Annotated in this window: 54 protein-coding genes (2 of these 54 cut by a window edge); 17 read left to right on the forward strand and 37 right to left on the reverse strand. The window is 71.0% G+C overall.

Translation table 11 applies throughout. From position 1 onward, the window contains the following. Together IF78_RS0126360 and IF78_RS0126365 are read left to right on the forward strand one after the other, a co-directional pair. On the forward strand, positions 1-913 hold the 3' portion of the coding sequence (locus IF78_RS0126360; protein ID WP_031485301.1) for an aldo/keto reductase. Its footprint begins 86 nt before the window's first position; only the last 913 of its 999 coding nucleotides appear in the window; its start codon lies off the left edge, out of view; it ends in the stop codon at positions 911-913. Between the two features lie 168 nt (positions 914-1,081). Further along, the gene (locus tag IF78_RS0126365; protein WP_031485303.1) at positions 1,082-2,230 is read left to right on the forward strand and encodes a PQQ-dependent sugar dehydrogenase; all 1,149 of its coding nucleotides are present in this window, start codon (positions 1,082-1,084) and stop codon (positions 2,228-2,230) included. 7 nt (positions 2,231-2,237) lie between these two features. On the opposite strand, the gene IF78_RS0126370 is transcribed toward IF78_RS0126365, so the two are convergent. The 7 genes from IF78_RS0126370 to IF78_RS0126400 all read right to left on the reverse strand — a co-directional run bounded on the left by IF78_RS0126370 (position 2,238) and on the right by IF78_RS0126400 (position 9,958). Further along, the gene (locus IF78_RS0126370) at positions 2,238-2,429 is read right to left on the reverse strand and encodes a DUF6191 domain-containing protein (protein ID WP_031485305.1); all 192 of its coding nucleotides are present in this window, start codon (positions 2,427-2,429) and stop codon (positions 2,238-2,240) included. Positions 2,430-2,467: 38 nt separating this feature from the next. Next, positions 2,468-5,551 carry a helix-turn-helix transcriptional regulator gene (locus tag IF78_RS0126375; RefSeq protein WP_037641284.1) on the reverse strand — a complete coding sequence of 1,028 codons (3,084 nt, stop codon included), beginning with the start codon at positions 5,549-5,551 and terminating at the stop codon, positions 2,468-2,470. Positions 5,552-5,645: 94 nt separating this feature from the next. Next, on the reverse strand, positions 5,646-5,792 hold the full coding sequence (locus tag IF78_RS48955; RefSeq protein WP_167348331.1) for a hypothetical protein: 147 nt from the start codon (positions 5,790-5,792) through the stop codon (positions 5,646-5,648). Positions 5,793-6,000: 208 nt separating this feature from the next. Beyond that, positions 6,001-6,546 carry a hypothetical protein gene (locus tag IF78_RS0126385; protein ID WP_031485309.1) on the reverse strand — a complete coding sequence of 182 codons (546 nt, stop codon included), beginning with the start codon at positions 6,544-6,546 and terminating at the stop codon, positions 6,001-6,003. A 35-nt stretch (positions 6,547-6,581) separates the two neighbouring features. Continuing rightward, the gene (locus IF78_RS0126390; RefSeq protein ID WP_031485310.1) at positions 6,582-7,157 is read right to left on the reverse strand and encodes a GNAT family N-acetyltransferase; all 576 of its coding nucleotides are present in this window, start codon (positions 7,155-7,157) and stop codon (positions 6,582-6,584) included. Continuing rightward, the gene (locus IF78_RS0126395) at positions 7,135-9,363 is read right to left on the reverse strand and encodes an MMPL family transporter (protein ID WP_031485312.1); all 2,229 of its coding nucleotides are present in this window, start codon (positions 9,361-9,363) and stop codon (positions 7,135-7,137) included. The genes IF78_RS0126390 and IF78_RS0126395 overlap by 23 nt, the downstream gene beginning before the upstream one ends. 211 nt (positions 9,364-9,574) lie before the next feature. Further along, entirely contained in the window at positions 9,575-9,958 is a 384-nt protein-coding gene (locus tag IF78_RS0126400; RefSeq protein ID WP_063762206.1) for a hypothetical protein, read from the reverse strand. Between the two features lie 187 nt (positions 9,959-10,145). Here IF78_RS0126400 and IF78_RS0126405 point away from each other — a divergent pair, with 187 nt between their 5' ends. Then, positions 10,146-10,955 carry an SAM-dependent methyltransferase gene (locus IF78_RS0126405; RefSeq protein WP_031485316.1) on the forward strand — a complete coding sequence of 270 codons (810 nt, stop codon included), beginning with the start codon at positions 10,146-10,148 and terminating at the stop codon, positions 10,953-10,955. Between the two features lie 75 nt (positions 10,956-11,030). On the opposite strand, the gene gatB is transcribed toward IF78_RS0126405, so the two are convergent. The 5 genes from gatB to IF78_RS0126430 all read right to left on the reverse strand — a co-directional run bounded on the left by gatB (position 11,031) and on the right by IF78_RS0126430 (position 15,135). Continuing rightward, a complete protein-coding gene (gatB, locus tag IF78_RS0126410; protein ID WP_031485319.1) occupies positions 11,031-12,545 on the reverse strand; it encodes an Asp-tRNA(Asn)/Glu-tRNA(Gln) amidotransferase subunit GatB in 1,515 nt (504 codons plus the stop codon). Between the two features lie 15 nt (positions 12,546-12,560). Continuing rightward, a complete protein-coding gene (locus IF78_RS0126415) occupies positions 12,561-12,800 on the reverse strand; it encodes a hypothetical protein (protein ID WP_031485323.1) in 240 nt (79 codons plus the stop codon). After that, positions 12,797-14,302: an Asp-tRNA(Asn)/Glu-tRNA(Gln) amidotransferase subunit GatA gene (gene gatA, locus IF78_RS0126420; RefSeq protein WP_199921433.1), complete on the reverse strand. Its 1,506-nt coding sequence runs from the start codon at positions 14,300-14,302 to the stop codon at positions 12,797-12,799. Before gatA ends, IF78_RS0126415 begins: the two co-directional genes overlap by 4 nt. Beyond that, positions 14,299-14,595, reverse strand: a complete 297-nt coding sequence (gene gatC / locus IF78_RS0126425; protein WP_031485327.1) for an Asp-tRNA(Asn)/Glu-tRNA(Gln) amidotransferase subunit GatC — start codon at positions 14,593-14,595, stop codon at positions 14,299-14,301. Before gatC ends, gatA begins: the two co-directional genes overlap by 4 nt. Before the next feature lie 168 nt (positions 14,596-14,763). Next, positions 14,764-15,135, reverse strand: coding sequence for a DUF4267 domain-containing protein (locus tag IF78_RS0126430; protein WP_031485329.1), 372 nt, complete (start codon positions 15,133-15,135; stop codon positions 14,764-14,766). A gap of 87 nt (positions 15,136-15,222) precedes the next feature. Here IF78_RS0126430 and IF78_RS0126435 point away from each other — a divergent pair, with 87 nt between their 5' ends. Further along, complete coding sequence (locus tag IF78_RS0126435) at positions 15,223-15,807, forward strand: TetR/AcrR family transcriptional regulator (protein WP_031485332.1); 585 nt, start codon at positions 15,223-15,225, stop codon at positions 15,805-15,807. A 125-nt stretch (positions 15,808-15,932) separates the two neighbouring features. Here the strand turns inward: IF78_RS0126435 and IF78_RS0126440 are convergent, their stop codons facing one another. The 5 genes from IF78_RS0126440 to IF78_RS0126460 all read right to left on the reverse strand — a co-directional run bounded on the left by IF78_RS0126440 (position 15,933) and on the right by IF78_RS0126460 (position 23,151). After that, positions 15,933-18,167 carry a putative bifunctional diguanylate cyclase/phosphodiesterase gene (locus IF78_RS0126440; RefSeq protein WP_031485334.1) on the reverse strand — a complete coding sequence of 745 codons (2,235 nt, stop codon included), beginning with the start codon at positions 18,165-18,167 and terminating at the stop codon, positions 15,933-15,935. Between the two features lie 272 nt (positions 18,168-18,439). Continuing rightward, a complete protein-coding gene (gene ligA, locus IF78_RS0126445) occupies positions 18,440-20,632 on the reverse strand; it encodes an NAD-dependent DNA ligase LigA (RefSeq protein ID WP_031485336.1) in 2,193 nt (730 codons plus the stop codon). 15 nt (positions 20,633-20,647) lie between these two features. Beyond that, positions 20,648-21,604 carry a methionine synthase gene (locus tag IF78_RS0126450; RefSeq protein WP_051828189.1) on the reverse strand — a complete coding sequence of 319 codons (957 nt, stop codon included), beginning with the start codon at positions 21,602-21,604 and terminating at the stop codon, positions 20,648-20,650. Positions 21,605-21,894: 290 nt separating this feature from the next. After that, positions 21,895-22,593, reverse strand: coding sequence for an SDR family oxidoreductase (locus IF78_RS0126455; protein ID WP_031485340.1), 699 nt, complete (start codon positions 22,591-22,593; stop codon positions 21,895-21,897). Between the two features lie 18 nt (positions 22,594-22,611). Beyond that, entirely contained in the window at positions 22,612-23,151 is a 540-nt protein-coding gene (locus IF78_RS0126460; RefSeq protein ID WP_031485342.1) for an LOG family protein, read from the reverse strand. A 51-nt stretch (positions 23,152-23,202) separates the two neighbouring features. On the opposite strand from IF78_RS0126460, the gene IF78_RS0126465 reads away from it, so the two are divergent. Together IF78_RS0126465 and IF78_RS0126470 are read left to right on the forward strand one after the other, a co-directional pair. After that, the gene (locus tag IF78_RS0126465) at positions 23,203-23,526 is read left to right on the forward strand and encodes a DUF427 domain-containing protein (protein ID WP_031485344.1); all 324 of its coding nucleotides are present in this window, start codon (positions 23,203-23,205) and stop codon (positions 23,524-23,526) included. A gap of 53 nt (positions 23,527-23,579) precedes the next feature. After that, positions 23,580-24,359, forward strand: coding sequence for an alpha/beta fold hydrolase (locus tag IF78_RS0126470; RefSeq protein ID WP_031485347.1), 780 nt, complete (start codon positions 23,580-23,582; stop codon positions 24,357-24,359). A 137-nt stretch (positions 24,360-24,496) separates the two neighbouring features. On the opposite strand, the gene IF78_RS0126475 is transcribed toward IF78_RS0126470, so the two are convergent. The 4 genes from IF78_RS0126475 to IF78_RS0126490 form a co-directional block, all read right to left on the reverse strand. Next, the gene (locus IF78_RS0126475) at positions 24,497-25,510 is read right to left on the reverse strand and encodes a carbohydrate kinase family protein (protein WP_051828175.1); all 1,014 of its coding nucleotides are present in this window, start codon (positions 25,508-25,510) and stop codon (positions 24,497-24,499) included. A gap of 1 nt (position 25,511) precedes the next feature. Then, positions 25,512-26,714 carry a methionine adenosyltransferase gene (gene metK, locus IF78_RS0126480; protein ID WP_031485351.1) on the reverse strand — a complete coding sequence of 401 codons (1,203 nt, stop codon included), beginning with the start codon at positions 26,712-26,714 and terminating at the stop codon, positions 25,512-25,514. A gap of 68 nt (positions 26,715-26,782) precedes the next feature. After that, the gene (locus IF78_RS0126485) at positions 26,783-27,646 is read right to left on the reverse strand and encodes an SAM-dependent methyltransferase (protein ID WP_031485353.1); all 864 of its coding nucleotides are present in this window, start codon (positions 27,644-27,646) and stop codon (positions 26,783-26,785) included. Next, entirely contained in the window at positions 27,643-28,875 is a 1,233-nt protein-coding gene (locus IF78_RS0126490; protein WP_031485355.1) for an FAD-dependent oxidoreductase, read from the reverse strand. Before IF78_RS0126490 ends, IF78_RS0126485 begins: the two co-directional genes overlap by 4 nt. 408 nt (positions 28,876-29,283) lie before the next feature. Here IF78_RS0126490 and IF78_RS0126495 point away from each other — a divergent pair, with 408 nt between their 5' ends. From IF78_RS0126495 to IF78_RS0126525, 7 genes are read left to right on the forward strand one after another with little or no spacing between them, the layout of a single operon-like run. Next, complete coding sequence (locus IF78_RS0126495) at positions 29,284-29,646, forward strand: SchA/CurD-like domain-containing protein (RefSeq protein ID WP_031485358.1); 363 nt, start codon at positions 29,284-29,286, stop codon at positions 29,644-29,646. Next, positions 29,643-30,401 carry an SDR family NAD(P)-dependent oxidoreductase gene (locus tag IF78_RS0126500; protein WP_234439897.1) on the forward strand — a complete coding sequence of 253 codons (759 nt, stop codon included), beginning with the start codon at positions 29,643-29,645 and terminating at the stop codon, positions 30,399-30,401. The genes IF78_RS0126495 and IF78_RS0126500 overlap by 4 nt, the downstream gene beginning before the upstream one ends. Then, complete coding sequence (locus tag IF78_RS0126505) at positions 30,398-30,796, forward strand: antibiotic biosynthesis monooxygenase family protein (RefSeq protein WP_051828176.1); 399 nt, start codon at positions 30,398-30,400, stop codon at positions 30,794-30,796. Before IF78_RS0126500 ends, IF78_RS0126505 begins: the two co-directional genes overlap by 4 nt. Then, positions 30,793-31,044 (forward strand): acyl carrier protein, encoded by a 252-nt coding sequence (locus IF78_RS0126510; RefSeq protein ID WP_031485363.1) that lies wholly within the window; start codon positions 30,793-30,795, stop codon positions 31,042-31,044. Before IF78_RS0126505 ends, IF78_RS0126510 begins: the two co-directional genes overlap by 4 nt. Before the next feature lie 20 nt (positions 31,045-31,064). After that, positions 31,065-31,949, forward strand: coding sequence for a cupin domain-containing protein (locus tag IF78_RS45120; protein WP_051828181.1), 885 nt, complete (start codon positions 31,065-31,067; stop codon positions 31,947-31,949). After that, positions 31,949-33,232, forward strand: a complete 1,284-nt coding sequence (locus IF78_RS0126520) for a beta-ketoacyl-[acyl-carrier-protein] synthase family protein (RefSeq protein WP_031485366.1) — start codon at positions 31,949-31,951, stop codon at positions 33,230-33,232. The genes IF78_RS45120 and IF78_RS0126520 overlap by 1 nt, the downstream gene beginning before the upstream one ends. Next, entirely contained in the window at positions 33,229-34,476 is a 1,248-nt protein-coding gene (locus IF78_RS0126525) for a beta-ketoacyl synthase N-terminal-like domain-containing protein (RefSeq protein ID WP_037641255.1), read from the forward strand. The genes IF78_RS0126520 and IF78_RS0126525 overlap by 4 nt, the downstream gene beginning before the upstream one ends. A gap of 87 nt (positions 34,477-34,563) precedes the next feature. Here IF78_RS0126525 and IF78_RS0126530 read toward each other — a convergent pair whose 3' ends face one another. The 4 genes from IF78_RS0126530 to IF78_RS0126545 form a co-directional block, all read right to left on the reverse strand. Next, the gene (locus tag IF78_RS0126530) at positions 34,564-35,448 is read right to left on the reverse strand and encodes an ABC transporter permease (RefSeq protein ID WP_031485369.1); all 885 of its coding nucleotides are present in this window, start codon (positions 35,446-35,448) and stop codon (positions 34,564-34,566) included. After that, a complete protein-coding gene (locus tag IF78_RS0126535) occupies positions 35,445-38,099 on the reverse strand; it encodes an alpha/beta fold hydrolase (RefSeq protein WP_078662589.1) in 2,655 nt (884 codons plus the stop codon). Before IF78_RS0126535 ends, IF78_RS0126530 begins: the two co-directional genes overlap by 4 nt. A gap of 152 nt (positions 38,100-38,251) precedes the next feature. Next, complete coding sequence (locus IF78_RS0126540) at positions 38,252-39,727, reverse strand: sensor histidine kinase (RefSeq protein WP_031485373.1); 1,476 nt, start codon at positions 39,725-39,727, stop codon at positions 38,252-38,254. After that, a complete protein-coding gene (locus tag IF78_RS0126545) occupies positions 39,724-40,464 on the reverse strand; it encodes a response regulator transcription factor (protein WP_051828183.1) in 741 nt (246 codons plus the stop codon). Before IF78_RS0126545 ends, IF78_RS0126540 begins: the two co-directional genes overlap by 4 nt. 111 nt (positions 40,465-40,575) lie before the next feature. Between IF78_RS0126545 and IF78_RS0126550 the strand changes: the two genes are divergently transcribed. Then, on the forward strand, positions 40,576-42,798 hold the full coding sequence (locus IF78_RS0126550; RefSeq protein WP_031485378.1) for an MMPL family transporter: 2,223 nt from the start codon (positions 40,576-40,578) through the stop codon (positions 42,796-42,798). Between the two features lie 95 nt (positions 42,799-42,893). Here the strand turns inward: IF78_RS0126550 and IF78_RS0126555 are convergent, their stop codons facing one another. From IF78_RS0126555 to mnmA, 4 genes are all read right to left on the reverse strand, one after another. Then, a complete protein-coding gene (locus IF78_RS0126555; protein WP_031485380.1) occupies positions 42,894-43,232 on the reverse strand; it encodes a TcmI family type II polyketide cyclase in 339 nt (112 codons plus the stop codon). A 139-nt stretch (positions 43,233-43,371) separates the two neighbouring features. Then, positions 43,372-44,031, reverse strand: a complete 660-nt coding sequence (locus IF78_RS0126560; RefSeq protein ID WP_031485382.1) for a response regulator — start codon at positions 44,029-44,031, stop codon at positions 43,372-43,374. 189 nt (positions 44,032-44,220) lie between these two features. After that, positions 44,221-44,952, reverse strand: coding sequence for a sensor histidine kinase (locus tag IF78_RS0126565; protein ID WP_234439898.1), 732 nt, complete (start codon positions 44,950-44,952; stop codon positions 44,221-44,223). Between the two features lie 288 nt (positions 44,953-45,240). After that, complete coding sequence (mnmA, locus tag IF78_RS0126570; protein WP_031485386.1) at positions 45,241-46,371, reverse strand: tRNA 2-thiouridine(34) synthase MnmA; 1,131 nt, start codon at positions 46,369-46,371, stop codon at positions 45,241-45,243. 60 nt (positions 46,372-46,431) lie between these two features. On the opposite strand from mnmA, the gene IF78_RS0126575 reads away from it, so the two are divergent. Further along, a complete protein-coding gene (locus IF78_RS0126575) occupies positions 46,432-47,097 on the forward strand; it encodes an N-acetylmuramoyl-L-alanine amidase (RefSeq protein ID WP_031485388.1) in 666 nt (221 codons plus the stop codon). 31 nt (positions 47,098-47,128) lie between these two features. Here the strand turns inward: IF78_RS0126575 and IF78_RS0126580 are convergent, their stop codons facing one another. The 3 genes from IF78_RS0126580 to IF78_RS47830 all read right to left on the reverse strand — a co-directional run bounded on the left by IF78_RS0126580 (position 47,129) and on the right by IF78_RS47830 (position 48,915). Next, positions 47,129-48,304: a cysteine desulfurase family protein gene (locus IF78_RS0126580; protein ID WP_031485390.1), complete on the reverse strand. Its 1,176-nt coding sequence runs from the start codon at positions 48,302-48,304 to the stop codon at positions 47,129-47,131. Between the two features lie 141 nt (positions 48,305-48,445). Further along, positions 48,446-48,724 carry a hypothetical protein gene (locus IF78_RS0126585; protein WP_031485392.1) on the reverse strand — a complete coding sequence of 93 codons (279 nt, stop codon included), beginning with the start codon at positions 48,722-48,724 and terminating at the stop codon, positions 48,446-48,448. Positions 48,725-48,762: 38 nt separating this feature from the next. Beyond that, entirely contained in the window at positions 48,763-48,915 is a 153-nt protein-coding gene (locus IF78_RS47830; RefSeq protein ID WP_031485395.1) for a hypothetical protein, read from the reverse strand. A 147-nt stretch (positions 48,916-49,062) separates the two neighbouring features. On the opposite strand from IF78_RS47830, the gene IF78_RS0126595 reads away from it, so the two are divergent. Next, positions 49,063-49,689 (forward strand): TetR family transcriptional regulator, encoded by a 627-nt coding sequence (locus tag IF78_RS0126595; protein ID WP_031485397.1) that lies wholly within the window; start codon positions 49,063-49,065, stop codon positions 49,687-49,689. A gap of 372 nt (positions 49,690-50,061) precedes the next feature. Here the strand turns inward: IF78_RS0126595 and IF78_RS0126600 are convergent, their stop codons facing one another. Further along, the gene (locus IF78_RS0126600; RefSeq protein WP_031485399.1) at positions 50,062-50,925 is read right to left on the reverse strand and encodes a thioesterase family protein; all 864 of its coding nucleotides are present in this window, start codon (positions 50,923-50,925) and stop codon (positions 50,062-50,064) included. 142 nt (positions 50,926-51,067) lie between these two features. Between IF78_RS0126600 and IF78_RS0126605 the strand changes: the two genes are divergently transcribed. After that, positions 51,068-52,306, forward strand: coding sequence for an alpha/beta hydrolase (locus tag IF78_RS0126605; RefSeq protein ID WP_031485401.1), 1,239 nt, complete (start codon positions 51,068-51,070; stop codon positions 52,304-52,306). Here IF78_RS0126605 and IF78_RS0126610 read toward each other — a convergent pair. The 4 genes from IF78_RS0126610 to IF78_RS0126625 all read right to left on the reverse strand — a co-directional run. Beyond that, entirely contained in the window at positions 52,215-52,871 is a 657-nt protein-coding gene (locus tag IF78_RS0126610) for a trimeric intracellular cation channel family protein (protein WP_031485402.1), read from the reverse strand. The two genes, IF78_RS0126605 and IF78_RS0126610, sit on opposite strands and share 92 nt — an antisense overlap. A gap of 63 nt (positions 52,872-52,934) precedes the next feature. After that, positions 52,935-54,110: an ABC transporter ATP-binding protein gene (locus IF78_RS0126615; protein ID WP_031485404.1), complete on the reverse strand. Its 1,176-nt coding sequence runs from the start codon at positions 54,108-54,110 to the stop codon at positions 52,935-52,937. Further along, positions 54,107-55,204 carry an ABC transporter ATP-binding protein gene (locus IF78_RS0126620; protein WP_031485406.1) on the reverse strand — a complete coding sequence of 366 codons (1,098 nt, stop codon included), beginning with the start codon at positions 55,202-55,204 and terminating at the stop codon, positions 54,107-54,109. Before IF78_RS0126620 ends, IF78_RS0126615 begins: the two co-directional genes overlap by 4 nt. Next, a protein-coding gene (locus IF78_RS0126625) for an ABC transporter permease (protein ID WP_031485407.1) crosses the window boundary here: on the reverse strand, positions 55,201-56,099 show its 3' portion. Its footprint extends 109 nt past the window's final position; the window shows 899 of its 1,008 coding nt (coding positions 110-1,008); its start codon lies beyond the right edge, outside the window — the gene reads right to left on this strand; its stop codon occupies positions 55,201-55,203. The genes IF78_RS0126620 and IF78_RS0126625 overlap by 4 nt, the downstream gene beginning before the upstream one ends.

Below are 56,099 nucleotides of genomic sequence, written 5' to 3' on the forward strand. Positions count from 1 at the left end.
GTCGCGCCAGCGGGGCGAGGAGTCGCTCAGGGCGGTGCACCGGGCGCTCGATCTGGGCTCGACACTGCTGGACACCGCCGACATGTACGGTCCGTTCACCAACGAGCTGCTGGTGGGGCGGGTGTTGAAGGAGCGCCGCCAGGACGCGTTCGTCTCGACGAAGGTCGGCCTGCTGGTCGGCGAGCAGCACATCGTGGCCAACGGCCGCCCCGGCTATGTGAAGCGGGCCTGCGACGCCTCTCTGCGCCGCCTGCAGACGGACGTGATCGACCTCTACCAACTGCATCGCGCGGACCCCGAAGTCCCCGTCGAGGAGACGTGGGGCGCGATGGCGGAGCTCGTCCAGGCCGGAAAGGTACGGGCGTTGGGGCTGTGCGCGGTGGGCGCGCGAGGCGGCCGGCGCTCGGGAGCGCGCCTGCACGACGCGACGATCCGGCAGTTGCAGCGGGTGCAGCAGGTCTTCCCGGTGAGCGCCGTGCAGGCGGAGCTGTCGGTGTGGTCGCCGGAGGCGCTGGAGACGCTGGTGCCGTGGTGCGAGGCGCGCGGCGTCGGCTTCCTGGCGGCCATGCCCCTGGGCAACGGCTTCCTGAGTGGCACACTCACCCCCGGCGAGGGCTTCGAACCGGACGACGTCCGCGCCCGGCACCCGCGCTTCACCGCGGAGATGATGGCGTCGAACCAGCCGATAGTCGTCGGCCTGCGCCGAATAGCGGGCCGGCACGGCGAGGGGGTCACGCCCGCGCAGGTGGCACTGGCCTGGGTGCTGGCGCAGGGGCGGCACGTGGTCGCGGTGCCCGGGGCCAAGCAGGAGCGCTGGGTGCCGGAGAACGCGGCGGCCGAGGGCTTGCGGCTGACCGCGGAGGACCTGGCCGAGGTGGCGGAGCTGCCGGGGGCGCGGGGATCCTGGGACTGACGCCGCACGGGTCGCGGGACTGATCCTGGCCCGTCCCGGGCGAAAACCGGCCAGGCGCCGGTGCGCGGTGGTTCGACATTCATTGACCGGGAACCTGTGGGGCCCGAGCGGTGTAAGAAGAGTAGAACCCGCCGCGTCGAAGGGACCGTGATCGTGCAAGGTCGAGTTGTGACGGCCGTACTGGCCACGGCCGCGCTGCTGCTGACGGCCGGCTGCTCCTCCGACGACGGGGGATCGCCGGGCGAGGGCGGTAGCGCGGCGTCGAGCAGCGCTACGGCCGCGGGGTCTTCGCCCAGCCGGGCCGCCGAGGAGACCCCGCCTGCGCGGGGTTCCGTCAAGGTGGTGCGCACCGTCGCCGAGGGCCTGAACACCCCCTGGGGCCTGGCCCCGCTCCCTGACGGCGACCTGCTCGTCTCCTCCCGCGACGAGGCCACGATCACCCGGGTCGACGGGGAGACCGGCAAGAAGACCGAGCTGGGTGAGGTACCGGGTGTCTCACCGGCGGGCGAGGGCGGCCTGATGGGCCTGGCGCTGTCGCCGGACTTCGCCTCGGACCACATGGTCTACGCCTACTTCACCTCGGCCTCGGACAACCGCATCGTCCGCATGCTGTACGACGAGCAGAAGCCGTCCGGCGAACAGCTGGGCGCGCCCGACACGATATTCAAGGGCATCCCCAAGGGCTACATCCACAACGGCGGCCGGATCGCCTTCGGCCCGGACAAGATGCTGTACGCGGGCACGGGCGAGAGCGGTGACACCGGGCTTTCCCAGAACAAGGAGTCCACGGGCGGCAAGATCCTGCGCCTGACGCCCGAAGGCGAACCGGCCCCCGGCAACCCCTTCCCCGACTCCCCCGTGTACTCGTACGGCCACCGGAATGTGCAGGGCCTGGCCTGGGACGCCGAACAGCGCCTGTTCGCCGCCGAGTTCGGCCAGGACACCTGGGACGAGCTGAACGCGATCAAGCCGGGAGACAACTACGGCTGGCCGGAGGTCGAGGGCAAGTCCGAGGGCAGCGAGTACCACAACCCGCTGGCCCAGTGGGGCACCGACGACGCCTCCCCCAGCGGCATCGCCCACGCCGAGGGTTCCATCTGGATGGCCGGCCTGAAGGGCCAGCGCCTGTGGCGCGTCCCGCTGAACGGCACGGAGGCCTCGGCGGACCCGCAGGCGTTCCTGGAGGGCGAGTACGGCCGCCTGCGCACGGTCGTCCCGGCGGGCGGCGACAAGCTGTGGGTGACGACGAGCAACACGGACGGACGGGGCGACCCGAAGGACGGGGACGACCGGATTCTGGAGGTGCAGGTGAGCTGAGCGCCCCTCACTCCTCGCCGTCGGCCTCCTCCGCGGACGGCTCGGACCGCCGTACGACCACCTTCCCGGACGCGAGATCTATCGGCCCACGCCCGGGGTCGTTGTCCCCGACGTCCTCGCGGGTCAGTTCCAGACGGTTCTGCTCCTCGCGGGTGTGCTTGCGGCCGGGGGCGAAGAGTTCCTCGAACGCGTTGAACACGCAACCTCCCTTGACCGGCGTCCCTTACAGCGTAAACCTCAGCTTCTCGTTCCGGATGTGACCGTTTCAGCCGAGAACAACCCCATCCGATGCGCCATCGCGGCCGCTTCCCCTCTCCCCGAGACGCCGAGCTTCCCCAGGATGTTCGACACATGCACGCTGGCCGTCTTCGGTGAGATGAAGAGCGCCTCGGCGATCTGACGGTTGGTGCGGCCGTCGGAGACCAGGCGCAGGACGTCCCGTTCCCGGGTGGTGAGGCCGAGGGAGTCGGCCGGGTCGGTCGGGGGTGGGGGCGGGGCAGCCGTGAGGGAGAGACGGGCTCGCCGGGCCAGCTGGGCCGTGGCGTCGGCGAGGGGGCGGGCTCCCAGGTGGGTGGCGGTGGCCCGGGTCAGGCGGAGCAGTTCCGCGGCGCGGGCGCGCTCGTCCTCGCCGCCGAGCGCGAGCAGTGCCTCGGCGAGGCGGTGGCGGACCTGGGCGAGGTCGTAGGGGCGTTCCAGGGCTTCGAAGGCGGTCACCACGTCCGACCAGGTGTCGGGGGTGGCCCGGCTCTCGGCGCGGTCGAGTTCGGCTCGGGTCCACTTCTCGTAGGCCAGCCACAGGGGAGCGCCTGTGGTGAGCTTGCGGACGGCCTCGAAGAGCCGTTCCAGGAAGGCGGCGCGGCCCTCCTGCGCGGCGGGCAGGGCGTGGGTGTCGGACTCGGCGACGGCGGCGGCCAGCAGCAGCGGCCAGGCGTAGCGCTGGGTGCCGGGCGGGAAGCCGGCGTTCAGGGCCTGGTCGGCCTCGGCGCGGGCATCGAGGAGACGGCCCTCGGCGGCGGCTGTGCCGATGGTGAGGCAGGACATCGGCAGGTTGTTCTGCGGCATGGGGTCATGGGTGCCGTAGGCGGCGCGGGCGGCGGCGAGGTGTCGGGTGGCCTCGGCGAGGTCGCCGCGGGCGAGGGCGAGTTGGGCGAGGTGATTGGAGGCGCCGCCGCGCGGCTTGGCGGACTGACCGGTGCGCTGGGCGTTGACCGCAGCCTCGGCGGCCTCGTCCCAGTGGCCCAGGGAGAGCAGTGACTCGGCGAGGTTCGTCCAGATCCAGGCCTCGGAGTCGCGCAGGCCCCACTTCTGGGTCAGCCGCAGTCCCTCGCGTAAAAGCCCCACGGCCTCCTCGGAGCGGCCGATGCCTTCCAGGACGGACGGCAGGTTCACATGGCTGCGTCCGACGACTGCGGCGAGGCCGCGCGCCAGTACCTCGGCCCTGACCTCGTACATCTGGGCCAGTCCGGTCTCGATCTGTCCGGCCTCGACCATGAGTCCGCCGAGTGTGAGGCGTGCGTTCAGCTCGATGCCCTCGGCGCCCACCATGCGCGCGTACTCGACGGCCCGCTCGGCGGCCGACATGGCGTCGGGGCCGGGGTTGCGCAGAATCGACCAGTTGGCCGCGGTGGCGAGTACCTCGGCGTGTACCTCGGACGGTGGCAGACCGCGCACCAGCTCCTGGGCGGTGCCCAGCTCCTTCCAGCCGTCGCCGCGGGCCTGGGCCTGCACCAGGCGGGAGCGCTGGACCCAGAACCAGGCGGCGCGCAGGGGGTCGCCGTCCTCGTCCTCCAGGAGGCGCAGGGCCCGCTTGGTGATCTTCAGGGCGCGTTCGCGCTCCCCGCACAGCCGCCCGGCGACGGCGGCCTCGGCCATCAGGTCGAGGTAGCGCAGGGGCGTGGTCTCGGGGTCGCAGCCGCTGGGGGTCCCCCCGCGCCGTTCAGGCAGTGGGCGAGGATGGACCTCGGTGTAGTCGACGGGGCGCAGCGTGGCCCGTACGTCCTCGGGCGCGGCGTCCCACAGCTCCATCGCGCGTTCCAGCAGCCGCAGTTGCTCGGAGCGGGCGTGCCGGCGGCGGGCGGTGACGGAGGCGTCCAGGACGGCGGGCAGGGCCTTGGCCGGGTCGTGGGCGTGGTACCAGTAGCTGGCCAGCCGCATGACGCGCTCGTCGGCCGGGACGAGCGTCGGGTCGGCCTCCAGGGCTTCGGCGTAGCGGCGGCTGAGGCGAGAGCGCTCGCCGGGCAGCAGGTCGTCGCCGACGGCCTCGCGGACCAGGGAGTGCCGGAAGCGGTAGCCGTCGCCGCCGGGCGCGGCGATGAGGATGTTGGCGTTCACGGCGGCCCGCAGCGCCTCGATGAGGTCGTCCTCGGCGAGCCCCGCGACGGCGGCGAGCAGCCGGTACTCGACGGTGGAGCCGCCCTCGGCGACGATCCGGGCGACCCGCTGGGCGCTCTCGGGCAGCCCCTCGACGCGGACCAGGAGCAGGTCGCGCAGGGAGTCGGTGAGGCCGGTGCGGCAGCCCTCGTGGGCGGCGACGGCGAGTTCCTCGACGAAGAAGGCGTTGCCGTCGGAGCGTTCGAAGATCTCGTCGACCTGGGCCGGGTCGGGTTCCTGGGCGAGGATGCCGGCCATCTGGCGGCCGACCTCGGCGCGGTTGAAGCGGCCGAGTTCGATACGGCGGACCGTGCGCAGCCGGTCGAGTTCGGCGAGGAGCGGGCGCAGCGGGTGGCGGCGGTGGATGTCGTCGGAGCGGTAGGTGGCCAGGACGACGAGGCGGCCGGTGCGCAGGGTGCGGAAGAGGTAGGAGAGGAGGTGGCGGGTGGAGGCGTCGGCCCAGTGCAGGTCCTCCAATGCGACCACGACCGTGCGGCCGGCGGCGACGCGCTCCAGGAGGCGGGCGGTGAGTTCGAAGAGGCGGGCCATGCCCTCCTCGTCGGAGCGATCCGCTCCGCGGGGTTGGGCCGTTTCGCCCAACTCGGGTAGCAGGCGCGCCAGCTCCTCCTCCTGACCGGCGGCGGCCGCGGTCAGTTCCTCGGGCAGTTCGCGGCGCAGGGCGCGCAGCGCGGTGGAGAACGGGGCGAACGGCAGGCCGTCGGCGCCGATCTCGACGCAGCCGCCGAGCACGACGACGGCGCCCTCGCGGGCGGCGGCGCCGGCGAACTCCTCGACGAGGCGGGTCTTGCCGACCCCGGCCTCTCCCCCGATCAGCAATGCCTGCGGGTCGCCTGCGGCGGCTCGGGCTAGGGCGTCGTGCAGTGTCTCCAACTCGGTTGCGCGACCGACGAACACGGGGCTTACGGACCGGCTCTCCACGGGGTCGAGCATCGCACGGGGCGCCGACAGCAGGGCACCGGTTTTCGCCGCGCCCAGCATCGGGGTTGCCGTCTTCTGGGAGCTGCCGCCCATGCGCGGCCCGGCATCAATCCGCCGCCCCCTCGGCAGCGCGTTGCACGGCCTCGCGGCGGGCCTCACGACGGACCCGGACGGCCTCGCGTGCCAGGCGCTCGTGCTCGGCCTGGCGGATCAGTTCGGCGGAACGGATGCGGTGCAGCTCGTACTCGTACATGGCGGATTCCTCGTACGTCCTGGTGGGAGTCGGGTTTCGGCGTCGCTTTGCGCGATGCCTCCACCTTCGTCTCCCAGGCGGGTCCGCCACATCGGGAGAGTTCCGCATCTTCGCCGGTGGGTGGGGGCCTTAGATGCGCGTGAGGGGCCTCAGTGCGCCGTCCGAGGTGCTTACGGCGGCTCTGAGACCCCTCGGGATCCGCGGTGACTCAGCTCGCCGACGGCAGGCCGAGCAGGGCGTCGGTGTACTTGAGGACGGCCAGCAGCAGGCCGATGACGCCGAGCGCGACGCCGCCCCAGGCGACCGACTTGATCCACGGTGCCTGCGGCTTGCCGGGCGCCCCGAACGCGGGCCGGGCGAGCACCACGACGCCGACGATCAGCGCGGCCAGTGCGAAGACGCCGGCCCACAGGGCGGAGGCCTGCCAGGCGTCGCCGTAGACCTCCTTGATCTGCTTGGCGACGCTCGCGTTCGAGGCGGTCTCCAGCTGGCCGACCAGGGTCTCGCGCGCGGCGGCGACCGTGCCGATCCAGCCACCGGTCAGGGAGACGAGGCCGAGCGCCGCGGAGACCACCGCGCCCGCACCCTGCCCGACGCCGGACGGGGCCGCTTCCGTCGCCTCGGCGGCCACCTCCTCCTCGTGCTCGCTCCCGCCGACGACGTCGGCCTCGGCCTCGGTCGCCTCGGTGACGTCCACGTTCTCGTCGTCGGTCTTGGCCTCGGCCACGGTCTCGCCCACTGTCTTCGTTCCCATGTCTCGCACCGTACGGACGCTCTCTGAGAGGTGTCTTAATGATCGTTGTGTGCGGCACGCGCGCGTGCTTCACGCCACTCCGGGGCGAGGATCGACCACACCTCCAGGTCGTGCCGCACCCCACCATAGGGGTGCGCCTGCCGGCGTACGCCGTCGCGGGTCATTCCGAGGCGCCGCGCGACGTTCAGGCTGGGTGTGTTGCCGGAGGCGGCGACCCATTCGACGCGGTGGATGCCGCGTTCCTCGACCGCCCAGTCGATGAGCACCCGCATCGCCCGGGTGATGAGCCCGCGTCCGGTCGCGGCGGGCTCCAGCCAGCACCCGACCTCGCAGTTGCCGGTCACCGCGTCGAAGTTCAGCGTGAGGACCCCGCCGACGAGTTTCCCGTCGAGCCAGATGCCGTGGTACGAGGCCGTGTCCGCGGCGCGCATATCGGCGTACCGCTGGAGGGTCTCCCGTGCCGAGGTCACGTCAGTGGCGTTCGAGCCGAACGGGATGTACTGCCCGATGAACTCCCGGCCCCGCTCCAGGTTCGCGAGGAACTCCTCGGCGTGCCACGGCTCCAGGGGCCTCAGCTCGGCTCCGTCGTCACCCAGCGATATCGCGTACATCTCCCCGCTGCTCCTTCTCCAGTTCCGCCACGACGTCGGTGAGCCTCTCATGGGCGGAGCGGGACTCGGGCGGCTCGATGCTGATGCGGGGCATGCGCCTGTCGAGCCAGCGGGGCAGCCACCAGTTGGCGCCGCCGAGCAGGTGCATCAGGGCGGGGACGAGGAGCGTGCGGAGTACGAAGGCGTCCAGGGCGACGGCGGCGGCGAGGGCGATGCCGAACATGGCGATCACACGGTCGCCGCTGAGGACGAAGGCGAGGAAGACCGAGATCATGATGACCGCGGCGGAGTTGATCACCCGGCTGGTCTCGGCGAGGCCGACCCGGACGGCCCGCCGGTTGTCGCCGGTCTCCAGCCACTCCTCGTACATCCGGCTGACCAGGAAGACCTGGTAGTCCATCGAGAGGCCGAAGAGCACCGAGACCATGATGACCGGGAGGAACGGTTCGATCGGGCCCGCGCGGCCCAGGCCCAGCAGCTCGCTCCCCCAGCCCCACTGGAAGATCGCGACGACGACGCCGAAGGCGGCGGCGACGGCGGCGACGTTCATCGCGGCGGCCTTCAGGGGTATGCCGACGGACCGGAAGGCGAGCAGGAGCAGCAGACAGCCCAGGCCGATCACGACACCGACGAACAGCGGCAGCTTGCCGACGATGACGTCGGCGAAGTCGTCGTAGCCGGCCGTCATGCCGCCGACCTGCACATCGAGCGAGGTGCCGGTCTCGGCGCGCGGCAGGACCTCGGAGCGCAGCCGGTCCACGAGGTCGCTGGTCTGCCGCGACTGCGGGGAGGACTCCGGTACGACGGTGAGGTACGCGGTGTCGCCGCCGGAGTTGTACGTCACCGGGGTCACCGACGCGACGCCCTCGGTGCCCCGCAGGGTGGCGTCGAGGTTGTCGAGGGCGAGCTTGTCGTCGCCGCCGTCGACCTCGGTGACCAGGGTGAGGGGGCCGTTCACGCCGGGGCCGAAGCCGTCGGCGAGGAGGTCGTAGGCCTGGCGGGTGGTCGAGGACTCGGGGTTGTTGCCCTGGTCGGAGGTGCCCAGGCGCAGGCCCAGCGTGGGCAGCGCGAGGACCGTGATGACGGCCAGGGCTATCGCGCCGAGCGCCTTGGGGTGGCGCTCCACGAACGCCGACCAGCGCGCGGCGAACCCGGTCGGCAGCTCCGGCTCGGGGCCGTGCTCGGCGAGCCTGCGCCGTTCGCGGCGGCTGAGGGCCCGCATGCCGATGAAGGACAGCAGGGCGGGCAGCAGGGTCACGGAGGCGGCGACCGTCAGGACCACGGTCAGCGAGGCGGCGATCGCGACGCCGTTGAGGAAGCTGAGCCGGAGGATCAGCATCCCGAGCAGGGCTATGCACACGGTCGCGCCCGCGAAGACCACGGCCCGTCCGGTGGTGGCCACGGCGTTCGTGATCGACTCGGTGACGGGCAGCCCGCGCTTCAGCCCGCGCCGGTGCCGGGTGACGATGAACAGCGCGTAGTCGATGCCGACGCCGAGCCCGATGAGCATGCCGAGCATGGGCGCGAAGTCGGCCACCGTCATGGCGTGCCCGAGGAGCACGATCCCGGCGTACGCGGTGCCGACGCCGACCAGCGCGGTGGCGATGGGCAGCAGCGAGGCGGCGAGCGAGCCGAAGGCGAGGAACAGAACGACCGCGGCGACGGCCACCCCGACGACCTCGGCGAGGTGCCCGCCCGGCGACTCGGTGAGCCCGACGGCACTGCCGCCCAGCTCCACCTGGAGCCCGTCGGTCTCGGCGTCCTTCGCCGTGTTCACTACGGCCCGCGCCTCGCCCGCGTCGAGGTTCTCGGCACTGTCGTCGAAGGTCACGGTGGCGTACGCCGTGTGCCCGTCGTCGCTGATCTGGGCGCCGCCCTGCTTGCCGTACGGGCTGCCGACGGCCGCGACGCCCGGCAGCTCCGCGATCTCGGCCAGGGTGCGGGTCATGGTCTGCTCGACGTCGGCGGCGCGGACGGTGCCGGACGTGGTGTGCCAGACAACGGTGTCACTGTCGCCGCCGAGGCCGGGGAAGCCGTCCTCGAGGAGCCGGGTGGCGCGGCCGGCCTCGGTGCCCGGGACGTGGTAGTCGTTCGAGTACGCGGTGCCCGTGACGGCCGCGGCCGCGGTCACCCCGCCGAAGGCGAGCAGCCAGAGCAGTACGGCGACGAGGCGGCGTTGGACACACCAGCGTGCAAGAGCTGCCACGAACGTGCTCCCGGAGACGATTTTTGGATCTTTGGCCGGGAATCGTCGTTCATGAAGTGAACAGCCCGCAAAGAACGCATGAGCGATGTGAAGCAAACTCTCGCAGGCGAGGAAGATCATTTGCCGCGTTGGTGGGTTGATTCACCAGAATGGGAGGCAGATCACAGGACAGTAACGGTCACTCTGTCGGTCCTGAGTGACACCTTTCACATCAGTCGAACTGATCCCCCAGCGCCATCACCATCACCCCGGTGACGAGCAGCCACAGCGCCCGGCGGGTCCGCCCCCGCGATCCGAGGAAGGCCGCGAGCGCGCAGACGGCGGCGCCGAAGGCATAGGCGGCCGGGACGAGGGCCGGGGCGGATCCGGTGGCCCGCAGCGCCGACGCGGACAGCCCGGCGAGGGTGAGGAGCACCCCGGTCACGGCCGCCGTCCAGCGGGCCCGCCGCGCCACCTGGGCCGGGTCCTCGGTGCCCTCCGGATCTTCGGTGTGCTCGTCGTCTTCCGGGACTTCGGTCTGCTCGTCGTCTTCCAGAACTTCGGTGGGCTCGTCCTCCCGTGTCTCGGATATCTCGGAATCACCACGTCCACTCATGGCGGGCGAGCGTAGCGCGTCGCGCCGGAAACCGGATGCGGGGCCGTATGGCGGACTGCTAGCTTCCGAAGGTCAGCCACTGATCCGGCACACCGCCGCCGACCTGGGCAGGTGCATTGTTTGAGCGTCCGGCCGAGCTCCTCCGTATCCCCTTCCGCCTTCCAGGACTCAAGGAGCCCGTTCACCGATGCCAGACATCACCCCGAGGACCTCGACGAGTGAGGACCTCGCCAAGCGGCTGACCCACGCCCGCTACCCGCGCAGCAACAACTACGACGTCCGCTGGGTCATCGAGAACCAGATGGGCCCGAACGCACTCTGGCTGCTGGAGTGGCTGGCCCCCGCCCTCGGCCTGGACGCCCTGCGCCCGTGCGCACGCGTCCTCGACCTGGGCTGCGGCCGGGCGATGACCTCCGTCTTCCTGGCCAGGGAGTACGACGCCCAGGTCACCGCCGCCGACCTGTGGATCAAGCCCGACGACAACGCCGAGCGCATCGCCGAGGCCGGTTTCGCCGACCGTGTGCTGCCCGTGCACACCGAGGCGCACGACCTGCCGTTCGCCGAGGGCAGCTTCGACGCGATCGTGAGCATCGACGCGTACCACTACTTCGGCACGAACGACCTCTATCTGCCCACGCTCACCCGCCTGTTGAAGCCCGGCGGGCGGATCGGCGTCGTCGTACCGGCACTGCGGGAGGAACCGGACGGCATCGAGCCGCCGGACCATCTCAAGCCGTGGTGGGAGCCCGACTTCTGGTCCTTCCACACCGCCGACTGGTGGCGACGGCACTGGACGCGCAGTGGCGCGGTCGAGGTCGAGGCCGCCGACTGGCTGGACGACGGCTGGCGGGACTGGCTGCTGTGGTGCGACGTGGTCGCCGAGGAGAGCCCCGAGGAGTTCCACCGCACGATGGCCCGCCGGAACGGCGAGATGGTGCGGGCGGACGAGGGGCGCGCGCTGGGCTTCGTACGACTCGTAGGGCGCCGTAAGCCATAGCCCGCGAGCAGCGCCAGGCACGGCAACGGCCCCGGAGGACCCATGGGTTCTCCGGGGCCGCACACGTGTTGACGCTCAGCCCTCGCTGACGCCCAGCTTCTCCAGGATCAGCTCCTTGACGCGGGCCGCGTCGGCCTGGCCCCGGGTCGCCTTCATGACCGCGCCGACCAGTGCGCCGGCCGCGGCCACCTTGCCGCCGCGGATCTTGTCGGCGATGCCGGGGTTGCCGGCGATGGCCTCGTCGACGGCGGTGCCCAGGGCGCCCTCGTCGGAGACGACCTTCAGACCGCGCTTGTCGACGACCTCGTCCGGGGTGCCCTCGCCCGCGAGGACGCCCTCGATGACCTGGCGGGCCAGCTTGTCGTTGAGGTCGCCCTTCGAGACGAGCTCGGCGACGCGGGCGACCTGGGCCGGGGTGATGGCCAGCTCGTCCAGCGTCCTGCCCGATTCGTTGGCGCTGCGGGCGAGTTCGCCCATCCACCACTTACGGGCGGAGGCGGCGTCGGCACCGGCGTCGATCGTGGCGACGATCGGCTCCAGGGCGCCGGCGTTGAGGATCGCCTGCATGTCGACGGCCGAGATGCCCCACTCCGCGAGGAGCCGGGTACGGCGGGCCAGCGGCAGCTCGGGGAGCGCCGCCCGGATCTCCTCGACCCACTCGCGGGAGGGGGCCACCGGCACCAGGTCCGGCTCGGGGAAGTACCGGTAGTCCTCGGCCTCTTCCTTCACGCGGCCCGAGGTCGTGGACCCGGTGTCCTCGTGGAAGTGCCGCGTCTCCTGGATGATGATTCCGCCGCCGCTCAGCACGGCCGCGTGCCGCTGGATCTCGTAACGGGCCGCACGCTCCACGGACCGCAGCGAGTTGACGTTCTTCGTCTCCGAGCGCGTGCCGAACTTCTCGCTGCCCTTGGGCATCAGCGAGAGGTTCACGTCACAGCGCATCTGGCCCATCTCCATGCGGGCTTCCGACACGCCGAGCGCCTTGATGAGCTCGCGCAGCTCACGGACGTACGCCTTCGCCACCTCGGGAGCGCGCTCGCCCGCGCCGACGATCGGCTTGGTGACGATCTCGATGAGCGGGATACCGGCGCGGTTGTAGTCGAGCAGCGAGTGCGAGGCGCCGTGGATACGGCCAGTCGCGCCGCCGACGTGCGTCGACTTGCCGGTGTCCTCCTCCATGTGGGCGCGCTCGATCTCCACGCGGAAGGTTTCGCCGTCCTCCAACTGCACGTCGAGGTAGCCGTTGAAGGCGATCGGCTCGTCGTACTGGGAGGTCTGGAAGTTCTTCGGCATGTCCGGATAGAAGTAGTTCTTCCGGGCGAAGCGGCACCACTCGGCGATCTCGCAGTTCAGCGCGAGACCGATCTTGATCGCCGACTCGACGCCGGTCGCGTTGACGACCGGGAGCGAGCCGGGCAGGCCGAGGCAGGTGGGGCAGGTCTGCGTGTTGGCGCCCTGACCGAGCTCGGTCGAACAACCGCAGAACATCTTCGTCTTGGTGCCGAGTTCGACATGGACCTCGAGGCCCATGACGGGGTCGTACGACGCCAGCGCGTCCTCGTACGACACCAGGTCGGTCGTGGTGGTCACGGTGAAACTTCCCTCTCAGCCCAGCAGGACGTCGTCGTCGCCCAGCCGCTTCAGCTCGCGGTAGAGGATGGCGAGGCCGGTGACGATCGCGGCGGCGGACACGGCGGCGTCGATCAGGCGCAGCGTGTCGCTCTCCACGCGGGCCTTCTTGGCCTGCTTGGCGACACTGACCGCACCGAACGCGGTGGTGGCCATGGACAGGTACAGACCGGACTTGGACTTCTTGAAATCCTTGGCCTTGGACAGCTTGCTCACAGCGACGGTGCCTCCTCCAGAAGCGGGTGCCCCCACCTTTCCACGAAGGCGGCCTCGACGGCGGCGCCGACCTTGTACAGGCGTTCGTCCTTCAGCGCCGGGGCGATGATCTGCAGGCCGACCGGGAGGTTGTCCTCCGGGGCCAGACCGCAGGGCAGGGACATGGCCGCGTTGCCGGCGAGGTTGGTCGGGATGGTGCACAGGTCGGCGAGGTACATCGCCATCGGGTCGTCGGCACGCTCGCCGATCGGGAAGGCGGTGGTGGGAGTCGTCGGCGAGACGATGACGTCCACCTGCTCGAAGGCCTTCTCGAAGTCGCGCGTGATGAGCGTGCGGACCTTCTGGGCGCTGCCGTAGTACGCGTCGTAGTAGCCGGAGCTGAGCGCGTACGTGCCGAGCATGATGCGGCGCTTCACCTCGGGGCCGAAGCCCGCCTCACGGGTGAGGGAGGTGACCTCCTCGGCGGAGTGCGTACCGTCGTCGCCGGTCCGCAGGCCGTAGCGCAGGCCGTCGAAGCGGGCGAGGTTGGAGGAGCACTCGGAGGGCGCGATCAGGTAGTACGCCGACAGCGCGAGGTCGAAGGACGGGCAGTCCAGCTCGACGATCTCGGCGCCCAGCTCCTTGAGCAGAGCGACGGATTCGTCGAAGCGCTGGATGACGCCGGCCTGGTAGCCCTCGCCGCGGAACTGCTTGACGACGCCGACGCGCATGCCCTGCACGCTGCCGTTGCGAGCGGCTTCGACGACCGGCGGGACGGGCGCGTCGATCGATGTCGAGTCCAGCGGGTCGTGACCGGCGATGACCTCGTGCAGGAGCGCCGCGTCCAGGACCGTACGGGCACACGGTCCGCCCTGGTCGAGGGAGGACGAGAAGGCGACCATGCCGTACCGCGAGACGGCGCCGTACGTCGGCTTCACACCGACCGTGCCGGTGACGGCGGCCGGCTGGCGGATGGAGCCGCCGGTGTCGGTGCCGATGGCGAGGGGCGCCTGGAAGGAGGCGAGCGCGGCGGAGGAGCCGCCGCCGGAACCGCCGGGGATCCTGGTGAGGTCCCAGGGGTTGCCGGTCGGCCCGAAGGCGCTGTTCTCGGTGGACGACCCCATGGCGAACTCGTCCATGTTGGTCTTGCCGAGGATGACGACGTCAGCGGCCTTGAGCTTCTTGGTGAGGGTGGCGTCGTACGGCGGAATCCACCCTTCCAGGATCTTCGAACCGACGGTCGTCGGGACGCCCTCGGTGGTGAAGATGTCCTTCAGCGCGAGGGGGACGCCGGCCAGCGGACCGAGCTTCTCGCCCTTGGCCCGCTTCTCGTCGACGGCACGGGCCTGGGCGAGGGCGCCCTCGCGGTCGACGTGCAGGAAGGCGTGCACCTTCTCGTCGACGGCCTCGATGCGGGCGAGGTGGGCCTCGGTGACCTGCACGGCCGTGAGCTCACCGGAGGCGATCTTCGCGGCGGTCTCTGCGGCGGTGAGCTTGATGATGTTGCTGTCCGTCATGGTCAGTCCTCCCCCAGGATCTGCGGCACCTTGAAACGCTGCTGCTCCTGGGCCGGGGCGCCGGAGAGCGCCTGCTCGGGGGTGAGCGACGGACGGACCTCGTCCACGCGCATGACGTTCGTCAGCGGGAGCGGGTGCGAGGTCGGCGGTACGTCTTGGTCGGCGACCTCACTGACGCGGGCGACCGCGCCGATGATGTCGTCCAGCTGTCCCGCGAAGTGCTCGAGCTCTTCGGGCTTCAGCTCCAGACGCGCCAGCCGGGCGAGGTGGGCGACCTCCTCGCGCGTGATGCCAGGCATGCAGCGATCCTCTGGGGTGAGTGTGTGTGGTTTGGGGCCGGGGCCAGTCGTCCCGCGTCGCGCGACAGACGGGAACGGGACGACTAGCCCCAATCCTATGGGGCGGCGGGCGATGGCCGTGAAACGGTTTCCCCGGCCCGGGCCCGGGTGGTTCGGCCGGCGCTTGGTTCAGACGGCGAACAGCAGGCCCGCGCTGATCAGTACGACGACCGCGGTGGCGAAGTGGATGCCGAACGCGGTGGCCTTCGGGCCGCCGTGCCGCAGCACTATCAGCGTGTCGAAGAGCGGCACGATCGCCACGGCGAGCATGAACCACGCCTCCGCGCGGGCCCCGGCGAAGAAGAGCAGGACCAGCCCCACCAGGCCGAAGGTGCCGTCCCGCAGCCCCTTGATCGAGAGATAGGCACCTGCGTCCCCGTCCGGCCGGGCGGGGACGCCGTAGCCGGTGGCGGCGGAGGCGGGCTGGAACAGGAACCGGTAGCCGAGGAACAGGCAGAACAGATTCAGGACGACGGCCAGGGTGTACGCGGTCACGGTCATGTGTTCACTCCTCGCTAGCAACGCTAGGGACAAGAGCGAAGCTAGCAGAGCGTCGACAGATTGGCTAGCGCTGCTAGAATTCAGACCATGTCCATCCAGACGCGCCGCGAGCGCGAACGAGCGGAACGCGAGCGGCTGATCGTCACGGCCGCGCGGGAGCTGGCGGAGGCCGAGGGCTGGGAGGCGGTCACCACGCGCCGCCTGGCGGCCGAGATCGAGTACAGCCAGCCCGTCCTCTACAGCCACTTCAAGGGCAAGGAGGCGATTATGGCGGCGGTGGCGGTGCAGGGCTGCGCGGAGCTGGCCGTCGAGTTGCGTACGGCGCGTGAGGCGGCGAAGGGCAGGCGCGGGGCGCTGGCCGCGGTGGGTGAGGCGTACACGGCCTTCGCGCGGCGCCGGCCGGCTCTCTACGACGCGATGTTCACCCACCGCGTGGACCTGCCGTTCGCCACGCCCGAAGCACCGGCGCCCTTGCAGGAAGCCTTCGGTGAGCTGAGGCAGGCCGTCGAGCCGATCGCGGCCGAGGGCGACGACGTGGGCCTGCTGACGGAGACTTACTGGGCCGGTCTGCACGGCCTGGTGACGCTGATGCGGAGCGGGCGGCTGCCGGAAGGGGCACATGAGCAGCGGCTGGAACTGCTCACCGGGCACTTCAGCGGGGCGCTTCGCTGACGAGGCCGCGAGGGGGGTGCCGTAATACGCCGTCTTTCGGCTGCGGGCCCGTCCTGGCTGTCGCGCCCACGCGGCGGAGCCGCACGTCTGCGCAGGCCCCCGCCCCTGGAGGGGCGCGTTTGCCGTTACTCGGCGGCAGGAAGTGCCGCCCTTGGGCGCTGCCAACCACGCGATCCTCGCGCCCGCAGCCAGGCCGTCGTCTCTTCCGGAGGCATCGCCGCGGCGACCAGCCAGCCCTGAACCGCGTCGCAGCCCAGATCCCGCAGCCGTTCCCACGTCTCGTCGTCCTCCACGCCCTCGGCGACGACGAGCAGGCCCAGCGAGTGCGCCAGATCGACCGTGCAGCGCACGATCTCCGCGTCCTCGGTGTCCACCGCGAGCCGGGCCACGAAGGAACGGTCGATCTTCAGCTCGCTCACCGGGAGCCGTCTCAGATGCACGAGGGACGAGTACCCCGTGCCGAAGTCGTCCAGGGACATCTTCACGCCGTGCCCGGTCAGCCCGGCGAGCGTGTCGGCGGCGCGCTGCGGGTCCTCCAGGAGGACGTGTTCCGTTATCTCCAGCTGGAGCGCTCCCGCCGGGACACCGTGCCGGGCCAGCCGCGCGGCGACGGAGCCCGCGAAGCCGGGGGTGTGGACGTCACGGGGAGAGACGTTGACCGCGACGGGCACGTACAGCCCCTGCGACCGCCACTGCGCCACCTGGCCGAGCGCCGTCTCCAGCACGTACTCCGTCAGGTGCGGCATCAGCCCCGACGACTCGGCGATCGCTATGAACTCGTCCGGCGGCACCTTCCCGCGCTCGGGATGCACCCAGCGGACCAGCGCCTCCAGCCCGGCGACCTGTCCGTCGAAGCGGACCTTCGGCTGGTAGTGCAGTTCGACCTCCTGCGCGTCGAGCGCTCGGCGCAGATCCCCCAGCAGGCCGAGCCGGTCCGGGGTGTTGGAGTCCCGCTTGGACTCGTAGACCTCTACGCCCGTACGGTCCCGCTTCGCCTGGTACATCGCCACGTCCGCGCGCCGCAGCATCCCCTCGGCGTCGAGCGCGTGGTCGGGAAAGACGGCGACGCCCGCGCTGGCCTCCAGGACCAGGGTGAGCCCGTCGAGGTCGAGCGGGGAGCTGAGGGCCGTGACGAGGCCGCGGGCGACCCGGGTCGCGGACGTCGTGGAGTCGGCGACCGGCAGTAACACGGCGAACTCGTCGCCGCCGAGCCGCGCGGCCTCCGCTCCGCGCGGCAGGGCGAGGCGCAGCCGGTCGGCTATCTGCAACAGCAACCGGTCTCCGGCGAGATGACCGAGCGTGTCGTTGACCGATCGGAAGCGGTCGAGGTCGATCAGCATCAGGGCGGACCGGGCGCCGATGCGCTCGGCGTCGTCGAGCGCGGTCCAGATCCGCTCCAGCAGCCACTGCCGGTTGGGCAGCCCGGTCAGCGGGTCACGCAGTTGCTCCTCCGCCCTGGCCCGGGCGATCCACAGGGTGGAGTCGAGGGCGATCAGGGGGATGGAGAACAGCGGCAGCAGCAGGGGCTTGGCGATGGCCACGACACACACCAGCGGCGCGATGCCGAGCAGCGCCACGGCGACCAGGCCCTGCCTGACCAGGGCGGTGCGGGCGACGGTGGGCAAGCCGCCGCGCGGGGCGTGCAGATACCAGAGCAGGACGCGGGTGACCGCCAGATAGGCGGCGGCGACGAGCACGACGCCGGGGGCGGTGTACAGCGTCCAGGTGTCGGGGTTCCAGGGGTGCTCGACGGTCGGCACGCGGCCGAAGGCGGCCAGCACGAGGGCGCCCGCGGCGATGCCGAGGATGTCCACCGCGCCGTGCAGCACGCCTTGGCGCCAGCGGCCCCGGCGGGCGATGCCCACCAGGACGACGACGGTGAGGCTGACCATGCCGGCCGGCACCCAGCCGTACAGCATCAGCACGGCGAGGGTGAGGGCGGCGCCGGAGCCGGTGCCGCCCCACCAGCGGGCGCGGCCGAGCGCGACGAGGTGGCCGACGATGATCCCGGTGAGCACCGCCAGGGACCAGCCGACGGTGCCGGACGGGAAGAGGGCGTGGTTGCCCGTGAACGCCCGGTAGAACCCGGCACCGAGAACGAACCCGGCCGCCGCGACGATCGCCGCGGGCAGGGCGGGCCAGGACAGGTGCCGTTCGTGGTCGGAGCCCGGCAGCCCGGCGGTGCGCTCGGCGCCGAGCGGCGCGGCGGCGTGGCCGTCCGCCACGGTGTGCGGGCCGGCGACGCTCCCCGCGCCTCTTTCCGCGCGCGAACGCTCCGCGGTCCGTGCCGCCCACCCTCGCCATGCGCCGGCCATGCGGCGCAGCCGTGAGTCCGGGGCGGCACTCTCGGTCGGTTCCATTCCCGTCCCTCTCACAGCCGGCGGTGCCCACGCCACGCGGCCCGATGCCCGACAACAACCTTCAACGGCACCGCGTTGGAAAGCCCTTCCCCCCGCCCTGCAAAGCCCTTCGAGAGCAAGGGAATGCCCCGACCGCAGCTGGGCACGGCAGGCGCACCCCTCAACAGTAGGCCGCAGAAGGCTTCCACGGGCAGCGGTCGTCGACGGTTGCCCGAATGCGCCCCAGCCACCCGTATGCATCTGGTATGCGCCTATCGGGTGGGCTTCAACCTTTACTCCTCTGTGGGGAGCGCGACTTCGGCCGCGGCGTCGGGCCCCTGTTCCAGCAGGACGTTGAATCCGTCCTCGTTCAGAACAGGCACCTTGAGCTGCATGGCCTTGTCATATTTGGACCCCGGGCTGTCACCCACGACAACAAAGGACGTCTTCTTCGAAACGGAACCGGTTACCTTCGCTCCGCGACTTTGCAGCGCCTCCTTGGCGCCGTCACGGGTGAAGTGCTCCAGGGTGCCGGTGACGACGACGGTGAGCCCCTCCAGCGGGCGGGGCCCCTCGTCCTCGCCGGAGCCCTCCTCCTCCATACGGACGCCGGCGGCCTTCCACTTGCGAAGGATCTCCTGGTGCCACTCCTCGGCGAACCACTCCTTGAGCGAGGCGGCGATGATCGGGCCGACGCCGTCGGTGTTCGCCAACTCCTCCTCACTGGCCTGTTCGATGCGGTCGATGGAGCGGAACTCACGGGCCAGCGCCTCCGCGGCGACCGGGCCGACGTGACGGATCGACAGGCCGGTGAGGATGCGGGCGAGCGGGCGCTCCTTGGCTGCGGCGATGTTCTCCAGCATCGCGACCGCGTTCTTCCTGGGCTCGCCCTGCTGGTTGGCGAAGACCGTGGCGATCTTCTCCTCGCCGGACTTCGGGTCACGCTTGGGCAGACCGCTGTCCTGGTCGAGGACGTACGCCCTGATGGGCAGCAGCTGCTCGACGGTCAGGTCGAACAGGTCGCCCTCGTCCACGAGCGGCGGCTCGGCCGGCTCCAGCGGCTTGGTGAGCGCGGCGGCGGCGACATAGCCGAAGTGCTCGATGTCCAGCGCCTTTCGGCCCGCGAGGTAGAACAGGCGCTCGCGCAATTGGGCCGGGCAGGTGCGGGCGTTGGGGCAGCGCAGGTCGACGTCGCCCTCCTTCATGGGCCGCAGAGCCGTACCGCACTCCGGGCACTCGGCCGGCATCACGAACTCGCGCTCGCTGCCGTCGCGCAGGTCGACGACGGGCCCGAGGATCTCCGGGATGACGTCACCGGCCTTGCGCAGGACGACGGTGTCGCCGATGAGGACGCCCTTCAGCTTCACGACGTCCTGGTTGTGCAGGGTGGCGAACTCGACCTCCGAACCCGCGACCGTGACCGGTTCGACCTGGGCGTACGGCGTGACCCGGCCCGTACGGCCCACGCCCACACGGATGTTGACGAGCTTGGTGTTGACCTCCTCCGGCGCGTACTTGTACGCGATCGCCCAGCGCGGCGCGCGCGAGGTGGAGCCGAGTCGGCCCTGGAGGGGAATCTGGTCGAGCTTGACGACGACTCCGTCGATCTCGTGCTCCACGGAGTGGCGGTTCTCGCCGAAGTACGCGATGAACTCCCGTACGCCGTCGAGGTCCTCGACCACCTTGTTGTGCCGGGCGGTGGGCAGGCCCCAGGTCTTCAGCAGGTCGTACGCCTCCGAGAGGCGGGTCATGCCGTCGAAGCCCTCCAGGGCGCCGATGCCGTGGACGACCATGTGCAGCGGGCGGGTCGCGGTGACGCGCGGGTCCTTCTGGCGGAGCGAACCGGCGGCCGCGTTGCGCGGGTTGGCGAAGGGCTTGTCGCCGGCCTCGACCAGGCGGGCGTTGAGCTCCTCGAACTTCTCCATCGGGAAGTAGACCTCGCCCCGGATCTCCACGAGGTCGGGGATGCGGTCGCCCTTAAGACGGTCCGGAATGTCCGCGATCGTACGGACATTGGGAGTGATGTCCTCGCCGGTGCGGCCGTCGCCCCGGGTCGCCGCGCGGGTGAGGCGGCCGCGCTCGTAGGTGAGGTTGACGGCGAGGCCGTCGACCTTGAGCTCGCACAGGAAGTGGTACTTGGACGTGCCGACGTCCTTGTGGACCCGCTCGCCCCAGGCTGCGAGCTCGAGATCGTCGAAGGCGTTGTCCAGCGACAGCATGCGCTCGCGGTGCTGGACCGCCGTGAACTCCGTCTCGTACGCGCCCGCGACCTTCTGGGTCGGCGAGTCCGGGGTGCGCAGCTCCGGATACTCGTCCTCCAGCGCTTCGAGCGAGCGCAGGAGCTTGTCGAACTCCGCGTCGCTGATGACGGGAGCGTCCTTCACGTAGTACCGGAAGCGGTGCTCCTCGATCTGCTCAGCGAGCTTCGCGTGCTTCTCCCGCGCCTCGGCGGGCACCGTCGTCTCCGCTTGCTTGTCGCCGGCCACCGTGTAGTCCTCCCGTTACTCTGGGTTGTCCGCGAGGGATCTCGCCGCCTGGACGCAGTGGGCGAGAGCCTTGCGCGCGTACTCCGGGGAAGCCCCCGCGAGTCCGCACGACGGCGTGACCGTGACCGCCTCCGCGAGAAGCCCCGGTGACAGCCCCAGCCTGCGCCACAACGTCCTGACACCCATGACGCTACCGGCAGGGTCTGACAATGGGCCGTCCGTGCCCGGGACGACACCGGCGAAGAGCCGGGTGCCCGCTTCCACCGCCTCGCCGATCGCGTCGTCGTCACGCTCGGTGAGGAGGGAGAAGTCGAAGGAGATCGCCGCCGCGCCCGCCCGGCGCAGCAGGGCGAACGGGACGTCCGGTGCGCACGAGTGGACCACGACGGGCCCGTCGCCGTGAACCCCGACGACGTCGCGGAGGGTCGCCTCGACGATCTGCCGGTCCACGGCCCGGTGGGTGCGGTAGCCGCTGGCGGACTTCACCTGTCCGCGCAGTACGGCGATGAGGGAGGGCTCGTCGAGCTGCAGGACGACCTGGGCGCCGGGGATGCGGCGTCGCACCTCGGCGAGGTGCTGTCGCAGCCCCTCGGCGAGCGAGGCGGCGAGGTCGCGGCAGGCGCCGGGATCGGAGAGGGCGGCCTCGCCGTTCTTCAGTTCCAGCGCGGTGGCCAGGGTCCACGGCCCCACGGCCTGGACCTTCAGCTGCCCCTCGTATCCCTGGGTGAACTCCTCCAGCGCGTCTAGGTCCTCCCCCAGCCACGACGTCGCGCGCCTGGTGTCCCGCCCCGGCCGGTCCCCGATCCGCCAACCGCTGGGCTCCACGCGCGCGTACAGCTCGACGAGCATCCCGGCGGTCCGGCCGATCATGTCCGCGCCGGGGCCGCGGGCGGGGAGCTCGGCGAGGTACGGGAAGTCCTCGAAGGACCCGGTGACGGTCTTGGCGGCCTCACGGGCGTCGCCGCCGGGCATGGAGCCGACGCCGGTGGCTGCGCCGAAACGAATGTCTGCGTTCACATGTGCAGCCTATGTTTTCGCCCCCGCCGCCCCTACCCGTCCCATCCTCCAGGGGCGCTGCCCCTTCGGCGCCGTTCCCAGGGGGCTCCGCCCCCTGGACCCGCGCTCCTCAAACGCCGGAGGGGCTGACTTAGCCCGTCCGGCGTTTGAGGACGAGGCCCCTCAAGGGCCGAAAGCGGGGGTCTGGGGGCCGCAGGCCCCCAGGGATGGGACGGGTAGGGGCGGCGGGGGCGAGAAAGCCACCGTCAACGCCCCGGTCGCACCGTCAGGTCGTTGACCTCGGCGTCCTTGGGCAGGTCGATCGCCATCAGGATCGTCGTCGCCACCGACTCGGGGTCGATCCACTTCGAGGCGTCGTACTCCTTGCCCTCCTGCTGGTGGACCTTGGCCTGCATGGGGCTGGCCGTGCGGCCGGGGTAGACCGAGGTGACCCGCACGCCGTTGGCGTGTTCCTCGTGGCGGAGGGAGTCCGCGAGAGCCTTGAGGCCGTGCTTGGACGCGGCGTACGCGGACCAGTCGGCGTGCGCGTTGAGGCCGGCGCCGGAGTTCACGAAGACCACGTGGCCGCGGGTGGCGCGGAGTTGGGGGAGGAAGTGGCGGGTCAGCTCGGCCGGCGAGATCAGGTTGACGTTGAGCTGGTGGCGCCAGGACTTCGGGGTCAGGTCGCCCACCGGGCCCAGGTCCACGACCCCGGCGATGTGGAGCAGGGAGTCCACCCGGTCCGGGAGCGACTGGTGGGAGAAGGCCCAGGACAGCTTGTCCGGGTCCGCCAGGTCGCCGACGAGAGTCCTCGCGCCGGGGAACTCCGCGGCCAGCTCCTTCGCACGGCCCGCGTCGCGCGCGTGGAGGACGAGTTCGTCCCCGCGCGCGTGCAGGCGGCGGGCGACGGCCGCGCCGATGCCGGAGCCCGCTCCGGTGATCACATGAGTAGCCATGTCCGCCATGCTCGCATCAGTGCGCGCTCACTCCACTCCCCGGCTCTCTTCCAGGTACGCCAGCGCCCCCACCGGCTCCTCCGCGAAGAACACCAGGTCGCTCAGCGGGCGGGGCAGGAAGCCCTCGTCCTCCATGCGACGGAACTGCTCCTTCAGGCCGTCGTAGAAGCCCGCGGTGTTGAGCAGGACCACCGGCTTGTCCGTGTGGCCGTGCTTCTTCAGTTCCAGGATCTCCGTCGCCTCGTCCAGGGTCCCCGTACCGCCGACCATGATCACCACCGCGTCGGCCTTCTCCAGGAGCAGCTTCTTGCGCTCGGCGAGGTCCTTCGCGATCACCATCTCGTCGACGCCCGGGCGGACCTTGGCGGCCAGGAACTCGACGGAGACGCCAGCGAGCCGGCCGCCCGCCTCCTGGACCCCGTCGGCGACCACCTTCATCAGCCCGACGTCGGAGCCGCCCCACACGAGCGTGTGCCCGCCCTTGCCCAGCAGTTTCGCGAACTCGCGCGCGGGGCGCGTGTAACGGTCGTCGAGGTCGGCGGCGGAGAGGAAGACGCAGATTCGCATGGAGCCACCGTACGCGGGAAGAACCGCGGGCCCGCGAGCGCTTTTCACCGTATGGCTGACGGACACACGATCACGATCGAGCAGGGCACGCAGCGCGTACGGGCCGTCCACGGCGACCAGGTCCTCGCGGAGACCGACCGGCCGCTCCTCCTGCGGGAGACGGGCTGTCCCGTGCGGTACTACATCCCGGCCGAGGACGTACGGCTGGACCTGCTGACGCCCTCCGGCACGCACACGTACTGCCCGTTCAAGGGAACGGCCTCCTACTGGTCGCTGCCGGACGCGGCGGACCTCGTCTGGGCGTACCCGGACCCGAAGCCGGACGTGGGCGAGATCAAGGACCACCTCTGCTTCTACGAAGTAGAAGTCGTGTGACGCGCCGCTCGCCTCACCGATGAGCTTCACGCCGTACGGCAGTCTCCACAGGCATGGACAAGAAGACCATTTCGGCCGACGGCACCTCCATCGCCTACGAGCGCACCGGCGAGGGTCCGGCGGTGATCCTCGTCAGCGGGGCGATGTCCACCGGTGGCACTGTGGCGCCGCTGGCGGTGCCCTTGTCAGATCGTTTCAGCGTCGTCGTGTACGACCGTCGGGGGCGTGGCGAGAGTGGTGACCGGCCGCCGTACGCGGTGGAGCGGGAGGTCGAGGACCTCGCCGCACTGATCGAGGCGGTGGGCGGCGAGGCGGCGCTGTGCGGCGTCTCGTCGGGCGGCGCGCTGGTGCTGGAGGCGGCGGCGAGCGGGCTGCCGGTGCGTCAGGTCGCGGTGTACGAGGTGCCGTTCGCGGTCTACGAGGGCGGCGCGGAGGAGCGCGCGGAGTACACCGAGCGGCTCACCGAGGCGCTCGAGCAGGGCCGCCGCGGGGACGCCGTCGAGCTGTTCCTGCGGCTGACCGGGATGGCCGAGCAGATGATCCAGGGTGCCCGCCACTCCCCCATGTGGCCCGGCATGGAGAGGATCGCGCCGAGCCTCGCCTACGACGACGCCGTGATGGGCGACGGTCTGGTGCCCCGGGACCGGCTGGCCTCGATCACCGTGCCGGTGCTGGCCGTCGCGGGCGGCGCGAGCCCGGCGTGGATGCGGGAGGCCGCGCGGGCGATCGCGGAGACCGTACCGGAGGGGACGTACCGGAGCCTGGAGGGGCAGACCCACATGGTGGAGCCGGCCGTCCTCGCGCCGGTGCTCGAGGAGTTCTTCGGGGCGTAGCCGGATCTCGGGGAGTTCTTCGGCGCTCAACGGGATCTCGGGCAGGCGCGTGTGCCACGGGGGAGCACACGCGCGTGTCCTTCATGACACGGCACGCGCGCGCACGCCCGGGCCGGCCGGCGCGCACAACCGTCGCCTCACGCCGACCTGCGGTCGCTCAGCGGTGGGCGTCCCACGTGGCGCAGTTCCCGTGCAAGGGCCTGGGCCGCCCGATGGCCGTAGGTGGCGGACAGGGTGGTGAGCAGTGGACGCGGCGAGAGCTCGTACTCCTGCGACCCGACGCGGCCCAGCGCCGTGGCGGCCAGTACGCAGCCCAGGCGGGCGGCGCTGACCGGGGAACGGCCCCAGCCGCAGGCCGCGAGGAACCCCGCGCGGAAGGCGTCTCCGACGCCGGTCGGGTCCACCACCTGCACCCCGGGGACGGCGGGCACCGTGGTGCCGCGCCCGTCGGCAGCCTCGATGCGGACGCCGCCCGCCCCGAGGGTGGTGACCCAGATCCCGACCCGGGCGAGTACCTCCTTCTCGCACCACCCCGTGCGTTCGAGCAGGAGGGCGGCCTCGTACTCGTTGGTGAACAGCCACTGGGCGCCGTCCACGAGTTCGCGCACCTCGGCGCGGGTGAGCCGGGTGAGCTGCTGCGAGGGGTCGGCGGCGAAGGGGAGGCCGAGTTCCCGGCACTGGTCGGTGTGCAGCCGCATGGCTTCCGGGTCGTCGGGAGAGATGACGACGAGACCGATCTCCTGCTGTGCCGTCAGAAGCCGCCGGAGGTCGATCTCCCGCGCTTCCGACATCGCGCCCGGGTAGAAGGACGCGATCTGGTTGGCGTCCTGGTCCGTCATGCAGACGAAGCGGGCTGTCTGCTGCCGGCCCGACACCCGCACTCCGGACGTGTCGACGCCGTTGCCCTTCAGCCAGATCTCGTAGTCGGTGAAGTCACTGCCCACCGCGCCGACCAGCAGCGGATCCAGCCCGAGCAGGCCGAGGGCGAAGGCGATGTTGGCGGCGACCCCGCCCCGGCGCACCTCGAGGCTGTCGACGAGGAACGAGAGCGACAGCGCGTGCAGCCGGTCGGGGATCAGCAGCTCCGTGATGCGTCCGGGAAAGACCATCAGATGGTCGGTGGCGATGGAACCGGTGACGGCGATGCGCATGTCAGCGTCCCGCCGCCGTGTGCAGCGCACCGGTCCGGTCGGTCCGTTCCCAGGTGAAGTCCGGGAGCTCGCGCCCGAAGTGGCCGTATGCGACCGTCTGCGCGTAGATGGGCCGCAGCAGGTCCAGGTCACGGATGATCGCGGCCGGCCGCAGGTCGAACGTCTCGCCGATGGCCTTCTCGATCACCTCCTGCCCGACGACCGCGGAACCGAAGGTCTCTACGAAGAGGCCGACCGGTTCGGCCTTGCCGATCGCGTAGGCGACCTGGATCTCGCAGCGGCGGGCGAGGCCCGCGGCGACCACGTTCTTGGCCACCCAACGCATCGCGTACGCGGCCGAGCGGTCGACCTTGGACGGGTCCTTGCCGGAGAAGGCACCGCCGCCGTGGCGGGCCATGCCGCCGTAGGTGTCGATGATGATCTTCCGGCCCGTCAGTCCGGCGTCCCCCATGGGGCCACCGATCTCGAACCTTCCGGTGGGGTTCACCAGGAGCCGGTGGTCCTCGGTCTCGAGCTTGATGCCGTCCTGTGCCAGCTGGGACAGGACGTGCTCCACCACGTGCACGCGGATGTGGGGGGACAGCATGTCGAGCCCGACATCACCGGCATGCTGCGAGGAGACCACGACGGTGTCGAGGCGAGCCGGGCGGCTCCCCCGGTATTCGATGGTGACCTGTGTCTTTCCGTCGGGCCGCAGATAGGGGACAGTTCCGTTCCGGCGGACTTCGGCCAGCCTGCGGGCCAGCCGGTGGGCGAGGCTGACGGGCAGCGGCATGAGTTCGGGCGTCTCGTCGGTGGCGTACCCGAACATCAGGCCCTGGTCCCCGGCGCCCTGCTGCGCCGGCTCGTCGCCCCCGGCCATCCTGGTCTCGTAGGCGTTGTCGACGCCCCGGGCGATGTCCGGTGACTGCGCCCCGATGGACACGGACACCCCGCATGAGGCGCCGTCGAAGCCCTTCGCCGAATGGTCGTACCCGATCTCCAGGATCTTCTGCCGGGCGAGGGACGCGATGTCGACCTGCGCCCGCGTCGAGACCTCGCCGGCCACGTGCACCTGGCCGGTGGTGATCAGGGTCTCGACCGCGACCCGGGCGCGGGGGTCCCGGGCGAGCAGGGCGTCCACGACGGTGTCGCTGATCTGATCGGCGATCTTGTCCGGATGTCCCTCGGTCACGGATTCCGAGGTGAAAAGACGGCTGGCCATGGTGCTCCAAGAGATTCAGGGACGTCCAACGGAATGAGGGAATCGGCGACGGGCGGGAGGGCGGCCGGTCACGCACGGCCGGGGGCGGCGGACACCTCCGGAGCGCTTCTGACCGCCTCGGCCAGCCACATCCGGGCGCTGCCGACCCGTGCCGGATCGGTCAGTTCGGGGACCGGCCGGCCGTGGCGCGCGGCGAGTTCGGTCTGCGGTACGACCGTCGCCGTCCAGCCGTGCGCGCCGAGCCATGCGCACGGGTCCTCGATCGTGGAGCGCCAGGCGGCACCTACCCTGCGCAGCCGCGCGTGTACGGCCTTCAGCTGCGGGAGTTCGGTGTACGCCTGGTTGATGTGCTCGATCGCCAGCCTGCTGCCGGGGGCGGAAAGCTTCCCGATGCGGTCGACGAGCCGGTCGTTGTCCGCCGGTTCGAGGTACATCATCAGGCCCTCGACCAGCCAGGCGGTCGGCTGTTCGGGGTCGAAGCCGGCGGCGAGCAGGGCGGCCGGCCAGTCCTCCCGGAGGTCGGCGCGTACCGTCTTCCGGTCGCAGGAGGGGCTGGCCTCGCGCACTCCCAGCACCGCCTCCTTGAAGGCCAGCAGCCCGGGCAGGTCGATCTCGAAGAGCCGGAACCCGGCCGGCCACTCGAGCCGGAAGGCCCGGGTGTCCAGGCCGGCCGCCACCAGGACCGCCTGGCGGCAGCCGGCCTGCGCGGCGGCCCGGAAGTAGTCGTCGAAGAAGCGGGTGCGCAGGACGAAGTGGCCCTGGTTGAGGCGGCCCGCCTCGGCGACCTGGATCCATCCGACGGCGTCGACGAAGGACTGGGCGTAGGGGTCCGTGAACAGCCGGTCGGTCCGGGCGTCCTCGGTCGCGCGGGCCTGCGCGATGATGACGGCGGTCCGGCTGACTCCGCTGGTGGGGCGGGCTTCGGTGGTCATGAGTGGTTGTCCCCGGTGAGGTCGGTGTCCATGGTGAGTTGGTAGGTCTTGCGGTACACCAGCCGGTCGAATGCCACCTTCATGAAGGCGTCGCGCATCAGGCACACGACCGGGTTCTGCCAGCGGCTGAGCACTCCGTTGGCGCGGGAGCGGCGGGCGACGCGCACCACTCGGTCCATACGGCGCCGCTCGTACGCGGCGAGGGCGGTGGCCACGGCACCGTCGGTCGCGGCGGCCGGGTCGTCGGCGAGAGCGGCGGACAGGCACTGGGCGAGGACGACCGCTCCCTCCATCGCCTGGTTGGCGCCCTGGCCGAGGTTGAAGGTCATCGGCTGCGCGGCGTCTCCGACCAGCGTGACCCGTTGGGTGCTCCACAGCGGTACCGGGTCCCGGTCGAAGATGTGCACGGGGAGGATCTCCGATTCCCCGGTGGCCTCGATCAGCGCGGGTATGGGGTCGGGCCAGTGCCCGAACTCCCGTAGCAGGGCCTCGCGGACGCCGACGCCGAGGGCGGCGGCCGTGCGGCCGAGGCGGCGGCCGATGTGGTCGTTGAGGACGCCGTCCCAGTAGACGGAGTCGTCGTCGAGGCGGTAGTGGACGAACCAGCTGCCCTCTCCGAAGGTGTTGACGAACACCCCGGCCGGCACCTGGTCCATGGGCAGGCGGACGATGCCCTGACAGGCCGTCATCCCGGCGTAACGGGGCGGTGGTTCGTAGGGCATCAGGGCATGTCGTACCGTCGAACGCAGCCCGTCGGCCCCGATCAGCAGCGGTCCGCGGACCGTACGGCCGTCCTCGAACCGCACGGTCACCCCGTCGGACTCCTCGGTGAAGTCCGTGCACCGGGCGCCGAGCACCAGGTCGTCGCCGACCAGGTCGCTGAGCATGCCGTGCAGAGCGGGCCGGCTCACCGTGTAGGCGGGGGCGCCGTGGCGGCGGGCGCCGTTCTCGATGGACCAGTCGGCGAGAGCGCCGCTGCGCCGGGACCGGAATCGGTAGCGCCGCAGTTCCATCCCGATGGCGTCCAGGTGTTTGTCCAGACCGATGGTGCGCAGCGCGAGTACCGCGTTGTGCCAGACGACCAGTCCGTTGCCGGCGGCCGCGGAGCGCAGCGCCGGTGATCGTTCGTACGCCCTCGCGGGGATGCCTGCGGACCGCAGGGCCAGCACGGTGGTGAGCCCGGCGATTCCGCCGCCCAGGACGATGACCTCGTCGCGGTCGTCGGCCACAGCGTCTCCTCTGGTGGGTGCGGCAGTGGACGCAGCCGTGCGGACGTTCGGGAGCAGGGCTGCGGGTGGTCACGTGGAAGCAGTGCGGCGCGGCGGAGAACAGGGGAACGGCTGGGGGAATGCCGTGCCGTTGCCGCGCCGCACTGCCCAAGGACGCTAGGCCGACGCCCTGACCGCCGTCTTCCCGCACGGGGACGAACCGGCCGACGGCCGCGCGGAGGAGGGGACCGCCCCGAGGAGGAGGGGACCGGTGCCGAGGGGGGAGTGCTCCTCCGGTGTGGGGAGGCCGAATCTCGCCCGGCCGCCGGAAGACCGGGGCGCGGCCCGAACGGCAGGCTGGCCGAGGCCGGTTGACGCCGGCCGTCGGACCATCCGGTCTCCGTGTCATCTCGTGAGGAGAGAAATCCGATGGAACGTTACGCCATCAGCTTCCGGGTAAAGCCCGGCACCGAGGCGATCGTCAAGGACCTGCTCGCCAACTACTCCCCGCCCGAGTGGGTCACCCCTGACGGGACGCGGCTGCTCGGCACTTCGATCTTCATGAAGGACGGCCTGGTCGTCCGCATGATGGAGATCGACGGGAGCCTGCCCCGGGTGATGGCGCACCTGGCCAGGCAGCCCGCCATCCAGGAGCTGGAGCGGAAGCTGGACGAGTATCTGGTCGAGCCCCGCGACATGAGCTCGCCCGCCGGGGCGCGGGCCTTCTTCCAGAAGGCGATGATGGAGCACGTCACCACGCGCGTCGCGGTCTTCGAGGAGCAGGAGGCGTGAGCGCCGCCCCGCGGACCTTCCTGGTCACCGGCGCGACCGGCCGGCTGGGCGAGGCCACGGTGCGATGCCTCGCCGAGCGCGGTGACCGGCTCCTGCTGACCGGCCGCAACAGCGGCAGGCTCGCCGAACTGGCCGCCGCCTTCGGCGGTTCCGGAGCGGTCAGGACCCTGGCTGCCGACACCACGGAACCGGACGGCGCACAGCACGCGGCTGCCGAGGCGGTTCGCGCGTTCGGCAGGCTGGACGGCCTGGTGCATCTCGTGGGCGGCTTCTCGGTGGGCCCCGTGATGCTCACCGACGTGGCCTCGTACGAGGAACTGCTGAGGTCCAACTTCCTGGCGGCGGTGGTCGCCACGCAGGCGGTCCTCCCCCATCTGCGTGAGGGCGGTCGCCTGGTCTACTTCGGCACCCCACTGGCCGATGAGCCGCTCGCCGCGATGTCGTCCTACGCCGCGAGCAAGGCCGCCCTGACCTCCTGGGTGCGTTCCATGGCCCACGAGGTCAAGAACCGCGGGATCCACGCCAACCTGATCTCGCTGACCCTCGTGGAGACCCCGGAGATGCGCAAGGAGATGCCGCACGTCGATCCGGGACTCACGGTCGAGGCCGAACTGGTCGGCCGTGCCGTCCGGTTCCTCACCGGCGAGGAGTCCGACGGGATGTACGGCAGCGTCATGCCGGTGGTCGGGAGGTTCGGCTTCAGCTCCGCGCTCGCCGGCGGTCCCCCGCCGGACGCCCGAAGGCCGGCCCGGTGAGCGCGCCCCGGGCCAGGGTGGTCTTCCTGATCCGCGTACCCGAGGCACGGCGACAGGACTTCCTGGACGCCTACGAGAAGATCCGGTTCGAGGTCGCCGCCGGGGTCCCCGGTCATGTCGAGGACCAGGTCTGCCGGTCGGCCACCGACCCGGAGCAATGGCTCATCACCAGCGAGTGGCGTGATCTCACCGATTTCGAGGCCTGGGAGAGGTCCCAGGAGCACCGGGATCTGGTGAAGCCGATGCGCGACTGCTTCACGGAAGCCCGCTCGCTGCGCTTTCACATTCACACGTCGACCGCGTCCGCCGTCCTCACGGCACCGGCGCAGTCGACGCAATCGACCGCTTCCACGGCATCGTCGGCCGGTACGGCCGGTGAAGGAGAAGAGACATGAGTTCCACGGGCACCGTACAGAGTCAGCTGACCGACATGCTCACCGCGGTCGGTCTCGACCCGGATCTCGGCGAGGCCGCGTTCGACAAGACCTTCGAGGCGCTCGACCTGGACTCGCTGGCCCGGGTCGAGCTGGCCAGCCGGATCAAGAGCCGGTACGGCATCGACATCGAGGAAGAGATAACGCCGGAGAGCACGCCCGCGGATGTCGAGCGGCTCGTCAACGTCCGGCTCGCCGCGGCCGCTTGAGAACGGGAAGGACGTACGTCATGTTCGGCCACACCGACAACTTCATCGACATCGACGCCCCGTTCGGCTTCGTCTGGGACCGGACGAACGACCTGCGCCACTGGCCGGAGCTGTTCTCCGAGTACGCGAACGTCGAGATCCTGGACGAGACGCCCTCCTCGGCCACCTTCCGGCTGACCATGCACCCGGACGAGCAGGGCCGGATGTGGTCCTGGATCTCCGAGCGCCACTGGGACAAGGACGCACGGGTGGTCAGGGCGCGCCGGGTGGAGACCGGACCGTTCGAGTTCATGAACATCACCTGGACCTACGAGGAGCTGGGCCCGGACGGCACCAGGATGCGCTGGGTCCAGGACTTCCACATGAGGCCCGACGCCCCGGTGGACACGGCGGCGATGACCGAGCGCATCAACCGCAACTCCGCGGTGCAGATGCAGCTGATCAAGCAACGGGTGGAGCAGGCCCGGCGCTGTGTGGTGGGGATGGACGACGTGCCGTCCAACACCCGGCGCGGCGGCGATCTGCGCACCCTGCTGGCCCCGCCGAACGCGGGGACGTCCGCGGGCTTTTGCGGAGCGGTCCGGCTGGAGCCGGGCGAGGGCGTCTCGGAGCACTACCACCCGTACTCGGAGGAGTACCTGTTCGTCGCCCGCGGCACACTCCGTGTCGACCTGGACGGGGAGCCGGTCACGGTCGGGGCGGAGCAGGCGCTGCACATCCCGCGCAACGTCCGGCACCGGCTGACCAACACCAGCGACGAGCAGGCCCTGGTGGTCTTCCAGATCGGGCCGCTCGCGCCCGAACCGCACCTCGGGCACGTGGACACCGAGCCGGGTCCCGGGGACCCGGTGGCCTCCGCCGAGGGCACCGTCACCGCGGCCCTGACGGGTCCGGGGGCCGCCTGATGGCCGGCGAGCGACAGCGCAGGGCCGTCGTCACCGGCATCGGGGTGATCGCACCCGGCGGAGTGGGACGGGAGGAGTTCTGGGACCGGGTCGTCAGCGGCAAGTCGGCGATCCGCACGATCACCTCCTTCGATCCGGGACCGTTCCGGTCACGGATCGCCGCCGAGTGCGATTTCGACCCGGCCGAACGCGGGCTCACGCCACGGGAGATCCGCCGCACCGACCGGTTCGCCCAGTTCGCGCTCGCCTCGGCCGCGGAAGCGGTCGAGGACAGCGGACTCGACCTCGGGTCAGCGGACACGGAACGGGTGGGGGTGTGCCTCGGCTCGGCCGTGGGCGCCTCGATCACCCTGGAGGAGGAGTACGTGGTCGTCAGCGACCACGGCCGGGAGTGGGAGGTCGACCCGCAGCACGCGATGCCCTTCCTCTACCAGTCACTGGTGCCGTCCAGTGCCGCCACCGAGCTCGCCGTGCGGTTCGGCGCACGCGGGCCGGCGGCGGTCGTCTCCACCGGCTGCACCTCCGGGATCGACGCCATCGGGCACGCCCTGAGGCTGATCGAGGACGGCGAGGCCGACGTGATGATCGCCGGCGCCTCGGACGCCCCGATCACACCGATCACCGTGGCCTGCTTCGACGCCATCCGGGCGACCAGCCCGATGAACGACACACCCGAGCTCGCGTCGAGGCCCTTCGACGCGGACCGGAAGGGTTTCGTGCTCGGCGAGGGCTGCGCGGTGCTGATCGTGGAGGAGTACGAGCACGCCAGATCCCGCGGGGCCCGGATCTACTGCGAGATCACCGGCTACGCGGCCCGGGCCAACGGATTCCACATGACGGGGCTGCGCCCGGACGGGGTCGAGCTGGGCGAGGCGGTCAAGGACGTGATGACCCAGGCACGGCTGAACTGCGAGGACCTCGGGTACATCAGCGCGCACGGATCCGGCACCAAGCAGAACGACCGGCACGAGACGGCGGCCTACCGGTACGCGCTCGGCGAGGCCGTCCGGCAGGTGCCGATCAGCTCCATCAAGTCGGTGATCGGGCACTCGCTCGGGGCCATCGGCTCGATCGAGATGGCGGCGTGCGCGCTGGCCATCGACCGCGGCGTGGTCCCGCCCACGGCGAACCTCACCACGCCCGACCCCGAATGCGACTTGGACTACACGCCGTTGACCGCGCGGGAGACACAGGTCGGCCACGCGCTGTCGGTGGGCAGCGGCTTCGGCGGCTTCCAGTCGGCGATGGTGTTCTCGAAGAACGTGAAGGACGGTGCGGCATGAGCGTACGGCGCAGCGTCATCACCGGGATCGGTGTGGTCGCGCCCACCGGCATCGGCGTCGCCGAGCACTGGAAGCGCACCCTGGAGCGGGTCTCCCGGATCGGCCCCATCACGGAATTCGACACCTCGAAGCTGCCCTCGCACCTCGCCGGCCGGGTGACCGGCTTCGACGAGAGCGCCTACGTCGAGAGCAAGCTCCGGGTGCAGACCGACCGGTGGACCTGGATGGCCCTGGCCGCCGGCCGGCTGGCCTTCGAGGACGCGGATCTCGATCCGCATGTGCACGACCCCTTCGACCTGTCCGTGGTGACGGCCAGCGCCTCCGGCGGCAACGCCTTCGGCCAGCGGGAGATCCACAACCTCTGGAGCCAGGGGCCGGGCTCGGTCACCGCGTACCAGTCGATCGGCTGGTTCTACGCGGCGAGCAGCGGCCAGCTGTCCATTCGCGACCAGCTCAAGGGCGCCTGCGGGGTGCTCGTCGCGGACGCCACGGGCGGGCTCGACGCGCTCGCCCAGGCGCGGCGGCTGATCGCGCGCGGTACGGGAGCGGTCCTGGTCGGTGGCACCGAGGCACCGCTGTCCCCGTACGCCATGGCCTGCCAGGCGGGCAGGGCGACGCTCAGCCGGGAACCGGACCCGGCGGCGGCCTACCGGCCGTTCGCGGCGGACAGTCCGGGCCATGTGCCGGGCGAGGGCGGCGCCATGGTCATCGTCGAGGAGGCCGAGTGGGCCGCCCGCAGGGGCGCGCCCGCCGCATACGCCGAGGTGCTCGGTACGGCGTCGACCCATGACGCGCACCATCCGACCGAGCCGGCACCGGACCACCGCCAGCTGGCCCGGGCGATCCGCGAGGCGATCGAACGGTCCGGTCTGACGCCGGAGCGGATCGATGTGGTCTTCGCCGACGGCGCCGGCGAACCGCGGCTCGACCGGCGGGAGGCGGACGCTCTGGTGGAGATCTTCGGCAGGCGGGGGGTGCCGGTCGCCGTGCCCAAGACGGCCACCGGCAGGCTGAGTTCGGGAGGTGCCGCGCTGGATCTGTCCTGGGCCGCCCTGGCCCTGGCGCATGACACGGTTCCGCCGTCGGTGCACCTGACAGCGGAGCCCGGCGACGACCTGGACCTGGTCACCGCGGCACGGGAGAACGCCGGTCTGCGCACCGCGCTGGTGGTGGCCCGGGGCGAGGGGGGCTTCAACTCCGCGGCGGTCCTGGGCCTGCCGGAGAGCGGCAGGCGTACGGTCTGATCCGGGGCGGGACTCCCGCGTACGGGGCACGGTCACAGCGGGCCGTGAGGCGATGTGCCTCACGGCCCGCGGCCTTGCCCCGCCGGGTCAGGAGACGACGTCCTTCGCCCGGAAGCCCCGGAAGGCGAAGGCGAGGAAGAGCACCGCGCACGCCGTGGACAGGGCCAGGCCCTGCGCCATCGCGGCCCAGGTGATGCGTGGCTGCAGGGTGTCGAGCCACGCGTACTGCCAGTGCGTCGGCAGGAAGTCACGGGCTCGGCCGAGTGCCGTGACCGCGTCCAGGATGGTCGAGACGATCCACAGCCCGACCGCGCCGCCGACCGCACCGAGGGGGGCGTCGGTCACCGTCGACAGCCAGAACCCGACCGCGCCGACCACCAGCAGGCTGCCGTACACATAGCCCGCGACGACGGCCATCCGCCCCAGGACCTGGGAGGCCGGCATGCTGCCGCCCCCCGGCAACCGGACCTCGCCCCAGCCGTATGCGGCGGTACCGGCCACCAGTGCGACGGCGGCCAGCAGCAGTACCGTCAGGGCGCTGTATGCGAGGGCGACCACCAGCTTGCTCCACAGGAGACGGGCCCTGGGCACGGGGGCCGCCAGCAGATAGCGCAGCGAGGACCAGCCCGCCTCCGAGGCCACGGTGTCACCGCAGTAGAGGGCGACCGTCACGGGCAGCAGAAAGCTGGTGGAGACGAAGAGGACGAACGCCGCGAAGTTCGGACCGGAGGCCGTGGCGATGCTCACCAGCGCCGGGGCGCCACCGTCGTCGTCCGTGGGCGACCCCCCGATGGTGAACGCCGTCAGCAGCACCAGCGGCAACGCGATCACGATGCCGAACGTCACCAGGGTGCGACGGCGCCGGAACTGACGGATCGCCTCCACCCGCAGCGGCAGGGCGCGGCGGGGGCGGTAGCCGGTGGCGGCAACCGGCGCTCCGCCCTCCGCGGCCGTTTGGGTACCCGGGGTCATCGTTCTCCTCCGATCAGGGTCAGGAAGGCGTCCTCGAGTCGGCGATGTGGTCCGATCCGCTCCACGGCCACGTCCATCCGTACGAGTTCCACGACCAGTTCCGGCACGGTGATCGAGCCGACGCGGACCAGCAGGCCCTCCTCGACGGGCGTCGCGGAGGCGACTCCGGGCAGCGCCGCGACCTTCCGCGCGAGCCCCTCGTCCTCGGGATCCGCGGTGCCCACCAGCAGCAGCCCGTCGTCCCCGGTGATCTCGGCGACGGGGCCGGCCGCGACAAGGGCGCCCCGGTCCATCACCACCAGGTGGGTGCAGCACTGCTCGACCTCGGCGAGCAGATGGCTGGAGACGATGACGCTGCGTCCGGTGGCCGCGTACCGCGTCAGGACGTCCCGCATCTCACGGATCTGCGCCGGGTCGAGACCGTTGGTCGGCTCGTCGAGCACCAGCAGGTCCGGCATCCCGAGCATGGCCTGCGCGAGGGCGAGCCGCTGCCGCATGCCCTGCGAGTAGGTGCGCACGGGGCGGTCCAGCGCGGTGCCCAGACCGGCGATCCGCAGCGCCGGCTCGCTGTGCGCGTCGCTCTCGGGCCGGCCGGTGGCCCGCCAGTACAGGTCGATGTTCTGACGTCCGGTGAGATGCGGGAGGAATCCGGGACCCTCGACGAAGGATCCCAGCCGGGACAGGACCGGCGATCCGGACCGCACCTCCTGCCCGAAGATCCTGATGGATCCGGAGTCCTGACGTATGAGTCCCATCAGCATCCGCAGGGTGGTGGTCTTGCCGGCTCCGTTGGGGCCGAGCAGACCGAGAACCTGCCCCCGCTCGACGGTGAACGACAGGTCCCGCACCGCGTAGCGGTCGCCGCTGCCGGCGTACCTCTTGGTCAGTCCGGTGATCCGCAACGGCACGTCGGAGGGTGCGGCGTCGGGCGCGGACGCCACGGGACGGACCGGGCGCCGGACGGTCAGCACGAGCACGGCCGCCACCACCGCCCCGGCGGGCAGGGCCCAGGTCCACCAGGGCACTCCGGCGGACTCGGTGACGCTGAGCGCGGCGGCGGTGGGCACCGTGAGGTGGCCCGCCCGGATGCGGTAGGTGGCGGGGTCGGCCGGTGAGGCGAAGCCCAGGTCCGTGCTGGACACCACGATCCGCAGCCGATGGCCCGCCTCGAAGCGATGGTCGACGGCCGGCAGTGAGATCCGTGTGGTCTCGCCGTCCACCGCCGTGACCGGGGCGACCAACTCGCGGGGCAGCGTCTGGCGGCCGTCCGGGCCGACGTCGTACAGCTTGGCGAAGAGCACCGCGTCACGGTTCGCGCGGACCGTGAGCTCCACGGTCGGCGCACCGGTGACCTGCAGCGGGGCGTCCAGTGGGGCGCTGGTGAAGGCCGCGTTGGCGCTGCGGGACTCCCACCCCGGTCCCATGCCGACGGCGCCCGCGAGGGTGGACAGCGAACCGAGTCCGGGGAGGCCGGTCACGCTCGGCGGGGTGCCGCCCGCCGGATTGACCAGTGTCTGCTCGGGTTCCCGCAGGGCCATGGTCCTGCGCGCCGTCCCGTCGAGCCCGGTGTAGCGGGCGGCCGTCGCTCCCTCGAGCATGGCGGTCCCGGTGCCGGTGTCGGTTCCGCCGCTGCGGCTGACCCGGAAGACGGGGCCGGCGCCGTCGCCGCCCGCCTTCTTGAGGTGGGTGTCGAACCAGCCGACCGTACGGGCGTGGATCCGGCCGCTCTCGTCCTCCCCGCCGTCGTGACCGCCGGAGATCCAGTCCACGGCGACGGGGGCGCCGTTCCTCGCGACGGCCTGTGCGATGGCATCGCCCTGGTCCAGCGGGAACAGCGAGTCGGTCTGGCCCTGGACCACCAGCGCCGGCACGGAGATCCGCCGCGCCGACGCCGCCGGGCTGAGCCCCCGCAGCAGCTCCCGGGTCCGCGCGTCCGCCCGGCCGGTGACGGCCGAGCGCTGGAAGGCGGAGCACACCTCGGCCGTGAAGCGTCCGCACTCGGGGTCGCGGGGGTCGGTCAGCCCCTGGCCGAAGAGGATGCCGGACCACAGCTTCTTGAACACCCCCTGCGGGAACAGGACTTGGTGCAGGTCCCAGTAGGTGACGGAGGGGACGATCGCGTCGATGCGGCGGTCCCGGGCGGCGGCGAGCAGCGACACGGCCCCGCCGTACGAGCCTCCTGCCATGCCGACGACGGGATCCCCCGCACGGTCCGTGCGGACCTCGGGCCGCCCGGCGAGCCAGTCGAGCAGCCTGCCGACGTCTGCGACCTCGCCGTCGGCCGCGTTGAGCCCGATCCGGCCCCCGGAGGCGCCGAAGCCTCGGGCCGAGTAGGTGAGTACGGCGTACCCGGCGCGGGCGAGCCGCCGCGCCTGCTCCCGTTCGCTGTCCTTGGTACCGCCGAAACCGTGCGCGAGGATCACGGCCGGCCGCCTGCCGCCGCCGGGCGAGGTGTAGTACGAGGTGTCGAGGCGGACCCCGTCCGCGCCGGTCAGGAAGCGGTCCTCCCGGTGCACCGGCGTGGGGTCGTCCGCGGTTGCCGTCCAGGTCAGTGCGACGGCGACGAGCGTCAGGGCCGCGGCTGCCGCCGGCCACCGCCGACGCGGCCCGCGCAGGGACCGCAGCCGCCTTCGTAATGTGTGCGTCTTCACCTTCTCGCTCTCTTCTCGGTACGGCGATGTCGGCGCACGGCGCGGGCGGAAGCGTGGGGCCTGCCGGGGCGCCCTGGGAGGGTTTCTTCTGGTCAGGCCGGCTAGGAGGAGCGGTTCCTCGGGGCCGGGCCGAGTCGGCGGGAAGGCACCACCTAAGCCTGTCCTGGGTGGCCGAGCGGCAGCCGGACCCGGAACACCGCGCCCTTGCCCGGGGTGGCGTCGACCTCGGCGCCGCCGCCGTGGGCCTGGGCGACCGCGGCGACGATGGCCAGCCCGAGACCAGATCCCTCCTCGGGGCTGTCGCCGGGTGCCTGGGCGCGGGTGCGGGAGGGGTCGACGCGGAAGAAGCGCTCGAAGACGTGCTGGGCCTGCTCCTCGTCGAGCCCCGGTCCGCTGTCGGCCACCTCGATCACGGCCTGTCCGTCCCGGACGCCGACGCGCACCCAGGCCTCGGTGCCGTCCGGGGTGTGCTGCCGGACGTTGGACAGCAGGTTCGCCAGGACCTGTCGCAGCCGGTCCGCGTCGCCCCGGACCAGCACCGGCCCGTCGGCCGACGCGGTCTCCAGCAGCAGCGGGCGGCTCGGGGCCAGCACCCTGGCGTCGTCGACGGCCTCCGCGGCCAGCATCCCCAGGTCGACCGGCGCCAGGGCCAGCGGCAGTCCCTGGTCCAGCCTGGCGAGGAGCAGCAACTCCTCGACCAGGGAGCCCATCCGGCGGGCCTCCGACTCGATCCGGGCCATGGCCTGGGCGAGGTCGTCGGGCCGGTTCGAGGCACCCCGACGGAACAGCTCCGCATAGCCGCGGATCGTGGCGACCGGAGTGCGCAGCTCGTGCGACGCGTCGGCGACGAACCGGCGCAGCCGCTCCTCCGCCCGGCGCCGTTCGTCGAACGCGGACTCGATCTGACCGAGCATGGCGTTCAGCGCAAGGCCCAGCCGGCCGACCTCGGTGCGCGGCCCGTCGGCCGGGATGCGGCGGGTCAGGTCGCCGTCGCCGATCGCGGCGGCGGTGGCGGCGATCGACTCCAGGGGGCGCAGTCCGCCGCGTACGGCGCGCCACGACAGCAGGGTCACCGCCAGGAGGGCGGCCACGGCCGAGGTCGCCGCGACCACGCCGGTGCGGTGCATCAGTTCGTCGGCCACCGTTGTCCGCATTCCCACGAGCAGCATTCCGTCGGGGAGTTGGGAGGAGTGCAGCAGCCAGTCACCGTCGCCGTCCCCCGGCACCGAGTGGAGGGAGCCTCCGGCGGGGTCGTCGGCCGTGCCCCGCTGCGGCCACAGGCCGGAGGGCAGTGTGCGCGGCAGATCCGGGCGGACACCGAAGTCGGAGGTCTGGCGCACCTGGCCGTCCCGGGACCGGATCTGGAAGAAGGAAGGGAGGTCGCCCTGCTCGGCGGACGCCCGCCAGACTCCGGTCAACTGGTCCGCTTCGTGCGGCAGCGCGAGCCGCCCGTCGCTCCCCCGCGCGACGAGGTCCTCGCGCAGTTGCCCGGCCACGGCGGCGAGCACTTCGTCGTTCTGGTCCTGGCGCCAGTCCTGGAGGGCGCCGAACGTGGCACCGACGGAGAGCGCCATGCCGAGGGCCAGCAGTCCGGAGAGCACCAGGACCAGCCGGGTGCGCAGGGTCATCGGCCGGCCCCGCGCTCCGGGCGCCCGGTCTCCCGTCGCCGGGCGTCGGCGTCCTGCAGCCGCAGCACATAGCCGACCCTCGGCACCGTCTGGATGAGCGTCGGCTCGAAGACGTCGATCTTGCGGCGGAGATAGGAGACGTACGTCTGCACCACGGCGTCGCTGCCGCCGAAGTCGTACTCCCATACGTGGTCCAGGATCTGGCGCTTCGTCAGGACCCGACCCGCGTGCGCCGCCAGATAGCGCAGCAGCTTGAACTCGGTCGGTGTCAGATCCACCGGCACACCGTGCCGGCGGACCTCGTGGGCCTCGTCGTCGATCTCCAGATCGGCGAAGGTCAGCTTGGTGCGCTCCTCCGGATGCGCGGTCCGGCGCAGCACCGCTCGGATCCGGGCGATCAACTCCTCCAGGCTGAAGGGTTTGGTGACATAGTCGTCGCCGCCCACGGTCAGTCCGGCGATCTTGTCCTCGGTGGAGTCACGGGCCGTCAGGAACACCACCGGTGCCTCGTATCCCGCCTGCCGCAACCGACGGCAGGCGTCGATACCGGAGCCGTCGGGCAGCATGACGTCCATCACGATGAGGTGCGGCCGGAACGCCTCGACGAGATCGGCGGCGGCGCTCCCCGTGCCCGCCACCGCGGTTTCGTACCCCTCATAGCGCAGCGCGGTGGCGATGAGGTCCGCCAGATAGCTCTCGTCGTCAACAACCAGGACACGCAGCGTCGTCAAGTTCACACGGCCAGTGTCACCCGGTTCGCCCCCTGTCCGGGGGCCTGTCGCCGCATTGACAGAGATCTCTAAGAACGGTCTATGAGCCGTGTAAGAACGCTCTGATGACCTGTTGGCATGGAGAAAATCTGCGACTTCGTCCTAGGACGGAAGCGACTTGTGCGGATGCTCGTCATCCTGATGCTGCTCGCCGGGGGCGCGGCCATCGGTCTGTTGATCCCGAACATGGACGAGCGCAACGCCTACCCCGGATTACCCGGGTACGAGGCGAACCAGCGAATCATGAAGACCTACGGAAACGGCGGCTACGAACGGCCCTTCGTCCCCGTCGTGACGCTGCCCGAAGGGCAACGGGCCGAAGACCCGGAGACGAAGGCGGCGTTGGGCCGCGCCTTCGACGACGCCGCCGAGAAGGTCGACGCACGCGTCGCGTCGTACGCCAACACCTCGGACGAGGCGTTCCTCGGCGACGACGGCAGGACGACCTTCGGTCTGGTCTTCAGCGGACCGGTCGAACAGGGCGGGCTGCCGGGCAGCGCGCTCGGTGAGGCGCCCGAGCTCGGCCCCGTGATCGCCGACGCCATGCGCGACGCACTGCCGCCCGGCTCCGAGGTGCAGGTCACCGGGCTCGATTCGCTGGCGACCGGCTCCGACCAGGGAGGCCTCAACGTGCCGGTGAAGCTGCTGGTCACCATCGGCGCTGCGATCGCGGTACTGATGTACGTCTTCCGTTCCGCCCTGGCCTTCGTACCGCTGCTGACCGCGTTCGTCGCGGTGCCCGTATCGTTCGTGGGACTGCTCGCGGTGAGCCCGTTCATCTCCATCCACGAGACGACGGTCATCATGCTGCCGCTCTTCGGGGTCGGCATCGCGATCGACTACGCGCTGATCCTGGTCACGCGCTGGCGCGAGGAGGAGGCGAAGGGTCACCACGGTGACGACGCGGTGCGCCGCGCCATGGCCACCTCCGGGCACGCCATCGTCTTCTCGGCCGGCGCGGTCGCCATCGGCCTGGTCACCATGGTGCTGCTGCCGATTCCGCTGATCCGCAGCCTCGGTGTCGGCGGAATGATGGTCACCGCGGCGAGTGCCCTGGTCTCGCTGACGCTGCTGCCGCTGCTGCTCAGCTCCTCGGGCCGGCGCCTCCAGCGGCGCCGGGCGGCCGGGCGGGCGGACAGCGCCGGCCTGCGGCGGGAGGCGTCGGCCGGGCGGTTCTGGACCGGCGTCGCCAGGAACGTGGTCCGTTTCAGGTGGCTGACCGCCGCGGCGAGCGGCGCGGTCCTGCTGGCCCTGTCCGTCACGGCGTTCGGCCTCAACCTCTCGGTGCCGACCACGGACCGGCTGTCCGACTCCGGCGCGGGCCGGGCGGGGCTCACCTCGCTGACGGACAGCGGAGTGCCCTCGGGGACCCTGACTTCCTTCGACGTGTACGTCCCCGACGGCACCGATCCGGCGGCCGTCGCCGACACGCTCCGTGCCACGGACGGGGTGTACGCGGTCGCCGCACCGCAGGACGGGGAGTGGCGCCGGGACGGCTCAGCGGTCCTCACCGTGCTGCCGAGCGACGAGGGCGGTTCGTCCGCCGGTGAGGACACCATCGCCCGGGTGGTCGACGCGGTGCCGGACGGCACCCTGGTCGGCGGCAACGTCACTCAGCAGATCGACTACGTGGACGTCACCTACTCGGCCTTTCCGTGGATGCTGGCCGTGCTGTCCCTGGTGACCTTCGTGATGCTGGCACGGGCCTTCCGGTCGCTGCTGCTGCCGCTGAAGGCGATCCTGCTGAACCTGCTGTCGCTCGGCGCGGTGCTCGGCGCGATGGTCGTCCTGTGGCAGTGGGGCTGGGGCACCGAGGCGGTGCTCGGCATCCAGCCGGACGGCTCCATCGGAACCTTCGTACCGGTGACCATCTTCGCCTTCCTGTACGGGCTTTCGATGGACTACGAGGTGTTCATCCTGTCCCGGATCCGGGAGGAGTACGACCGCACCGGATCCACCCGGACCGCGGTGGTGAACGGCGTGGGACGCACCGGCAGGCTGGTCACCTGTGCCGCGCTGATCCTGTTCTGCTCCTTCGCCTCGATGGCCGCCGGCGGTGAGCTCGACGTGTCGATCTTCGCTTCCGGCATCGCGCTGGGCATCCTCATCGACGCCACGCTCATCCGCGGCCTCCTGGTGCCCGCCACGGTCGCGATGATGGGCAAGTGGAACTGGTGGCTGCCCGCCTGGGCCGCCCGTGTGCTGCGGGTCGCGCCGTCACCGGTCCGTGCGGAGGCGGCGGCGCACGAGCAGCCCGCCGATCCGGAGCCGGTCGGCATGGCCGGTACGGGGCGGGGGTGAGGCCCTCATCGGCGCCGTCGTCGGCCGGGCGACGCATCGGTGCCGTGACCGACCGGGAGTGGACGGTCACGGCACCGATGCGCGCGGTCGGGTCGCTACACCCCCTCTTGGGGGGTCCAGCGGTAGAAGGACGTCGCGGTGGCGTCCGCCGGACTGCGCCAGGTCTCCGGGTCGTAGGGGGAGATGAGGGGATCCAGCTCGGCGCACAGCCGCTGGAAGTCCTCACGGACCCGTGCGGCGGCCATGGCGTGGTCCGCGTCTCCCTCGAACTCCACCAGGTGGAAGTAGAGATCGTCCTGGTAATGGAAGAGCTCGCGGCGGGTCACTCCGAGATCGGCGGGCAGCGAGGTCCGGTCGGAGGCGCCGAATATGGAAGCGACTTCCTCCGCTTTCTCCGGTGCCATGCGGGCGACGATGAGAATCCGATCGGCCATGGGCGTCTCCTGTGCGGCTGTGTGGCGGCGGACACAATTCAGCGCTCACGCTAAGGAGGACCGGCCCGAGCTGTCCTCCCCCGCCGGGAGGGAATTCCGCCTCCCCCGTACGGAGGAGGCCCACCGGATTCCAGGAGGCTCAGACAAGCCCGTTCTCATAGGCGTAAATGACAACCTGCACCCGATCCTGCACACCCAGTTTCCGATACAGGTGCTGCACATGGGATTTGATCGTGCTTTCCCCCAGGGTGAGCTTCTCCGCAATCATCGCGTTTCCGTATCCCTGGACCAGCAGCCGGAATACATCGAGTTCCCGGCCGGTGAGGGACTGCAGTTCGGCGGCGGCCGCGGAGGGTACGGCGGGCCGGCGGACGAACTCCCTGATGAGCCGCCGGGTGACCGACGGGGACAGCAGGGCACCGCCGTCGGTCACTTCCCGTACCGCCTCGGCGAGTTGGGCCGGGGAGGAGTCCTTGATCAGGAAACCGCTGGCTCCGGCCCTGAGGGCCTCGAAGACGTACTCGTCCTGGTCGTACATGGTGAGCATGACGATCTTCGGCGCGGAGTCCCGGGGGCCTCCGGAGAAGATCCGCCTGGTCGCCTCCAGGCCGCTCATCCGAGGCATGTTCACATCCATGAGGACGACGTCCGGTGCTGTGCGCCGCACCAGTTCCAGCGCCTCGGCGCCGTTCGACGCCTCCCCGAGGATGGCGATGTCCACCAGCGGCGCGAACACCGCGCGCAGTCCCTGGCGCACCAATGGCTGATCGTCGACGATGAGCAGGCGTATCGGTTTCATGGGCCTTCCTGGGAACTCTCGGTCCGGGTGCGCACGGTCGCGCCGAGGCACCCTCGGCGGTCGAAGCACACGAGCCGGGAGTTCGTCGGCATCGACGGCCGTCCGTATGCCGCGGCGCTCCGCCCGCCTATGCCAGTGCCCACCCGGCGATCCTTCCGGGTGGGGTTGGCCGGTCCTGCCGGGCGGTACCTAGGCGGTCGCCCGGACAGGCCGGCCGGGACGGCTGGGCAGAACGGTCGTGATCCGTACGCCCCCGCCGGGCAGTTCCTCGTAGTCGAAGGAACCGCCCAGTTCGGCGGCGCGTCGCCGCATATGGAAAAGGCCCTGCCCCGTGCCGGGGATCAGGGGGACGGCTGTCTGGCCGCGCCCTCTGCAGCGCACACCGTCGTCCCCCCGGGAAACGGGCGTGCTGACGATGCTCACATCGAGCTGCTCGCCGAACTCGACCCGCACCTCTATGGGCCCCTCACCGTGCTTGATGGCGTTGGTGACGCCCTCCTGAATGATGCGCAGCGCAGCAAGTCGTGTGCTGGCGTGCAGGTTTCCCTCCGCCTCGACGTTGTCGAAGTGAACGGCGAGATCCACTTGCGGGAGGTCGATGCCGAGGGCGATCACCTGGTCCGAGAGAGAGGCTTGTTCCGTCGGCGCTCGTCCGGATCGCGGCAGCCAGCCGACAGCCTCACGGATCTCTCGCTGGACCTCCAGGGCCAGATCTTCGATGGCGTGCGCCGCCTTTGGCGCATCGGTGGACAGTTGACGAGCGTGCATGACGATGCCCAGCATCCGGTGCCCGGCACCGTCGTGCAGCTCGGAGGCGATGCGGACCCGCTCGCGAATCCGCTCCTGCCTGGCTAATTCCTTGAGATGGCGACTCCGCGTTCTTGCGCGGATGAGGATACCCAGTGCGACCGAGAAAGCCACAAGCTCGAAAAGAAATAGATTACGCGCATGTGAAACAACGGAGAATATTCCGCTCCCCACTGTGGATCATCCCCCCGTAAGAACATCCACCAGTCTTTGGCCGACCGTACCATGGGCTCGTTGAGCACGGGGAGAAGAATCATGACGAACCCTGGGTAACCCCTTAGAGTTCTCTGTGAGCCCGGCCTGATGATCACCAATTGTTGAATCGATAATCTCCAGGGAAACCGGTGAGGAATTCAATATTCCGGTTTGTTTGGACGCCGCCCGGGTGGGGTTCCGGGATTCTCAGACGGCCGAGGCCGTCGCCCGCACCGTCGACGCGATCGTCGCCGAGCCCACCACGCGCGTGCCGTCGTACAGGACGATCGCCTGGCCGGGGGCCACGCCGCGGACCGGCTCGGTGAAGGTGACCTCCAGCGAGCCGTCGACCAGCTCGGCGGTGACCTCGGTCTCGCCGCCGTGGGCGCGCAGCTGGGCGGTGTAGGTGCCGGGGCCGGTCGGGGCGGCGCCGCACCAGCGGGGCTTGACGGCGGTGAGGGCGCTGACGTCCAGGGCGGACGCGGGGCCGACCGTCACCGTGTTGTTCACCGGCGAGATGTCGAGGACGTAGCGCGGCTTGCCGTCGGCGGCCGGGGTGCCGATGCGCAGGCCCTTGCGCTGGCCGATGGTGAAGCCGTAAGCGCCCTCGTGCGTGCCGAGCTTGGCTCCCGACTCGTCGACGATGTCGCCCTCCGCCTTGCCGAGGCGGTTCGCGAGGAAGCCCTGGGTGTCGCCGTCGGCGATGAAGCAGATGTCGTGCGAGTCGGGCTTCTTCGCGACCGCCAGGCCCCTGCGCTCGGCCTCGGCGCGGATCTCGTCCTTCGTCGTCACCGTGTCGCCGAGCGGGAACATCGCGTGCGCCAGCTGCTTCTCGTCCAGCACGCCGAGGACGTACGACTGGTCCTTGGCCATGTCGGAGGCGCGGTGCAGCTCACGTGTGCCGTCCTCGTTCAGCACGACCTGCGCGTAGTGGCCGGTGCAGACCGCGTCGAAGCCGAGGGCCAGCGCCTTGTCCAGCAGGGCCGCGAACTTGATCTTCTCGTTGCAGCGCAGGCAGGGGTTGGGCGTGCGGCCGGCCTCGTACTCGGCGACGAAGTCCTCGACCACGTCCTCGCGGAAGCGGTCGGCGAGGTCCCACACGTAGAACGGGATGCCGATCACGTCGGCGGCACGGCGGGCGTCGCGCGAGTCCTCGATGGTGCAACAGCCCCGCGCGCCCGTGCGGAAGGATTGGGGGTTCGCGGACAGTGCGAGGTGGACGCCGGTCACGTCGTGGCCCGCTTCGGCCGCGCGGGCGGCGGCGACGGCGGAGTCGACCCCGCCGGACATGGCGGCGAGGACACGGAGGGGGCGGGAGGGCTGCGCGGTGTCAGTCATAACCCTTCCAGGGTACGGGGGCGCGGGAACCAGGACCCGCGAGTATCCGTTGACGATCACATGGGACAGCGGAAGGCCTCGAAGGACGGCGACCGGAAGGTCGGTCGTCGCGCACTGCTCATCGGCGGAACGGCGGCCGCCGTGGGCTCGGCCGTGCTGGCCCGCGACGAACTGGCCCGCCTGTGGTGGCGGGTGCCGGGCGTGGAGAAGCCGCGCGAGGAGGGCGAGGTCGACTTCGCCGGCGCGCGGTGGGTGGCGGCGTCGGACGAGAACTGGCGGCGGGCGGACCGGCCCGACGACTACGGCATAGACATGGTGATCATCCATGTCACCCAGGGCAGCTTCGACAGTGCGGTGAAGGTGTTCCAGGACCCTGATCACGGTGCCGCCGCGCACTACATCGTCCGTAAGGACGGCCACATCACACAGATGATCCGCGAGCTGGACGTGGCCTACCACGCGGGCAACCGTGACTACAACGAGCGCAGCGTCGGCATCGAGCACGAGGGCTTCGTGGACCGGCCCCAGGACCTCACGGACGAGATGTACGAGGCGTCGGCGCGGCTGACCGCCCGGATATGCGCGCGCTACGACATCCCCGTCGACCGCGAGCACATCATCGGGCATGTGGAGGTGCCGGGAACCGACCACACGGATCCCGGGGAGCACTGGGACTGGGACCGGTACATGAAGCTCGTGCGGGAGGCTCGTACGGCTCAGGCGTGAGGTCGGACCGGCCTCGGCATCCTGGAACGCCTTACGTCAGGCCCGCCGCCCGCGCCCTTTCCACCGCCGGGCCGATCGCCTTCGCGACGGCCTCGACGTCGGCCTCGGTGGAGGTGTGGCCGAGGGAGAAGCGGAGGGTGCCGCGGGCCAGGTCGGGGTCGGTGCCGGTGGCGAGGAGGACGTGGCTGGGCTGGGCGACGCCCGCGGTGCAGGCGGAGCCGGTGGAGCACTCGATGCCCTGGGCGTCCAGGAGGAGCAGCAGGGAGTCGCCCTCGCAGCCGGGGAAGGTGAAGTGCGCGTTGGCGGGGAGACGGCCGCCGGGTGCCGGGTCGCCGCCGAGGATCGCGTCCGGGACCGCCGTACGGACCGCCTCGACCAGGGCGTCGCGCAGGGCGCCGATCTCGGTGGCGAACCATTCGCGCTGCTCGGCGGCGAGGCGGCCGGCGACCGCGAAGGAGGCGACGGCGGGGACGTCGAGGGTGCCGGAGCGGACGTGGCGCTCCTGGCCGCCGCCGTGCAGGACGGGCACGGGGGTGTACTCGCGGCCGAGGATCAGCGCGCCGATACCGTACGGGCCGCCGATCTTGTGGCCCGACACCGTCATCGCGGCGAGGCCCGAGGCGGCGAAGTCGACGGGGACCTGGCCGAAGGCCTGGACGGCGTCGGCGTGCAGGGGGACGTCGAACTCCTTTGCCACGTCGGCAAGTTCGCGGATCGGCATGACGGTGCCGATCTCGTTGTTGGCCCACATCACGGTGGCCAGGGCGACGTCGTGGGGACTGCGGGCGATGGCCTCGCGCAGGGCGTCCGGGTGGACCCGGCCGTAGGAGTCGACCGGGAGGTACTCGACGTTCGCGCCCTCGTGCTCGGCGAGCCAGTGGACGGCGTCGAGGACGGCGTGGTGTTCGACGGGGCTGGCCAGGACGCGGGTGCGGGTGCCTGCCGGGTCGGCGTCGCGGCGGGACCAGTACAGGCCCTTGACCGCGAGGTTGTCGGCCTCGGTGCCGCCGGAGGTGAAGACGACCTCGCTGGGGCGGGCGCCGAGCGCTTCCGCGAGGGTTTCGCGAGCCTCCTCGACGGTGCGCCTGGCGCGGCGGCCTGATGCGTGGAGGGAGGAGGCGTTGCCGGTGACGCTCAGCTGGGCGGTCAGCGCCTCTGCCGCCTCCGGGAGCATGGGGGTCGTCGCGGCGTGGTCGAGGTAAGCCATGGTGGCCACGATTCTAGAGGGCGCCGGTAAGAGGCCTTGTGTCAAGGCGCCTTTCCCGGGTTGCCGCCGGAGTTGGTGGCGACGCGCCCGGCGCTGCAGGCCGTGCCCACCCTCCCCCGAGCACCACAACCTATGGGCCCCCTAGAAGCTCCACGACAGCGTGTTGTCCAGCTGGATGAACGTCAGCAGGACCAGCAGGTCGGCGACGCCCAGGCCCATGCCCAGGAAAGCCCGGCCCCTGCGCTTCGTGCCGCGCCACAGGGAGACCGCCGCCAGGACGATGGCGGTCGGGCCGAGGAAGATGTTGAAGACCAGCAGGCCGAGGAGGCCGAGGACGAAGGACGCCACGGCCATGCCGTCGGCGTCGCGGCGGCGGGCGCGCGGGCCGGGGCTGGTGGTGGCCGGTGCGGTCAGTTGCATGAGGGTCAGCTCCCCAGAAGTCGGTTCGATCGACGAAGTCAGTTGCGGCGGGCGTGACGCTCGCGGGCGGCGAAGATGCCCAGCCAGATGGCGATCACTGCGGCGGCGACGGCGGTGAAGGTGAGCGGTGCGTGGGCCACGGCGCCCAGCACGACGCCCAGCAGCAGGAGCGCGGCGACGAGGAAGAGCATGGGTCGGATCCCCCTTCGAGATCTCGCCCTCCGAGATCTCTCTCGTTACGGTTCGGTGAACAGTTGTAGTAACAGTTGTTCACTGACTCCAAGTCTAGCGCGCCCCACGGCTTTTCAATTCCAGAGAACAGTTGTTAACTGCATGGCATGAGTCACACCCTCGGCATTCGGCAGGCCCAGAAACAGAAGACCCGGCAGTCGCTCCTGGACGCAGCGCTGGGACTGCTGGAGGAGCAGAGCCTGAGCAGTCTGGGCCTGCGCGAGGTCACCCGCGAGGTGGGCGTCGCCCCGACGGCGTTCTACCGGCACTTCCGCTCCACCGCCGACCTCGGCGTCGCCCTCGTCGAGGAGGCGCTCGGCAGCCTGCACCCCATGATCCGCACGATCGTCAGCTCGGCCGGCGACAGCGATCAACGCATTGAGCGCGCCGTCGAGTTGATCGCCCGGCACGTCGAGACGCACCCGGCCCACGTCCGCTTCATCGCCCGCGAACGACATGGCGGGGTGCAGTCGGTGCGGGAGGCGATCCAGGACCAACTGGCCCGCTTCGCCGAGGAAGTGAAGGTCGCGCTCACCAAGGACCCGGTCTCCGCGGGCTGGAACGACGACGACCTCCTCATGCTCGCCAACCTCTACGTCGACCAGATGCTGATGACGGCCTCCCTGTTCCTGGACGCCCTGGAGGCACCCCAGGAGGAGCGGCAGCGCGTCGCCCAGGTCGCCACCCGCCAGATGCGGCTGATCAGCATCGGCCGCGAACACTGGCTGGACTGAGCACGGGCAACGCAACAGGGCGGCACCCCCGTCCCCGGGAGCACCGCCCTGTCACACGGCTCTCATACGGCTGTCGTACGGCGTATCGCGTCAGCTCTTGGTCGCCGTCGCCGCCGCGCTCGGCGCTCCGCTCGGGGCACCGCTGGGCGCCGCCCCGCCGCCCTGGCCACCGCCGGGACCGCCGCAGCCGCCACCCTGCCCACCACCGGGGCCGCCCTGACCGCCGCCCTGAGCACCATCCTGACCGCCGCCGGGACCACCACTGGGCGCCCCGCTCGGCATGCCCGAGGGCGCACCACTGGGCGCTCCCGGGGCGCCGCTGTTGATCACCTGTGCGCCGGGCGATGCCATCAGGCCGTGACAGAAGCGGCTTCAGCCCAGCCGCACCCGCGCCAACTGCCGCGACTGCGCCACCAGTCGGTCCGCGCTGTCCCAGACCTCCGCGTCCTCCTCCAGGAACCCGCCCGCGAGGTTGCGCGTGGTGATCGACACCCGCAGCGGGCCCGGAGCCGGGCGGCAGCGTATGTGGACCGTGAGTTCGACCGTGGGGACCCAGCCGGAGATGCCGATCTCGAAGGCGGTCGGCGGGAGGGCGTCCACCGCCAGCAGCAGGGAGAGGGGATCGGCGTCACGGCCGTCGGCCAGGCCGAACCAAGCCCGCATCTCACCCTTGCCCGAGGGTTGGCCGAGGGCCCAGCCCAGGGTCGACGGGTCCAGCTTGAGCATCAGCCGGTCGGCGATGGCCGAGCTGCCCGAGACGGGGGCCGGGCCGTCCTCGGGGCCGAAGCAGTGCTCCATCGGCGGGAACGCCGGCGGCTTGGCCGTCGTACGGACGTCGTCGGGGAGGGCGTCGAGGTCGCCGTAGGAGGCGAGGACGCGGATGCGCTCGACCTCCCGGCCCTGCTCGTCGTATTGGAACAGCGAGGCCTGGCCGGTCGACAGGGTGCGGCCGGTGCGCACCACGTCCGTGCGGACGACCGCCGGGCCCGGCTGGGAGGCGGTCAGGTAGTGCGCGGAGATGGTGAACGGGTCGCCGTGCGGCAGGGCGTCGGCGAGGGCGCGGCCGAGGACGGCGAGCAGATAGCCGCCGTTGACGGCGCTGATGATGGTCCAGCCGGCCGAGAGGTCGATGTCGTAGACGCCGGGTTCGCGCGGGGTGAGCGCGGTGTCGCGGTCGAACTCGCTGTCGCCGATCGTGGCCTTCGGGGCCGTCGGTGCGGAGGCTGCTTCTGGCATGGATGAACGGTACAACAGCAAACTACTAAGCGGTAGCTTTCCACTCCTGCGAGGAACTGACGCACAGTGAGATGCGGACAACTTTCGGTAAGTGCCCCCGCTCGTCCGAAACCCGGACCCCGTTATCCCCCTCTATGAGGACATGAGCCTCACCGGGACCCCGTTCCTCTACACGCTGATCGCGCTGTGCGTCGCCGCCGTCGCGCTGCCGCTGGTCCTCTGGTCGCGGGTGCGCGGACCCGGGATCGTGCGGGCCGCCGCCAGGCTGCTGATGGTGCTGTTCGCCCAGGGCACGGCGGTCGCGCTGGTCTTCACGATGGTCAACAACTCCAATCAGCTGTACGACAGCTGGGGCGACCTGCTCGGCACCAGCGACCATGTGCAGGAGGCGGCGGACCTCGGGGCGAGCGGCACCGGCGGGATCGCGCTGGAGAAGCTGCCCAAGGTCAAGCAGACCTTCAGGCAGGGCAAGGGCCCGGGCATGCGCGCGGAGGGCGGGGTGCTCGTCACTCACCTCAAGGGCCGGGTTTCCGGAGTGCACGCCGAGGTCAACGTCTGGCTGCCGCCGCAGTACCACGAGCCCGCCTACCGCAATCACCGGTTCCCGGTCGTGGAGGTGCTGCCGGGCTACCCGGGCTCGTCGAAGGCCTGGTACGGGACGATGGACGCGCCCGAGCAGCTGGCGCCGCTGATGCGCAGCGGGCAGATCGAGCCGTTCATCATCGTCTCGCCGCGCACCACGCTGCTGCCCGGCAAGGACACCGGCTGCGCCAACATCCCCGGCAAGGTGAACGCCGACAGCTGGATCAGCATCGACGTGCCGAAGATGGTCATGGACAACTTCCGGGCCCAGGCCGCGCCGGACGGCTGGGCGGTCGCCGGGTACTCGGCGGGTGCGCACTGCGCGGCGAAGCTGGCGGTCGCCCACCCGGACCGCTACCGGGCCGCGGTCAGTATGTCCGGCTACAACGACCCGGCCGCCGTACCGCAGTCGCTGGCCGGAAAGTCCCCGGCCCTGCGGGCGGCGAACAACCCGTACGTGCTCCTGAAGGAGGCCCGCGTCCCGCCGCGCGTCGCGCTGTATCTGTCCGGACAGCCGAAGGACGGGTACGAAGCCGCCCTGGCCCTCCAGCGGGTCGCGAAGGCGCCCACGACCGTGGACGTGGTGTTCATCCCGAGCAGCGCCGGCGGCCACACCATGGCGCTGTGGAAGCCGCAGGTCGTCCCGGCGTTCCGCTGGCTTACCGAGGTGATGGGAGGCCCGCAGCCGGCCCGTACGGCGCCGGGGGCTACTCCTCTCGCACCGTCGACCGCCGGTTCCAAGCGCGCGGAGCTCGCCAGTGGAACCGCATCGCGAGAAGACGCAGCGCGAAGGCCGTGACGGCCGCGAGGGCGCTGGTGAGCGGGGTCAGGGCGTCGTAGCGGATGCACAGGACGACCATGGCGGCGCCGACCATAGCCGGCACCGCGTACAGATCGCGGTCCCAGCGCAGCAGTGACGGCACCTCGTTGGCCAGGACGTCGCGCAGCACACCGCCGCCCACCGCGGTCGCGAGGCCGAGGCAGGCGGAGGCGGTGAGGCCGAGGCCGTAGTCGTACGCCTTCGTCGTCCCGGCGACGCAGAACAGGCCGAGGCCAGCCGCGTCGAAGACGTTCACGCCGGTCTGGATGCGCTCCACGTGCGGGTGGAGGAAGACGACGAGGAGCGCGGCGAGCAGCGGGGTGACGAAGTACCCGAGGTCGGTGAAAGCGGCCGGGGGTACGGCGCCGATGACCAGGTCCCGGAACAGCCCGCCGCCCAGGGCGGTGACCTCGGCGAGGACGGCGATGCCGAAGACGTCGAAGTTCTTGCGGACGGCCAGCAGGGCGCCGGAGATCGCGAAGACGAAGATGCCGATCAGGTCGAGCGTGTGCTGGACGGACGGGGTGAACAGTTGCTGGAGCACCCGTACATTCTTGCGCAGCACAAAGCCCCCGCCTTGCAAAGGAAGGCGGGGGCCCGGTCCTGGTTACTTCTTGTCGTCCGTCGCCGAGGCCTCAGGGTTCTCCTCGGAACCGTCGGCCTCCGCGGCCTCCTCCGTCGGCACCAGCTCCGCCGCCTCCTTGGCCACGGACAGCAGCACCGTGTCCTGCGGCTGCTGGTCCTCGAAGTTCTCGGGGTGGTGGCAGGCCACCCGCTGCCCCGGCCGCAGCTCCGCCAGCGGCGGTTCCGTCGTCCGGCAGACCTCCGTCGCCTTCCAGCACCGGGTGTGGAAGCGGCAGCCGCTCGGCGGGGAGATCGGGGAGGGGACGTCGCCGCGCAGCAGGATGCGCTCGGACTTGGCGCCCCGGCGCTTCGGGTCCGGCACCGGCACCGCCGACATCAGCGCCTTCGTGTACGGGTGCATCGGCGCCTCGTACAGCGAGGTGCGGTCGGCGAGTTCGACGATCTTGCCGAGGTACATCACCGCGATCCGGTCCGAGACATGCCGTACGACGGACAGGTCGTGCGCGATGATCACGTACGTCAGGCCGAGCTCCTGCTGGAGGTCGTCCATCAGGTTCACGACCTGGGCCTGGATCGACACGTCCAGCGCGGAGACCGGCTCGTCCGCCACGACCAGCTTCGGCTTCAGGGCGAGCGCGCGGGCGATGCCGATGCGCTGGCGCTGGCCGCCGGAGAACTCGTGCGGGTAGCGGTTGTAGTGCTCGGGGCTCAGACCCACCAGCTCCAGGAGCCGCTGGACCTCCTTCTTCACGCCGCCCTCGGGCTCGACGCCCTGGAGCCGGAACGGTGCCGAGACGATGCCGCCGATGGTGTGCCGGGGGTTCAGGGAGCCGTACGGGTCCTGGAAGATCATCTGGATGTCCCGCCGCAGCGGGCGCATCCCGGCCGTGTTCAGCCGTGTGATGTCCTTGCCCTCGAAGTGGATGGTCCCGCCGGTCGGGTCCTGGAGCCGGGTGATGACCCGGCCCATCGTCGACTTGCCGCAGCCCGACTCGCCGACCACGCCGAGCGTCTCGCCCTTGCGCACCTCGAAGTCGATGCCGTCGACGGCCTTGACCGCGCCGACCTGGCGCTGGAGCACGCCCTTGCGGATCGGGAAATGCTTCTGCAGGCCCTCGACCCTGAGCAGCACCTCGCGCTCGTCGGAAGCGGCGGCCGCCCCCACTTTCACCGCTTCGGTCTTGTTCGTCTCACTCACAGCTTCGGCGCAATCTCTTCGGTCCAGATCCGCGTGCGGTCCTCCGGCGAGAGGTGGCAGGCGGAGAAGTGTCCGCTGCCGACCGGCTGGAGCTCCGGGCGCACGGTACGGGTGACATCGCCCTTGGGGAGGTCCGCGTACGGGCAGCGGGGGTGGAAGGCGCAGCCCGAGGGGACGTTGATGAGGCTCGGCGGCTGGCCCTTGACGGGGATGAGCCGCTCGGAGGTCTCCCGGTCGATGCGCGGCATCGAGCCCAGCAGACCCCAGGTGTACGGGTGCTGCGGGCGCTCGAAGACGTCGTCGACCGTGCCGCGCTCCACGCACCGGCCGCCGTACATCACCAGGACGTCGTCGGCGATCTCGGCGACCACACCGAGGTCGTGGGTGATGAGGATGACGGCGGAGCCGAACTCCTTCTGCAGGTCCCTGATGAGGTCGAGGATCTGCGCCTGGACGGTGACGTCGAGGGCGGTCGTGGGCTCGTCCGCGATGAGCAGTTCGGGGTTGTTGACCAGCGCCATGGCGATCATCGCGCGCTGGCGCATACCGCCGGAGAACTCGTGCGGGTAGTTGTCGACGCGCTTGTCCGGCTCGGGGATGCCGACCCGGTCGAGCATCTCGACCGCCCGCTTGCGCGCGGTCTTCTTGTTGACGTCGTGGTGGACCCGGTAGGCCTCGACGATCTGGTTGCCCACCGTGTAGTACGGGTGCATCGCGGACAGCGGGTCCTGGAAGATCATCGCCATCTCGCGGCCGCGCAGCCGGCGCACCTCGTCCGGGTCGGCGGAGACCAGCTCCTGCCCGTCCAGCCAGATCTCACCGGACATCTGCACGTTCTTGCCACGGGCGCCGAGCCGGTGCAGGCCCATGATCGCCAGCGAGGTGACGGACTTGCCGGATCCCGACTCGCCCACGATGCAGAGGGTCTTGCCCTTCTCCACCTCGAAGCTGAGCCCGTCGACGGACTTGACCAGGCCGTCGTCGGTGGGGAAGTGCACCTTGAGGTCACGGACCGCGAGAAAGGCGTCGGGCGCGTTCGACGGGGAGCTCGTGGGCTCACCCATGGCAGCACCGGTCTTGGAGAGTTCGGTCACGAGAGCCTCACGCGCGGGTCGGCGGCGGCGTAGAGCAGGTCCACCAGGAGATTTGCGATCACGACGAAGAGGGCGGCCAGCAGGGTGACGCCGAGGATCGGGGGCAGGTCGTTGTCGGTGATGCCCTGCACCGCGTACTGGCCGATGCCGGGCAGCGAGAACACGGTCTCCGTGATCACGGCGCCGCCGAGCAGCAGGCCCAGGTCCATACCGAAGACGGTGATGATCGGGGTCAGTGCGGCCCTCAATCCGTGCCGGGCCACGACCTTGCGCTCGCGCAGGCCCTTGGCGCGGGCCGTGCGGATGAAGTCCTCGTTCATCGTCTCGAGCATGCCCGAGCGGGTGAGCCGCGCGTAGATGGCGGAGTACAGCAGAGCGAGCGAACACCAGGCAGGGAAGAGCGTGTTGGCCCACTGGGCCGGATTCTCGGTGAACGGTACATAGGTGCGGCCGAAGATCGGCCACTGGAAGGTGAAGAGCAGCAGCGCCAGGTTGCCCGTGAAGAACATGGGCAGCGAGACACCGGCGAGCGCGACGCCCATGAACGTACGGTCGAAGAAGCTGCGGGGCTTGAGCGCGGAGATCACGCCGATCAGCACACCGGACACCAGCCACAGCACCGCCGCACCGGCCGCCAGCGAGAGGGTCACCGGCAGGCGCGAGGTGAGCTGCGGCCAGACCTCGACGTGGTTCTTGAAGGAGTAGCCGAAGCACGGCGCGTTGCAGTGCGCCGTGGTGGGGCCCAGGTCATAGGTGGCGCCGGCCACGATCCCCTTGATGAAGTGCCAGTACTGGACGTACAGGGGCTGGTCCAGACCGAGGTTCTGCTTGACCGCGGCGATGTCGGCCTTCGTCGGGCTCTTTCCGATGTACTGCTGCGCGAGCTGGTCGGCGG

The organism is Streptomyces bicolor, from assembly GCF_000719285.1.
GTDB classification, from domain to species: domain Bacteria; phylum Actinomycetota; class Actinomycetes; order Streptomycetales; family Streptomycetaceae; genus Streptomyces; species Streptomyces bicolor.

Coding starts and splice junctions, on each gene's coding strand:
- IF78_RS0126580 (WP_031485390.1), bottom strand. CDS start 48,304: ATGGCTTACCTCGACCACGCCGCGACGACCCCCATGCTCCCGGAGGCG.
- IF78_RS0126605 (WP_031485401.1), top strand. CDS start 51,068: ATGAGCCTCACCGGGACCCCGTTCCTCTACACGCTGATCGCGCTGTGC.
- IF78_RS0126555 (WP_031485380.1), bottom strand. CDS start 43,232: ATGGCCGATCGGATTCTCATCGTCGCCCGCATGGCACCGGAGAAAGCG.
- IF78_RS0126485 (WP_031485353.1), bottom strand. CDS start 27,646: ATGACCACCGAAGCCCGCCCCACCAGCGGAGTCAGCCGGACCGCCGTC.
- IF78_RS0126560 (WP_031485382.1), bottom strand. CDS start 44,031: ATGAAACCGATACGCCTGCTCATCGTCGACGATCAGCCATTGGTGCGC.
- IF78_RS0126475 (WP_051828175.1), bottom strand. CDS start 25,510: ATGCGCATCGCCGTCACCGGTTCCATCGCCACCGACCATCTGATGGTC.
- IF78_RS0126575 (WP_031485388.1), top strand. CDS start 46,432: ATGGGACAGCGGAAGGCCTCGAAGGACGGCGACCGGAAGGTCGGTCGT.
- IF78_RS0126510 (WP_031485363.1), top strand. CDS start 30,793: ATGAGTTCCACGGGCACCGTACAGAGTCAGCTGACCGACATGCTCACC.
- IF78_RS0126430 (WP_031485329.1), bottom strand. CDS start 15,135: ATGACCGTGACCGCGTACACCCTGGCCGTCGTCCTGAATCTGTTCTGC.
- IF78_RS47830 (WP_031485395.1), bottom strand. CDS start 48,915: ATGCTCTTCCTCGTCGCCGCGCTCCTGCTGCTGGGCGTCGTGCTGGGC.
- metK (WP_031485351.1), bottom strand. CDS start 26,714: ATGGCCAGCCGTCTTTTCACCTCGGAATCCGTGACCGAGGGACATCCG.
- IF78_RS0126455 (WP_031485340.1), bottom strand. CDS start 22,593: ATGGCGGACATGGCTACTCATGTGATCACCGGAGCGGGCTCCGGCATC.
- IF78_RS0126385 (WP_031485309.1), bottom strand. CDS start 6,546: ATGGGAACGAAGACAGTGGGCGAGACCGTGGCCGAGGCCAAGACCGAC.
- IF78_RS0126550 (WP_031485378.1), top strand. CDS start 40,576: ATGGAGAAAATCTGCGACTTCGTCCTAGGACGGAAGCGACTTGTGCGG.
- IF78_RS0126460 (WP_031485342.1), bottom strand. CDS start 23,151: ATGCGAATCTGCGTCTTCCTCTCCGCCGCCGACCTCGACGACCGTTAC.
- IF78_RS0126375 (WP_037641284.1), bottom strand. CDS start 5,551: ATGCTCGACCCCGTGGAGAGCCGGTCCGTAAGCCCCGTGTTCGTCGGT.
- IF78_RS0126520 (WP_031485366.1), top strand. CDS start 31,949: ATGGCCGGCGAGCGACAGCGCAGGGCCGTCGTCACCGGCATCGGGGTG.
- IF78_RS0126495 (WP_031485358.1), top strand. CDS start 29,284: ATGGAACGTTACGCCATCAGCTTCCGGGTAAAGCCCGGCACCGAGGCG.
- IF78_RS0126450 (WP_051828189.1), bottom strand. CDS start 21,604: ATGCCCGGCGGCGACGCCCGTGAGGCCGCCAAGACCGTCACCGGGTCC.
- IF78_RS0126390 (WP_031485310.1), bottom strand. CDS start 7,157: ATGTACGCGATATCGCTGGGTGACGACGGAGCCGAGCTGAGGCCCCTG.
- IF78_RS0126540 (WP_031485373.1), bottom strand. CDS start 39,727: ATGACCCTGCGCACCCGGCTGGTCCTGGTGCTCTCCGGACTGCTGGCC.
- mnmA (WP_031485386.1), bottom strand. CDS start 46,371: ATGACTGACACCGCGCAGCCCTCCCGCCCCCTCCGTGTCCTCGCCGCC.
- IF78_RS0126400 (WP_063762206.1), bottom strand. CDS start 9,958: ATGAGTGGACGTGGTGATTCCGAGATATCCGAGACACGGGAGGACGAG.
- IF78_RS0126595 (WP_031485397.1), top strand. CDS start 49,063: ATGAGTCACACCCTCGGCATTCGGCAGGCCCAGAAACAGAAGACCCGG.
- IF78_RS0126600 (WP_031485399.1), bottom strand. CDS start 50,925: ATGCCAGAAGCAGCCTCCGCACCGACGGCCCCGAAGGCCACGATCGGC.
- gatC (WP_031485327.1), bottom strand. CDS start 14,595: ATGCCTGGCATCACGCGCGAGGAGGTCGCCCACCTCGCCCGGCTGGCG.
- IF78_RS0126435 (WP_031485332.1), top strand. CDS start 15,223: ATGTCCATCCAGACGCGCCGCGAGCGCGAACGAGCGGAACGCGAGCGG.
- IF78_RS0126405 (WP_031485316.1), top strand. CDS start 10,146: ATGCCAGACATCACCCCGAGGACCTCGACGAGTGAGGACCTCGCCAAG.
- IF78_RS0126465 (WP_031485344.1), top strand. CDS start 23,203: ATGGCTGACGGACACACGATCACGATCGAGCAGGGCACGCAGCGCGTA.
- IF78_RS0126585 (WP_031485392.1), bottom strand. CDS start 48,724: ATGCAACTGACCGCACCGGCCACCACCAGCCCCGGCCCGCGCGCCCGC.
- IF78_RS0126525 (WP_037641255.1), top strand. CDS start 33,229: ATGAGCGTACGGCGCAGCGTCATCACCGGGATCGGTGTGGTCGCGCCC.
- IF78_RS48955 (WP_167348331.1), bottom strand. CDS start 5,792: ATGTACGAGTACGAGCTGCACCGCATCCGTTCCGCCGAACTGATCCGC.
- IF78_RS0126470 (WP_031485347.1), top strand. CDS start 23,580: ATGGACAAGAAGACCATTTCGGCCGACGGCACCTCCATCGCCTACGAG.
- IF78_RS0126530 (WP_031485369.1), bottom strand. CDS start 35,448: ATGACCCCGGGTACCCAAACGGCCGCGGAGGGCGGAGCGCCGGTTGCC.
- IF78_RS45120 (WP_051828181.1), top strand. CDS start 31,065: ATGTTCGGCCACACCGACAACTTCATCGACATCGACGCCCCGTTCGGC.
- IF78_RS0126440 (WP_031485334.1), bottom strand. CDS start 18,167: ATGGAACCGACCGAGAGTGCCGCCCCGGACTCACGGCTGCGCCGCATG.